The organism is Micromonospora sp. LZ34, assembly GCF_052981855.1.
In genome coordinates this window covers 1-57,671 of sequence record NZ_JBRIQN010000026.1, presented here as the reverse complement: position 1 = coordinate 57,671, position 57,671 = coordinate 1, and the positions used below count along the sequence as shown (strand labels likewise).

Annotated in this window: 52 protein-coding genes and 3 pseudogenes; 28 read left to right on the top strand and 27 right to left on the bottom strand. The window is 69.8% G+C overall.

The window, feature by feature from the left end:
* Positions 1 to 179: 179 nt before the first annotated feature.
* The gene (locus tag ACVCAH_RS24650; protein WP_447138569.1) at positions 180 to 1,571 is read left to right on the top strand and encodes an MFS transporter; all 1,392 of its coding nucleotides are present in this window, start codon (positions 180 to 182) and stop codon (positions 1,569 to 1,571) included.
* A 234-nt stretch (positions 1,572 to 1,805) separates the two neighbouring features.
* Here the strand turns inward: ACVCAH_RS24650 and ACVCAH_RS24645 are convergent, their stop codons facing one another.
* Positions 1,806 to 2,546, bottom strand: a complete 741-nt coding sequence (locus ACVCAH_RS24645; protein WP_447138568.1) for an SDR family oxidoreductase — start codon at positions 2,544 to 2,546, stop codon at positions 1,806 to 1,808.
* 127 nt (positions 2,547 to 2,673) lie between these two features.
* Here ACVCAH_RS24645 and ACVCAH_RS24640 point away from each other — a divergent pair, with 127 nt between their 5' ends.
* Positions 2,674 to 3,183, top strand: a complete 510-nt coding sequence (locus tag ACVCAH_RS24640) for an RrF2 family transcriptional regulator (protein WP_447138567.1) — start codon at positions 2,674 to 2,676, stop codon at positions 3,181 to 3,183.
* Positions 3,184 to 3,355: 172 nt separating this feature from the next.
* Positions 3,356 to 5,629 (top strand): hypothetical protein, encoded by a 2,274-nt coding sequence (locus tag ACVCAH_RS24635; RefSeq protein WP_447138566.1) that lies wholly within the window; start codon positions 3,356 to 3,358, stop codon positions 5,627 to 5,629.
* 123 nt (positions 5,630 to 5,752) lie between these two features.
* Here the strand turns inward: ACVCAH_RS24635 and ACVCAH_RS24630 are convergent, their stop codons facing one another.
* From ACVCAH_RS24630 to ACVCAH_RS24610, 5 genes are all read right to left on the bottom strand, one after another.
* Positions 5,753 to 6,967, bottom strand: a complete 1,215-nt coding sequence (locus ACVCAH_RS24630) for an FUSC family protein (protein WP_447138565.1) — start codon at positions 6,965 to 6,967, stop codon at positions 5,753 to 5,755.
* Positions 6,968 to 7,142: 175 nt separating this feature from the next.
* Entirely contained in the window at positions 7,143 to 8,087 is a 945-nt protein-coding gene (locus ACVCAH_RS24625) for a hypothetical protein (protein ID WP_447138564.1), read from the bottom strand.
* Complete coding sequence (locus ACVCAH_RS24620; protein ID WP_447138563.1) at positions 8,084 to 8,575, bottom strand: hypothetical protein; 492 nt, start codon at positions 8,573 to 8,575, stop codon at positions 8,084 to 8,086. Before ACVCAH_RS24620 ends, ACVCAH_RS24625 begins: the two co-directional genes overlap by 4 nt.
* 3 nt (positions 8,576 to 8,578) lie before the next feature.
* Positions 8,579 to 9,802 carry a macrolide family glycosyltransferase gene (locus tag ACVCAH_RS24615; protein ID WP_447138562.1) on the bottom strand — a complete coding sequence of 408 codons (1,224 nt, stop codon included), beginning with the start codon at positions 9,800 to 9,802 and terminating at the stop codon, positions 8,579 to 8,581.
* 264 nt (positions 9,803 to 10,066) lie between these two features.
* Complete coding sequence (locus tag ACVCAH_RS24610) at positions 10,067 to 10,906, bottom strand: helix-turn-helix domain-containing protein (RefSeq protein WP_447138561.1); 840 nt, start codon at positions 10,904 to 10,906, stop codon at positions 10,067 to 10,069.
* Between the two features lie 114 nt (positions 10,907 to 11,020).
* Here ACVCAH_RS24610 and ACVCAH_RS24605 point away from each other — a divergent pair, with 114 nt between their 5' ends.
* From ACVCAH_RS24605 to ACVCAH_RS24550, 12 genes and pseudogenes are all read left to right on the top strand, one after another.
* Entirely contained in the window at positions 11,021 to 11,614 is a 594-nt protein-coding gene (locus ACVCAH_RS24605) for an NADPH-dependent FMN reductase (RefSeq protein WP_447138560.1), read from the top strand.
* Between the two features lie 1,165 nt (positions 11,615 to 12,779).
* On the top strand, positions 12,780 to 14,591 hold the full coding sequence (locus tag ACVCAH_RS24600; RefSeq protein ID WP_447138559.1) for a hypothetical protein: 1,812 nt from the start codon (positions 12,780 to 12,782) through the stop codon (positions 14,589 to 14,591).
* A gap of 232 nt (positions 14,592 to 14,823) precedes the next feature.
* Positions 14,824 to 15,053 (top strand): annotated as a pseudogene (locus tag ACVCAH_RS24595) (response regulator); the annotation flags it as partial.
* 59 nt (positions 15,054 to 15,112) lie between these two features.
* Positions 15,113 to 16,192 carry an endonuclease/exonuclease/phosphatase family protein gene (locus ACVCAH_RS24590; protein WP_447138558.1) on the top strand — a complete coding sequence of 360 codons (1,080 nt, stop codon included), beginning with the start codon at positions 15,113 to 15,115 and terminating at the stop codon, positions 16,190 to 16,192.
* Positions 16,193 to 17,091: 899 nt separating this feature from the next.
* Positions 17,092 to 19,974, top strand: a complete 2,883-nt coding sequence (locus ACVCAH_RS24585) for a hypothetical protein (RefSeq protein ID WP_447138557.1) — start codon at positions 17,092 to 17,094, stop codon at positions 19,972 to 19,974.
* A gap of 24 nt (positions 19,975 to 19,998) precedes the next feature.
* The gene (locus tag ACVCAH_RS24580) at positions 19,999 to 22,287 is read left to right on the top strand and encodes a peptidoglycan DD-metalloendopeptidase family protein (RefSeq protein ID WP_447138556.1); all 2,289 of its coding nucleotides are present in this window, start codon (positions 19,999 to 20,001) and stop codon (positions 22,285 to 22,287) included.
* Positions 22,288 to 22,542: pseudogene (locus ACVCAH_RS24575) on the top strand (IS481 family transposase); the annotation flags it as partial.
* Between the two features lie 333 nt (positions 22,543 to 22,875).
* Entirely contained in the window at positions 22,876 to 23,127 is a 252-nt protein-coding gene (locus ACVCAH_RS24570) for a hypothetical protein (protein WP_447138555.1), read from the top strand.
* Positions 23,128 to 23,902: 775 nt separating this feature from the next.
* Positions 23,903 to 24,127, top strand: coding sequence for a hypothetical protein (locus tag ACVCAH_RS24565; protein WP_447138554.1), 225 nt, complete (start codon positions 23,903 to 23,905; stop codon positions 24,125 to 24,127).
* 216 nt (positions 24,128 to 24,343) lie between these two features.
* Positions 24,344 to 24,547 carry a cold-shock protein gene (locus ACVCAH_RS24560; RefSeq protein WP_447138553.1) on the top strand — a complete coding sequence of 68 codons (204 nt, stop codon included), beginning with the start codon at positions 24,344 to 24,346 and terminating at the stop codon, positions 24,545 to 24,547.
* Positions 24,548 to 25,058: 511 nt separating this feature from the next.
* Complete coding sequence (locus ACVCAH_RS24555) at positions 25,059 to 26,204, top strand: epoxide hydrolase family protein (protein WP_447138552.1); 1,146 nt, start codon at positions 25,059 to 25,061, stop codon at positions 26,202 to 26,204.
* Between the two features lie 407 nt (positions 26,205 to 26,611).
* On the top strand, positions 26,612 to 28,219 hold the full coding sequence (locus ACVCAH_RS24550; protein ID WP_447138608.1) for a GMC family oxidoreductase: 1,608 nt from the start codon (positions 26,612 to 26,614) through the stop codon (positions 28,217 to 28,219).
* A gap of 1,109 nt (positions 28,220 to 29,328) precedes the next feature.
* On the opposite strand, the pseudogene ACVCAH_RS24545 reads toward ACVCAH_RS24550, so the two are convergent.
* The 11 genes and pseudogenes from ACVCAH_RS24545 to ACVCAH_RS24495 form a co-directional block, all read right to left on the bottom strand.
* Positions 29,329 to 29,835: pseudogene (locus ACVCAH_RS24545) on the bottom strand (DUF6461 domain-containing protein); the annotation flags it as partial.
* Between the two features lie 316 nt (positions 29,836 to 30,151).
* Positions 30,152 to 30,730, bottom strand: a complete 579-nt coding sequence (locus ACVCAH_RS24540) for a dihydrofolate reductase family protein (RefSeq protein WP_447138551.1) — start codon at positions 30,728 to 30,730, stop codon at positions 30,152 to 30,154.
* Positions 30,727 to 31,926 carry an RNA polymerase sigma factor gene (locus ACVCAH_RS24535; RefSeq protein WP_447138550.1) on the bottom strand — a complete coding sequence of 400 codons (1,200 nt, stop codon included), beginning with the start codon at positions 31,924 to 31,926 and terminating at the stop codon, positions 30,727 to 30,729. Before ACVCAH_RS24535 ends, ACVCAH_RS24540 begins: the two co-directional genes overlap by 4 nt.
* A gap of 20 nt (positions 31,927 to 31,946) precedes the next feature.
* Positions 31,947 to 32,300 carry a YciI family protein gene (locus tag ACVCAH_RS24530; RefSeq protein ID WP_447138549.1) on the bottom strand — a complete coding sequence of 118 codons (354 nt, stop codon included), beginning with the start codon at positions 32,298 to 32,300 and terminating at the stop codon, positions 31,947 to 31,949.
* Positions 32,301 to 32,339: 39 nt separating this feature from the next.
* Positions 32,340 to 32,753 (bottom strand): DUF6069 family protein, encoded by a 414-nt coding sequence (locus ACVCAH_RS24525; protein WP_447138548.1) that lies wholly within the window; start codon positions 32,751 to 32,753, stop codon positions 32,340 to 32,342.
* A 607-nt stretch (positions 32,754 to 33,360) separates the two neighbouring features.
* Positions 33,361 to 34,746 carry an FtsX-like permease family protein gene (locus tag ACVCAH_RS24520; RefSeq protein ID WP_447138547.1) on the bottom strand — a complete coding sequence of 462 codons (1,386 nt, stop codon included), beginning with the start codon at positions 34,744 to 34,746 and terminating at the stop codon, positions 33,361 to 33,363.
* 40 nt (positions 34,747 to 34,786) lie between these two features.
* Positions 34,787 to 35,122 (bottom strand): hypothetical protein, encoded by a 336-nt coding sequence (locus ACVCAH_RS24515; protein ID WP_447138546.1) that lies wholly within the window; start codon positions 35,120 to 35,122, stop codon positions 34,787 to 34,789.
* 1 nt (position 35,123) lies between these two features.
* Positions 35,124 to 35,852: an ABC transporter ATP-binding protein gene (locus tag ACVCAH_RS24510; RefSeq protein ID WP_447138545.1), complete on the bottom strand. Its 729-nt coding sequence runs from the start codon at positions 35,850 to 35,852 to the stop codon at positions 35,124 to 35,126.
* The gene (locus ACVCAH_RS24505) at positions 35,849 to 36,388 is read right to left on the bottom strand and encodes a PadR family transcriptional regulator (protein WP_447138544.1); all 540 of its coding nucleotides are present in this window, start codon (positions 36,386 to 36,388) and stop codon (positions 35,849 to 35,851) included. The genes ACVCAH_RS24510 and ACVCAH_RS24505 overlap by 4 nt, the downstream gene beginning before the upstream one ends.
* Before the next feature lie 282 nt (positions 36,389 to 36,670).
* Entirely contained in the window at positions 36,671 to 37,306 is a 636-nt protein-coding gene (locus ACVCAH_RS24500; protein ID WP_447138543.1) for a hypothetical protein, read from the bottom strand.
* Positions 37,307 to 37,367: 61 nt separating this feature from the next.
* A complete protein-coding gene (locus tag ACVCAH_RS24495) occupies positions 37,368 to 38,159 on the bottom strand; it encodes an SDR family NAD(P)-dependent oxidoreductase (protein ID WP_447138542.1) in 792 nt (263 codons plus the stop codon).
* Here ACVCAH_RS24495 and ACVCAH_RS24490 point away from each other — a divergent pair.
* On the top strand, positions 38,121 to 38,603 hold the full coding sequence (locus ACVCAH_RS24490; protein ID WP_447138541.1) for a MarR family transcriptional regulator: 483 nt from the start codon (positions 38,121 to 38,123) through the stop codon (positions 38,601 to 38,603). The two genes, ACVCAH_RS24495 and ACVCAH_RS24490, sit on opposite strands and share 39 nt — an antisense overlap.
* Before the next feature lie 73 nt (positions 38,604 to 38,676).
* On the opposite strand, the gene ACVCAH_RS24485 is transcribed toward ACVCAH_RS24490, so the two are convergent.
* A complete protein-coding gene (locus ACVCAH_RS24485; protein ID WP_447138540.1) occupies positions 38,677 to 39,057 on the bottom strand; it encodes a hypothetical protein in 381 nt (126 codons plus the stop codon).
* A 194-nt stretch (positions 39,058 to 39,251) separates the two neighbouring features.
* On the opposite strand from ACVCAH_RS24485, the gene ACVCAH_RS24480 reads away from it, so the two are divergent.
* The 5 genes from ACVCAH_RS24480 to ACVCAH_RS24460 all read left to right on the top strand — a co-directional run bounded on the left by ACVCAH_RS24480 (position 39,252) and on the right by ACVCAH_RS24460 (position 43,053).
* Entirely contained in the window at positions 39,252 to 40,034 is a 783-nt protein-coding gene (locus ACVCAH_RS24480; RefSeq protein ID WP_447138539.1) for a transposase family protein, read from the top strand.
* A 21-nt stretch (positions 40,035 to 40,055) separates the two neighbouring features.
* Entirely contained in the window at positions 40,056 to 40,523 is a 468-nt protein-coding gene (locus tag ACVCAH_RS24475) for a GNAT family N-acetyltransferase (RefSeq protein ID WP_447138538.1), read from the top strand.
* 409 nt (positions 40,524 to 40,932) lie between these two features.
* Positions 40,933 to 41,775: an ISL3 family transposase gene (locus ACVCAH_RS24470; RefSeq protein ID WP_447138537.1), complete on the top strand. Its 843-nt coding sequence runs from the start codon at positions 40,933 to 40,935 to the stop codon at positions 41,773 to 41,775.
* A 67-nt stretch (positions 41,776 to 41,842) separates the two neighbouring features.
* The gene (locus ACVCAH_RS24465) at positions 41,843 to 42,220 is read left to right on the top strand and encodes a hypothetical protein (RefSeq protein WP_447138536.1); all 378 of its coding nucleotides are present in this window, start codon (positions 41,843 to 41,845) and stop codon (positions 42,218 to 42,220) included.
* Positions 42,217 to 43,053, top strand: a complete 837-nt coding sequence (locus ACVCAH_RS24460) for a DUF4352 domain-containing protein (protein ID WP_447138535.1) — start codon at positions 42,217 to 42,219, stop codon at positions 43,051 to 43,053. Before ACVCAH_RS24465 ends, ACVCAH_RS24460 begins: the two co-directional genes overlap by 4 nt.
* 72 nt (positions 43,054 to 43,125) lie before the next feature.
* On the opposite strand, the gene ACVCAH_RS24455 is transcribed toward ACVCAH_RS24460, so the two are convergent.
* Complete coding sequence (locus ACVCAH_RS24455; protein ID WP_447138534.1) at positions 43,126 to 44,628, bottom strand: protein kinase domain-containing protein; 1,503 nt, start codon at positions 44,626 to 44,628, stop codon at positions 43,126 to 43,128.
* A gap of 606 nt (positions 44,629 to 45,234) precedes the next feature.
* On the opposite strand from ACVCAH_RS24455, the gene ACVCAH_RS24450 reads away from it, so the two are divergent.
* Together ACVCAH_RS24450 and ACVCAH_RS24445 are read left to right on the top strand one after the other, a co-directional pair.
* Complete coding sequence (locus ACVCAH_RS24450) at positions 45,235 to 46,446, top strand: hypothetical protein (protein WP_447138533.1); 1,212 nt, start codon at positions 45,235 to 45,237, stop codon at positions 46,444 to 46,446.
* Between the two features lie 312 nt (positions 46,447 to 46,758).
* Complete coding sequence (locus ACVCAH_RS24445; protein WP_447138532.1) at positions 46,759 to 47,088, top strand: STAS domain-containing protein; 330 nt, start codon at positions 46,759 to 46,761, stop codon at positions 47,086 to 47,088.
* 186 nt (positions 47,089 to 47,274) lie between these two features.
* Here the strand turns inward: ACVCAH_RS24445 and ACVCAH_RS24440 are convergent, their stop codons facing one another.
* The 5 genes from ACVCAH_RS24440 to ACVCAH_RS24420 all read right to left on the bottom strand — a co-directional run bounded on the left by ACVCAH_RS24440 (position 47,275) and on the right by ACVCAH_RS24420 (position 53,235).
* Entirely contained in the window at positions 47,275 to 48,912 is a 1,638-nt protein-coding gene (locus ACVCAH_RS24440; protein WP_447138531.1) for a RecQ family ATP-dependent DNA helicase, read from the bottom strand.
* Between the two features lie 706 nt (positions 48,913 to 49,618).
* Positions 49,619 to 50,215, bottom strand: coding sequence for a hypothetical protein (locus tag ACVCAH_RS24435; protein WP_447138530.1), 597 nt, complete (start codon positions 50,213 to 50,215; stop codon positions 49,619 to 49,621).
* Positions 50,216 to 51,902: 1,687 nt separating this feature from the next.
* A complete protein-coding gene (locus tag ACVCAH_RS24430; protein WP_447138529.1) occupies positions 51,903 to 52,208 on the bottom strand; it encodes a hypothetical protein in 306 nt (101 codons plus the stop codon).
* Positions 52,209 to 52,285: 77 nt separating this feature from the next.
* The gene (locus ACVCAH_RS24425) at positions 52,286 to 52,471 is read right to left on the bottom strand and encodes a hypothetical protein (protein ID WP_447138528.1); all 186 of its coding nucleotides are present in this window, start codon (positions 52,469 to 52,471) and stop codon (positions 52,286 to 52,288) included.
* A 116-nt stretch (positions 52,472 to 52,587) separates the two neighbouring features.
* Positions 52,588 to 53,235, bottom strand: coding sequence for a TOTE conflict system archaeo-eukaryotic primase domain-containing protein (locus ACVCAH_RS24420; RefSeq protein WP_447138527.1), 648 nt, complete (start codon positions 53,233 to 53,235; stop codon positions 52,588 to 52,590).
* Positions 53,236 to 53,419: 184 nt separating this feature from the next.
* Between ACVCAH_RS24420 and ACVCAH_RS24415 the strand changes: the two genes are divergently transcribed.
* From ACVCAH_RS24415 to ACVCAH_RS24405, 3 genes are read left to right on the top strand one after another with little or no spacing between them, the layout of a single operon-like run.
* Positions 53,420 to 53,740: a hypothetical protein gene (locus ACVCAH_RS24415; protein WP_447138526.1), complete on the top strand. Its 321-nt coding sequence runs from the start codon at positions 53,420 to 53,422 to the stop codon at positions 53,738 to 53,740.
* On the top strand, positions 53,737 to 54,885 hold the full coding sequence (locus ACVCAH_RS24410) for a hypothetical protein (RefSeq protein ID WP_447138525.1): 1,149 nt from the start codon (positions 53,737 to 53,739) through the stop codon (positions 54,883 to 54,885). The genes ACVCAH_RS24415 and ACVCAH_RS24410 overlap by 4 nt, the downstream gene beginning before the upstream one ends.
* On the top strand, positions 54,878 to 55,051 hold the full coding sequence (locus ACVCAH_RS24405) for a hypothetical protein (RefSeq protein WP_447138524.1): 174 nt from the start codon (positions 54,878 to 54,880) through the stop codon (positions 55,049 to 55,051). Before ACVCAH_RS24410 ends, ACVCAH_RS24405 begins: the two co-directional genes overlap by 8 nt.
* Positions 55,052 to 55,306: 255 nt before the next feature.
* On the opposite strand, the gene ACVCAH_RS24400 is transcribed toward ACVCAH_RS24405, so the two are convergent.
* From ACVCAH_RS24400 to ACVCAH_RS24390, 3 genes are all read right to left on the bottom strand, one after another.
* Positions 55,307 to 55,774, bottom strand: a complete 468-nt coding sequence (locus tag ACVCAH_RS24400; protein ID WP_447138523.1) for a hypothetical protein — start codon at positions 55,772 to 55,774, stop codon at positions 55,307 to 55,309.
* Positions 55,775 to 55,822: 48 nt separating this feature from the next.
* Positions 55,823 to 56,209 (bottom strand): hypothetical protein, encoded by a 387-nt coding sequence (locus ACVCAH_RS24395; protein WP_447138522.1) that lies wholly within the window; start codon positions 56,207 to 56,209, stop codon positions 55,823 to 55,825.
* 152 nt (positions 56,210 to 56,361) lie between these two features.
* Positions 56,362 to 56,784 (bottom strand): DUF5709 domain-containing protein, encoded by a 423-nt coding sequence (locus ACVCAH_RS24390; RefSeq protein ID WP_447138521.1) that lies wholly within the window; start codon positions 56,782 to 56,784, stop codon positions 56,362 to 56,364.
* A 328-nt stretch (positions 56,785 to 57,112) separates the two neighbouring features.
* On the opposite strand from ACVCAH_RS24390, the gene ACVCAH_RS24385 reads away from it, so the two are divergent.
* Both ACVCAH_RS24385 and ACVCAH_RS24380 read left to right on the top strand, forming a co-directional pair.
* On the top strand, positions 57,113 to 57,415 hold the full coding sequence (locus ACVCAH_RS24385) for a transposase (RefSeq protein ID WP_447138520.1): 303 nt from the start codon (positions 57,113 to 57,115) through the stop codon (positions 57,413 to 57,415).
* Between the two features lie 55 nt (positions 57,416 to 57,470).
* A complete protein-coding gene (locus tag ACVCAH_RS24380; RefSeq protein ID WP_447138519.1) occupies positions 57,471 to 57,620 on the top strand; it encodes a hypothetical protein in 150 nt (49 codons plus the stop codon).
* Positions 57,621 to 57,671 lie beyond the last annotated feature (51 nt).

Here is a 57,671-nt window from a genome sequence, read left to right as displayed (position 1 = left end):
GTACCTCCGGCCGGCCCGCGGGAGGGTCCGGTATCGCGACGGGGACGCAGCCGTTCAGCTAACGTCGCAACCGGGGACGACGCACCGATCGCCCTTTCGCACACCCCCCGTGGCTGCCGCCGACAACGTCGGCCCGGCCGCCGCGGCACCCGACTCCTCGGCTGGTGCGAAGGGCGTACATGACGATCCGACCGCAGGACGCCCCCTGGCGGTCCCGGGACTTCCGGCTCCTGGTCGCCGGCCAGACCGTGACCCAACTGGGCACCGACGTCACCACACTCGCCTTCCCCCTGATCGCCGTCCTGCTCCTGGACGCCACACCATGGCAGCTGGGCGTGCTCGTGGCCGTGCAGAACGGCGCGTTCCTGCTGCTGGGAGTGCCGGCCGGCGTGTGGCTGGACCGGCGACGGCTACGACCGGTGCTGATCGCCACCGACCTCGTCCGGTGCGCCACGCTGGTGGCCGTCACCGTGGCGGCCGCGCTGTCCTGGCTCAGCCTGCCGCTGTTGATGGCGGCCGCCGCGCTGATGGCCGTCATGCGGGTGCTGTTCGACATCGGCCACCAGTCCTACCTGCCGATGGTGCTGGGCCGCCGGCACCTCCTGCGGGGCAACTCGGCCGTGGAAACGGTCCGCTCCTCCGGGCAGGTCGCCGGTCCCAGCCTCGGCGGGTGGCTCACCCAACTGGTGGGCGCCACGAACACGCTGCTGGTCGACGCGGCGAGCTTCCTGCTCAGCGCCGCCTTCCTGGCGCGGATCCGGACCCGCGAGCCGGCCCCACGCCGGACCGGCCGCTCCGGACTGGTGCCGGACGCCCGCGAGGGGCTGCGCTTCGTGCTGACCCATCCCGTCCTGCGGGCGATCGCCGCCACCAGCGCCCTGTCGAACCTCCTCTTCACCGCCGCCACGGCGCTGCTCGTCCTGTTCCTGGTCGACGCCGTGGGCTTCGCCCCCGGCACCGTCGGCATGCTGCTGTCCGCCGCCCCGGCCGCCGCGCTGCTCGGCGCCGCCACGGCCACCCGGCTGGCCCGCCGCGTCGGATCGGCCCGGATCATCTGGCTGTCCCTGGCGGTGACCAGCCCGGCGAACCTCCTGGTCCCGCTGACCGGCCCCGGCTGGGGCGCCGTCTTCCTCGTCGCCGGGCTCGTCGGCGGCGGGATCGGCCAGGTCGTCTACGGAATCACCCAGGTCACCTACCGGCAGATGATCGTGCCCGACCGATTCCTGTGCCGGATCAACGCCAGCATGCGCTTCCTGGTCATGGGCGCGATGCCGCTCGGGGGACTGCTCGGCGGCGTGCTCGGTGACGCGCTCGGCGTCCGCGCCGCCCTGCTCGCCATCGGGATCGGGCTCACCCTCGCGCCGGTCCCGCTGCTGCTGTCGCCCCTCCGTCACGTACGTGAGCTGGAGCAACTGGTGACGCGGCCGGTGGGCGGTGAGGTTCCGCCGGCAACCAGCCGGACGGTCGCCGAACGCCGGCGGCGGCGACCGGCCTCCACCCGACCCGGCGGTCCCCGGCATCGGGCACCGGGCAGCCGGCGGGCCGCGCGTCGCACATCGATCCGCTCGTGATCGCCAGAATCGCCGGTGGGCAGCCCCGGGCCTTCTGCCTGCTCCTCCCCTGTCGTGCGTCCGGGCAAGGGAGGAGCAGATGCGGCAGGTCAGGCGCATCGAGCACGTGCGGTCAGCGGTCGTCGGGGAGCGGCTCGTCCACCGCGCGGGCCGCGTGGTGTCCGGCCAGGGCCGGTCGCCGCACCGGCCGGCCACCGCCGTCCGATGGACGTCCTCGAGGGCCGCGCACCCGGGTCAGCGGGCGGACTGGATCCAGTCCTGGTAGCGCGTGGGTGCCAGGTGTGCGTCCGGGCCCGCGATGAGCACGTCGCCGGCGACGACCGCGAACATGCCGGCCTTGTCGTCCGTGACGACGGCCCGGTCGTCGTGCTGTGCGGCCAGGGTGATCCTGCCGAGGTCGTCGAGGGCGAAGACGTCCGGGCCGGCGACGTTGCGGATGCCGTGCAGCGGGGCGCCGGTGGCGACGTCGACGACCGCGTCGACGACGTCCGCGGCGGCCATCGGCTGAACCCGGGTAGCGGGCAGGCGCACCGTGGTGTCGTCGGAGGTCCAGGACAGGACCGCGTTCACGAATTCGAAGAACTGGGTCGCGCGCACGATGGAGTACGGCGTGGGCCCCTGCCGGAGCAGGTCCTCCTGCAGCGTCTTGGCGCGGTAGTAGTCGAGCTGGGGCACCTGGTCCACCCCGACGATCGAGAGGATCACCTGGTGCCGGACACCGGCACGCTCCCCCGCGGCCAGCAGGTTGGTCATGGAGGTACGGAAGAAGTCGAGCGACGCCTCGTCGAAGGTCGGCGAGTTCGCGACGTTGACCACGACCTCGGCGCCCTCCAGCGCCTGGCCCAGGCCCTCCCCCGTGATCAGGTCGACGCCGGTCGACAGCGCCGCGGGGACGGCCTCGTGGCCGGCCGCGGTCAGCTTCTGGACCACCTGCGAGCCAATCAGTCCGGTACCACCGATGACTGTGAGCTTCATGGCTCTCACCCTTCCACGACGTGCCGGAAGGCACGCCAACTTCGCCGAGGACCCAGCCTCGAACTCGGATACTTTCTGTCCGAGACGATAGTCGGATAGTCTGTGTCCGAGTCAAGCGGGGGGTTGTATGAAGCTGTCCGGCGGAGTCGAGTGGGCACTACACTGCTGCGTCGTGCTCACCACGGCGACGGAACCCGTACCGGCCGCCCGGCTCGCGGAACTGCACGACGTCTCCGGCAGCTACCTGGCCAAACAGTTGCAGGCACTCTCCCGCGCCGGCCTGGTCACCTCCGTCCAGGGCAAGGCAGGCGGATACGTCCTGACCCGGGCACCCGAACTGATCACCATCCTCGACGTCGTCACCGCCGTCGACGGCGCTCAACCCACGTTCGTCTGCACCGAGATCCGCCAGCGGGGCCCCCTGGCGACACCGCCGGAGGCCTGCACCCGGCCGTGCCCCATCGCCCGCGCGATGGCCGGCGCCGACGCCGCCTGGCGCGCCGCCCTGCAAGCGGTATCCATCGCAGACCTCGCCCGCGGTGTCGACGACGACTACGGACCTACCGCGTTCGCCAGCATCCGCACCTGGCTGACCGGGCCGAACGACGGCGATACCGCGAGCCTCGAACGGGCGTAGACGACTTGGCCTCCGCCTGCTCCCCGTCCGCGGGCACGGTGGTCGTGCCGGGCGGCACTGGTCCCTGCAGGGTTAGAGCCGGCCGGGTGGGGTAGACCCGGCTTCCACTCGGCTGGCGGGACCGTCCTCAACCCCGCCACCTCCGGTGGGGCCGAGATGTCTCGGAGGGTCGATGTCAGATGGACCAGCGGGAGTGCGCGGGCCGGCGACGCCGAACGACGTGGTGGAGTTGCGGGTGCACGGGATCGCCGCCGCCGGTGCCGACCAGGTCTTGGACCGACCGCACGTGCAGCAGGTCGCGGGAGATCGCAGCGCCGGCTTCTACCGGCCACGACCCGGTTGCTCCGAGGTCAGCGGCCCGGGCGGGGTGACGCTGGAGGCGTACCGGTGGAGTGACCTGCCCTCCGGCACCGTGGTTCGGACCCTCTCGCTGCTGTTCGTGCTGCCGTTCATGCTGCTCAACGTGGCGATCTGGATGCGACCGGGAAACCCGGCCTCCGACGCGGTGGTCAGATCTCTGTGCCGGGTGCTGGGCCTCACCCTGACCGCGCTCTACGTGCTCGCCGTCGTCGGCGTCGCGCTGGACCTCGTCGCCTGGCAGTGCATGTCCTCCTCGGCCTGTCTGTCCGGTCGTAGCTGGCTGTCCTGGCTGGGTGGGCGTCCCACCGGGTTGCGGCTGGCGGTGCTCGCGCTGGTGCCGGCCGCCGCCATCGGCCTGATCTGGTGGGCCAGCACGCGCCCGGGACGGCCGTTCAAGGCGTTCCGGGCGCCGGTCAGCACGGTGTCCGGGCACCCGCTCAGCACGGTCGGCCAGTGGGACGCCGAGCCACTGGTGGGACGCCTGCGCTCGATCCACGTCGCTGCGGCGTTCGCGACACTGGACGGCAGCCTGCTCGGCGCCCGAGCCGCACAAGGCGCCTCCGCCATCACCATCGGGTTGGCGGCGGCGACGGGACTAGTCCTGGCCACCTCGGTGGCCCTGCTCTGCACCCCTCCGCTGATCGACCGGGCCCCCACGAACCGGCGGCTCGACGGTGCCGCCCGCCTGCTGCGGACGACCGCCGTCGGTCTCACCATCGCGGTCTGCGCCCACGTCCTGTTCAGCCCCGGGCGCTGGCAGGAAGGGGGTGGCCTGCCCGGCTACGGCCCGACCCTCACCTGGCTGTTCGTCGCTCATGCCGGGCTGCTGACCGCCCTGGCCGGCGCGCTGCTGTGGCGCCCGGACCGGAAGCCGGGTCACCGGCCGCTACTCGGGCTGGGCGCGCTCGCGACCGCGGCCGTGGCCGCAGGTCTCGCGGTGGCGTTCTCCGCCGAACTCGTCCACGCGGTGGCCGACTACCTGGACCGCGCCGCACCGGTTCCAGAACAGCTGGTCCCCCGCCCACCAGGGGCGTACACCTGGGCGATCTACGGCTTTTTCCGGGCGATGCTGCTCACGCTGGTCGTCGCCGGCCTGGTGACCCTGATCTCCCGGCGCGGCCGCTCCCGCGCGGCGGCCGCGATCGTCGCACGCGACTTTCCGGACCCGCCGGCGGAGGCCGCGCCCCGGCTGCGGCAGGTGCAGCAGGCGATCGTCCGGGCCCGGTTCACCGAATGGCTGATACCGCTGGCCGTGATCTACGCCTGCCTCGCCGGGCTCAGTGCGGCAACCACCGCGCTGGACCTGCTCGGGCTGTATCCGGGCGGCACCATCGAGCGGTATGCAGGGGTGCCGGCAGAACTGGTGAACTTCGGCATCGCGATGGGCAGCTACGTGATCGCGGCGACCTTGCTCGGTCTGGTCATCGGCGGAATCTTCGCCTACCGGACCGCCGGGTTTCGGCGCCACGTCGGCGTTCTCTGGGACCTGGCCACCTTCTGGCCGCGCGCCGCCCACCCCTTCGCGCCGCCCTGCTATGCCGAACGGGCCGTGCCGGAGCTGGCACGACGCATCACGTACCTGGTCGAGAGCGGCAACGCCGTCCTGGTCGCCGGGTACAGCCACGGCTCTGTACTGGTCACCGCCACCGCCCTCCAACTGCCGCCCCACGTCAGCGGCCGGGTCGCTCTCCTCACCTACGGCTCACCACTGCGCCGGCTCTACACCCGGCTCTTCCCCGCCTACGTCGACGACGACATGCTGTACGAGGTGGGGGGTCGGGTCGGTTGGCGATGGGTGAACCTGTGGCGCGACACCGACCCCATCGGCGGATGGATCTTCGCCGCCCATCGGCCGGACGCGCCGCTCACCGTCACCGGCCCGGCGGCAATGGTGGACCGCCGGCTCCGGGACCCCAGCGACGTGGTCGCCCCACCCGGCGACAGCGTGCCCCCACCCATCAGGGGGCACACGCCCTGCGAGGCCGAGGAGCCGTACACCGAGGCGGCACGGGATCTGGTCGAGCGCCTCCGCGAGCCGATGGACCCTGGGCCGCCTCATCCGGCCGACCCACCGGCCCGACGCTGAATTCGACGCCCCGATCAGGCCCGGCTCCTGGCACCGTCAGCGCTGGCCCGCCCGCCCTGCCGCGGTAGTTGGCCGGTCGGCGCCGAGTGACGCCGGAAGCGGTGAGCGCCGCTACGACGACGATCACAGCCGCCGGGCCGACGCGTCCGGCGTCAGACGTGGATGATCGATGCTGTTGCCGGTCGTCCCGGTCTGCCGGCCTGGTGGCGACGGGTCCGGCAGCCTGCCGAAGGCGCGGCGGACCTGGCTGTTGGCGTCCGCCTGAGTGAGGCCGGACGCGACCAGCAGGTCGCTGGCCGTGGTGCGTATCTGGGCGAGGACGACGGTCCCGGAGAAGCCAGTGCCAACTCCGTACGCCGCGCCGGCATGTTCGACGGCTTGCAGGGCTTTCGCCCGCGCATCGAGCGGCTCCCGTCGAGCGGCGAACTCGTCCTGAAGTATCCGCACCGCCGCGGCAAGGGCGAGCACCGCGTCGATCATCTCTGCCGAGACCGGCTCCTTGTCCTCGATGACGGTGACAGCTCGACGGATCAGTGTCCCGCTGCTGCCCATCGCTCTCTCCAACGGCTCGGCGGTTCGGGCGTAGTGACTGAGCACACCGTGCCGGTGCCGCCATGACAACGGAGACAGCCGGGTGACCTCCCGTGCGCCCGCCACCGCCTCCCGCAAGACCCGAAGTTCCTCCTGGTTGCCGCGCAGTCGGTCCCGGGCACGGATCGCCCGCTCGATATCGCGCTCGCACAACGCCTCTGCCGTTTCCGTCAGTTGTTCGACCAGCGTTCGTAGCGCCGGTCCGGCAGCACGCCTGACCACTCGCAACGGGTTGACCGGCAGGAGGATCGCCGTGGCCAGTGCGACACCACCGCCGAGCAGCGCGTCAATGAACCGGGAAAACTCCACGTTCGGGGCTTGCGGGCTCAATGTCGTGATCAGCACTGCGGTGCTGGCCGTCTGGATCACCACCGCCGCCCGACTGCTGAGAGCGAAGGCCGCGAGGATCGACATGACGACAACCAGGCCGAGCTGCCAGGGCCCGGTGCCGATGAGAGACAGCAGCGCGTCACCGACCAGCACCCCCAGCGCCACACCCACGACCAGCTCGACGATCCGCCGTACCCGCTGCCCTACGGACACGGCCAGCGTCCCGACCGCGGCAAGCGGAGCGAACACGGGACTGGGATTGCCGGTCAGTTCGTGCGACAGCAGCCAAGCGGTTACCGCGGCGATGCCCGCCTGTAGGGCCACGATGCCGCCGCCGTACACCCGGACCGCCCGCTCTCGCACCTTGAGCCGTTGGACGAGCCGGTCCTCGGCGGCACCCCCGCCACCCGCCCGCACGAGTCGTTCCCAGCGCGAGCCGGGACGCCTCTTCAGGTCTCGGCGCCGTGGCACCTCTTGATGCATGATGCGCGTTACCCGTGAGTGCGCGCCATACACGGCCAATGGCGATCTGCGCGCGGAATACCGCGACTGTACGAATAACGCCCTTCTTCAGCTCACCGGCCTCGTCCGGTCATGGCAGCGGACCGTCGGTCTTCGCAGTCGCGTTGAGTCGATCCCGGATCAGCGCGATCACCGTGTCGGCGGTCCGGTCGAGGTGACTGCGGCCATCGGGTAGCCGGGCCTCTGGGCTGATGTAGCTGCCCGGACCGACGTGGGTGGCCGGGTCGAGCAAGTGCACGGTGATCTTCCCGTCGCGGACGGCCCGGTTCCATCCGCTCCGGCGGAACAGCCGCCACCGCTGCGGGAACATGCCGGTGCCGACTCGTTCAATCCAGTCGGTGGAACTGGTGAGCCGGTCGAGGTGCCGGGCGTGGGTGATGTCGTTGGCGCCGTTGTGGAACCCGCCGAGAGTGATCAGCCAGAGCGGGCAGCGCAGCTCCGACCACAGTTCGTCCACCGCGCCGGTGGCGACCTGTGCGCCGCCGCTGTAACTGAGAATCACTACCGGGATGCCGCTGTCACGCCGGTAACCGGCGAGCCGGAGCTGGGTGGCGATCTGCGAGCCGACGGCGCGGTTGTACAGGGGACGGTACCGGCGGTCGGCGGCGACGAAGATCTGCACCACGTTGTGCAGGAACAGCACCAGCCCGATGCGGCGGCGCAGCCACTTCCACACCGGCCGGTCGGCGAGCGGATCGGCCAGCGGCGAGTAGGGCTGCACCTGGCCCAGCACCCTGAGCTCCGGCGCTCCTCGGATCACGGACTTGACCAGTCGGCCGCCGTCGCGGGTGTCGTGGAAGCGGCGTTTCCCGATGCCGTCCAGGTAGACCAGGTAGGCGTCCGGCGGGCGATCCGGGTCCGCGCCCCGGGCAGGGGGCATGCCCCGCGGGAGCTCGGTGGTGGGAGTCCGCCAGCCTGCGGCATAGGCCAGCACCTCGTAGCGGGCGAGCAGAGCTTCGGCGAGCAGGACCGGTCCGAGCCCGAAGAGCAGCAGCAGGAGCGCGAACTCGATCATGCCAGTGGCTCCGGTGCTCTTCTCGTGTTGAGCCTCACGACCAGGCGGCGGACGCCCTCGACGGCGACGCCGAGCCCGATTCCCGCGACGGCTACACAGCCGGCGGCATCCCACCAGCCGAGCCCGGCCACCGTGGCGAGCGCGGTGGCGAGGCCGGCCCCCACCCCCACCATGAGCAACAGGTGCAGCAGCGGCCCGAGCAGCGGGAACGCGAGGACTGCGGCAAGCAGCAGCGGGGCGGCCAGGCCTGGTGTCCAGACCAGCGCGGCCTCCTCGGACGGTGAGGTGGGCAGCACCAGCTCGGCGAGGGTCCACGCGGACAGCGGCCAGAGCGCGAATACCGCGCCGTCGACCACGGCGCCGGCCAGCATCAACCCGACCACCCTGATGCGCGACGCGCCGGACAGACGTGCCACCACGGGTACGAGACGCCCGGCGGCCTCGGACAGCCCGGCGAGGAGCAGCAGAATGGCGACGACGGGGGACACCGGTCAGCCCTCCCGTGGCAGATCGGCAGAGCTCGGCTGAGTGACCGGGCCGGTCTGCCGCACGTAGCGCTCGAGTTCGTCGGCGGCCCGCGAATAACCGCCTGCCTCACGCTGGGCAACCTGAAGGGTGTTCGCGGCGGCGCGGAATCGGGGCTCGTCGAGCAGGCGCTGGGCGAGGGCGCGCACGGCCTCCACGTCGACGTCCTCGGTGCGGATCGAGAGGCCGGCATCGAGTTCGACGAGGCGGGAAGCCACCAACCGCTGGTCAGCGCCCTGCGGGACCACCAGCATGGGGACGCCGGCGTACAGGGCCTCGTTGACGCTGTTCACCCCGCCGTGGGTGATGAACAGCGCTGCGCGGGCCAGCACCTCCGGCTGCGGTACGGAGCGCTTGGCGATCACGTTGGCCGGCAGCGGACCGAGCGCGGCGGGATCGGTCTGTCCGGTGGAGACGATCACGGTGCCGGCCAGCGGGGCGAGCGCGTCGGCGAAGCCACGCAGCAGCCGCGGCTCGGCCTTGAACACCGTGCCCAGCGAGGCGTACAGCACTGGATCCCGCAGCTGATCGACCGGGAACGACGAGTCGGCGGGGCGGGCACCGACGCTCGGTCCGACGAACCGGTAGGACTGGTCGAAATTGTCGGCCCCGGGGTGGAACGCCCGCGAGGTGTAGACCAGGTTGAGCGGCTGACGGATGTTCGCCAGGTCGATCAGGGGCACCGCACGCGTGTCGTACCGGCGGCGTAACTCCCAGCGCGACTTCAGGTACCTCCCCGTGTGCCGGGGCAGGGCCGCCGCCGCGGCGAGCAGCTCCCAGGAGCCGCGGGTGGGGCTGGGCACGTGCCGGTTGAACGCGAACGTGGTGAACGACGACGCTGCCGGCACGCCGAGTTCCCGGGCGGCCACCGGCCCCCACAGGCAGAGGGAGTCGTGCACGATCAGCTCGGGCCGGGTGCCGCGCAGATCCGCGAGGACGCCGGGCAGCACGGTGACGGCGGTGCGCGCCAGCTGCTCCATCACCGTGACCGGCGTCGGCGGGCCCGCAAGCGGTGGCTCATCCCCGGAGTAGAGGAGCACTCGCGCGCCGGTGGCCGCGATCTCCTCGGCGTAGGCGGGCGAGGTGTGGTAGGTGACGGCGTGACCACGACGAACAAGCTCGGCCACGACCGGCAGCGTCGGGTTGATGTGCCCGTGCATGGCGATGTTGAGGAATGCGACTGCGCTCATCGGCCGACCCCGGACAGGAAAGGAGTCAGTGCCCGGCAACAAGTAACGATCACGATCCGCCCTTCTCGGTAACAGCGTAAACGCTGCCGGATGGCACAGTGCCGCGGACAAGGTACTCGCCCTGTTCCGCCCCGAGGCGACGGCGGGGGTGGCCGCGCATCCGCAGCGGCACCCGCCTCGGGGAGATCACCGCACCGGCGGTGGTTGGCTCACTTCGCGCCCGTGGAGCAGCCGGTCGAGCTCGATCAGGCCGTGGTCGACCTGTTAGTTGACCGCGCGAAGGTTGCGGTCGGGTTGGCGGCGCAGCCGCTCCATGGCCCGTGCCGTCGCCTCATCGGCCGGCAGGAGAACGACCAGCTCCTGCGCGTCGGTCTTCGGCAACTCGAGCTTCTCTCGCTGCCACCGAAGTTCGTGCCCGATGGGGTGGTTGAGCCGGAGCGGGACGTGCGGTGGGGGCAGGTGGCGGTTGAGTCGTCGGGTGAACTCCGGCCCGGCCAGGGGGGCGAGCTCGGCCCTGAACCATTCGGAGGTCTCCGCGGACGGCCCGAGCCACAGTTCGAAGGCTCGCTCGTCGGCCACCTGGTCCCAGTCGAGGAAAAACGTCCGGGCGTGCGGATCGGTGAAGACGTAGCGCGTCAGGTTCGGCGTCCCGCTCTCGAGCAGCCCGGTCCCACGCATCAGCAGCTCGAACTCCCGCGTGTACGCGAGCACGTCCCCCAGGCGGTTGGTGACGAATGCGATGCCGGGCTCGAGAAGTTGGAGGGTCTGCAACACGGTGGGCCGGACATGGCGGTTGGGCGGCGCCAGCCGCTCGTGCCCGGGGCACCCGCCGCCGGTGATCTTGACGAGGTGGCGCAGGTAGTTGCGCTCGGCGGCATCGAGGCTCAAGGCGTCCGCGAGTGCATTGACCACGGCAGGGGACGGGTTGCGGTCTCGTCCCTGCTCGATGCGGGTGAGGTATTCGACGCTGATCCCAGCACGCGTGGCGAGGTCCGAGCGTCGTAGTCCAGGGGACCGGCGGCGGCCTCGGTCAGGCAGCCCGAACGACTCCGGCTGGATGCTGTCGCGCTTGGCACGGATGAAGTCGCCCAGCGGCGTGCTCATGTAGGGAGCCTAGCGCGGCCACCCCCGGCACCTCGAACCTCGCAGGGTGGCCCTCCGGGGGCCAGCCTAAGCCCGGTCTGGTTGCCATCGTGCGAACGATGGACCGTGGAGTGCATGAGTGAGAAGCACAAGTTGGTCATCGTCGTCGGGAGCGTTCGGGAGGGCCGGTTCGGGCCGGTCGTCGCCTCCTGGGTCGCCGACCAGGCGCGCGAGCACGGTGGGTTCGACATCGACGTCGTCGATCTCGCCGACGCCGAGATCCCGCTGTCGTTGCCGGCGGTATCACCGATGTTCGCCGGCGACTCATACCCGCGCCCCGACGGAATGGCGTCCTTGACGTCCCGTCTGGCGGAGGCGGACGCATTCATCATCGTCACGCCGGAGTACAACCACAGCTACCCCGCGTCCCTGAAGGCCGCCATCGACTGGCATTTCACCCAGTGGAGGGCCAAGCCCGTCGCTTTCGTCAGCTACGGCGGCGCAGCCGGCGGCCGCCACGCGGTCCTCCACCTGGAGAACGTGCTCACCGAACTGCACGCCGTGACGATCCGGGATGGTCTGGCATTCCCGAACTACCGCATGACGTGGGAAGACGGTCGGCCGCTGGACTCCCAGGCGCCCGGATATGCCAAGACCCTGCTGGACCGGCTCGCCTGGTGGGCCGCCGCCCTGCATGCGGCACGCAACTCGGCCCCGTACCCGGCCTGAGAGGCACGCCAAGGAGTAAGCCGGACTCGGAACCTCAGGGCTGGAGCGCGAGCGGCGCCGCGCTCGGCGGGCTTCGGTGACTTCACCTCGTCGCGCGAACCGGAGAGGCCGTCTCCCGTCACGGGAGACGGCCTTTGCGGCGGTGGATGCAGGTCGGCTGACCGGGCGAACTTTTTCGCTGCCGAATAGTGTCGACAGCCCTTGTCGCCTGGAAGGCCCGGGCGCGCGGAAGTCGGCTCGGAGAATCAATGGATCCGCGCATGAGAAACGGTGCGCGCTTCAGTGGATCTCAGCGCGCACCGTGTGAGTCATAATTGGTTTCCGAGGGGGGCCTTGAACCCACATTTGAAGCACCCACGCTTCCGTGGGTGTTCATGTGCCGAGTTCATCGGTCTACAGCGGGATGATCAACAACCGCGAATGTGACGCTTTCCCTACGGCGGGCGGGCGTCGAGCGCGTCGCCTTGCAGGACATTGACCGCACAAACAAGCCCCGCCCCGCTGGTTGCCGCGCTCACCGACGCGGTCCTGCGCGCCGGCGAGCCGACCCCGGACTGGCTGGAAGAAGTCTCGAAGCTCATCGGCGAGCACGACGTCACCACCGCTCGACCAGCAGCAGCGGATCCGGATGGGGCCAGCGATCAGTCTCCCACGCCACCCGGCGCCAGCGGATCCTCGACGTGTCCGACCTGCACGCCCTGCCCCGCGGCCGCATGGTCGTCTACGCCACCGGCGCCCCCGCCCGCGCTCGCCCGCACCGCCCCCCTGGCAGGACGGGCGTACACCGCAGCGATCCGCGCGTCGATCGCCCGCTGGGACCTCGACGGCCGCACCGATTGGACCCTCACCCCCCACGCCCCACCGGAGCCGACCCCATGACCACGCCGACCCCCGGGCCGGTTGACGACCCGGTCGCCGACCTCAACGCCCTACTCGGCCAGCTCGCCGGCGACCCCCGGCGCGACCCCGCCCACCACCGACCGGATTGACGCGGACGAGCCGACCGGCGGCCTGGTCTAACCGCGACCCGGGCACCGTCCACTGCTCAGCAATGTGGGCGGCACCGCGTACCTGGCGCGCCTGGTCGAACTGAAGTAACCGCTGGCAGGGCGGTCCGACGTAGAATACGGCATTCCTGCGCGAAGCAGTGCATAAGGTGCGTAACGTGCCCGACATGCTCCTTCGCACCTGGCGTAACCTGCTGCTCACAGCGCTCGGGATGGGCGTGCTCGCCGGTGCCGGTCAGCTCGGCATCGCGTTCGGCTTCGGCATCGTCCAGCTCACCGGCGCCTCCACCGGCACCACCGTCAACCAGTGGCCGGCCCAGCTCGCCTGGGTGGGCTGGTTCGCGGCACACGCCGCCGTAGCCGGCACCATCGTCACCGCACGCCTGGCCCGCCGGTACGGGGTGCTGGCGAGCACGGGCAGCCTGGTGGCCGTCGCCGCCGCCGCCGCGCTGGGCGCCACCGTCGTGGCGCCGCTCTGCATCCGGCCGGCCCAGGCCGTCGAGCGGTTCTCTGTGGACCCGGTCTGGGCCGTCAGCATCTGCGCGATCCTCGGCGCGCTGGTCGGCGCGGGTGCCGCGATCGCCGTACTGGTGAAGCCGCCGCTGGGCTGGAACATGGCGGCGATGGGCGGCGCGGTCTGGCTGCTGGCGCTGGTCTCGGTCGCCCCGTCGCTGGCAACCGCCGGGCCGTTGCCCGCCGTACGGCTCGGTGTGCTGGAGCCGGCCGGGCTCGACGCGGCGCAACGGCAGGTGATCCTGATTCTGCCGGCGGTGGCCCTGCTCGTCGGCGCGGCGACCGGCGGCCTGGCCCGCTGGCGCGGGCATCCGCCGCTGGTCAACGGCGCGACCGGCGCGGTCGGCACGGTGCTGGTCGCGTTCGCCTACCTGACCGCCGGTCCCGGCGACGCCGTCGACCGGTACCAGATCACGCCGTACTACGGCGCGCTGATCGCCGTCGCGGCCGGTGTGCTCGGTTCGGCCGCCGCCGCGTTGCTCCGCTGGCCGCTCCTGCCGGGCACCGCCGAGGCGCGCGTCGTCGAGCCGAGCGACATCCTCCGCCCGCTGTCCGCCGGCCCCGCCGTGCCGCAGGCCATGACGCCGGCCGCCGATGGTACGACCGGCGAACCGGAGCCCGTCGACCTGGCCGGCACGGGGCCGGTCGCCGGCGCGACCGCAGCGAAGCCCCGGACCTCAGCCGAGCCGCTGGGCTTCGGTGCGCCGGCTGGCGACCGGGACGCCACCGCCGCACCGGCCGACCTCGACGACACCCCAGAGACATCGGCTGACCTCGATGCCACGCCGCAGTCACCGGACCCGGCCCCCGCGACGGCGGCCCACCTTCCCGCTGGACCCGGCGCGGACGGCTCCGGGATGGCGGAGGCGGAGGCGGACAGCACCGAACCCGACGGGATGCCGCCGGACGGGGCAATCGCCGCCCCCGGGACCCGCCGGATGTACCAGCCGCCGAAGCCCGACCACCGGACGCGGGTTCGGGCGACCTGGCCGGTCGTTCCGGCGCGGCGGGTGCCGCCCCCGACCGAGCCCGCTCGGGGCACCGAGGCGACCCACCCGGCCGGAACGGAGGAGACGTCCGAGCCGGCACTCCGACCTCGGAACCGGCCGCCCCTGCCCGACCTGAACCAGGCCGCGAACTGGGACGCCCTCGCGACCGCCCGGCGCGCCGGGCCCCCGCCCACGGCCGACGCCGCGCCGGCCGCCCCGGCGTCCGTCGTCGAGGCGGGACGGGCAAGCGGGCGGGCCAGTGGCCGGCTGGGCCTGTTCCGGCGCAACAAGTCCCGGGCCGATGGGGACGGCGCGGGCACCCCGGCGGACGGGGAGCCGCTGCCGATGCAGGACGAGGAGTTCGTCGGCTGGGTGACCGGGCTGGGCAAGTCGCTGGCGGACAACGAGCCGGATCAGGAGAGCGGTCGCCAGTCACTCCACTTCACCGGCCGCCGCCACTGCGACTGACCTCCACTGCCAGGCCAGCGGCAGGTAGACCCGGCCGCCCGACGCGACGAACTCCTCCGACTTGTCCTTCATGCCGCGGGCGGCGTACTCCTTGAGCTCCTGCGTGCCCCAGACAGGCGCAGCGGGGACGTCGGCGTCCGGTGCGGGTTGCGAGGATTTGTCCCCGAGGCCACGGCATGAAGGATGGCTCCGGCGGGTGCTTACAGAACCCTTAACTCCTGCTTGAGACCGTATGCCCGTCGACGTCTGCTACGACGGCGACGGTGCGCTGGAGCGGATCGGGGTGAACCGGTACGACGTGGCCGTGCTGGACCGGGGCATGCCGGGTCACACGGGTGACGAGGTGTGCCGGAGCCTCGCCGGGTCGCCGGCACCCGGGTGCTCCTGCTCACCGCTGCCGCCGGTATCCGGGACCGGGTGGAGGGCCTCGGGCTGGGCGCCGACGACTACCTGACCAACCCGGCCGACCCCACCCTAGGACCCGAGGATGCAGCAGTGACCGGCAGTGAGCGAGGACAGACATGACGCGGGTGGACACGGCGGAGACCGGGCAGGGCGGCGCCGGCCGACGGGATACCGGCGCCGGGACCTGGCGCGCGCGCATCCGCCGGGCGATACGCGCCGCCTCCCGGCCGGGCCCCTGGAAGCGCGGCCGGCTGCTCGCGGCGCTGGCGCTGCTGCTCGGGCTGCTCATGCTGCTGCACGCGAAGATCCCGAACCGGATCGGGAACCTCGGCAGCCTGGTGGAGACCTTCCTGCCGTGGTTCGGTCTGTTCATCCCCGTACTGCTGATCGGGGCGCTGTGGCGCCGCTCCGCCTCCGCGGTGGCCGCGCTGCTACTGCCGGTCGTGGTGTGGCTGAACCTCTTCGGCGGGCTTCTCGACGACAAGTCCCATCCGGGCAGCGACCTCACCGTGGCCAGCCACAACGTCGGTGCCGGCAATCCCGACCCGGCCGGCACCGCCCGCGGCCTGGCGGCCTCCGGGGCGGACGTGCTGGCCCTGGTGGAGCTGACCGAGCAGGCCCGGGGCACGTACGAGAACGAGCTGGCGAAGGCGTACCCCTACCACACGGTGCAGGGCACGGTCGGGCTGTGGAGCAAGCTGCCGCTGTCGGACACCCAGCCGGTCGACATCAAGATGGACTACGGGCCGCTGGCGGACACCAAGCCGGTCGACATCAAGATGGCCTACACCCGGGCGCTGCGCACCACGGTGACCACGGACCAGGGTCCGCTGGCGGTGTATGTGGCCCACCTGGGGTCCGCACGGGTAAATCCCAGGGCGGGCTTTTGGACGACCCACCGGGACAGAAACGCGCAGGCGCTCGGCAAGGCCATCGCCGCCGAGCAGAACGAGCGGGTGGTGCTGCTCGGCGACCTGAACGGCACCATGGACGACCGCGCGTTCGCCAGCATCACCTCGCAGCTGAACTCGGCCCAGGACGCGGCCGGGAACGGCTTCGGCTTCACCTGGCCGGCAAAGTTCCCTGCGGTGCGGATCGACCAGATCCTGGTAAGAGGCGTGGAGCCGGAGAGCTCGTGGGTGCTGCCGGCCACCGGCAGCGACCACCTGCCGGTGGCGGCCAGAATCAGCTGGTGAACACCGCGTGAAGGCTGGCGCTCCCTCTCCTGCGGCACGGAGCACGAGCTACGACCCGACCGACCCATGGGCAAGATGTTCTTCAACATCCTCGCCACCTTCGCTCGCGGCAGAGCAGGTCAACCCGCTCGGCCCATGATCGATATGTGGAAATGATGTGTCCGAGGGCGACGCCGACCACAAATCCATGATCGTCATTCGTGGCGAACTACAACTTACGCCCAGAAAGCCGCATCAGTCGATTGTTGCGGCGCCCCGGGCCCACGGCATCGCTCAGCATCGTGCTGTGATGGCCTTCCGCCTACTAGGGCATCAGGGAGCCAGTCCTCCAGATCGTCGCCGCCCACACGGGGCGGGGCGCCGCCGACGATCCGCAGGTGGTGTCGATGTCACCGCTGGCGCTGGGCCACCCGGCGCGGTACGTGGAGCGCTTCCGGAACGGGCCGCGTAGGTCAGGCACCCTGCCGTGTCAACTGAAGACATTCGATGCATTGCAGTTCCCCGCCGCAGACGGCGCAGGCGAACTGGTGGCGCGTATACCGCGCGTAGCAGGCTGACCGTGTCAGCGCCGTAGACACCGGTAAGCCGGTCCCGTTTGGCCTGCGAGGACGGCAGCCGCCAGGAATCGATGCGGGCGCCATAGCGCTGATTTCACTCGCCGATGTCAGAAATTGTGGCCAGCCAGGCAGGGCCGGCCACAGCCAGGCCTCCACTGCCGCACGCACCGATTTCCTGGCCAGCTCGGGCTGGTTGAGATCGCGCACCGCCGAATTGACATCCGCACCTGCGCGGTTGGTGACCGAATTCCGACCGAGCCCTTCCGCCAGCACGGGCGTTGTTGGTGCAATTTGTCGAGCCGCAATCGATCATGGACGTCGCTCGGTGGGGAGCCAGCACGCATGGAACAGGTCTTTCGGATGCTATTGGTGCGCAACGCCGAAGCGGCGGATCCCGAGACCGACGCGGTATCGGTGTCGGACACACCGCTGCAGCAGGAGCTGGGCAGCGTCACCGGCGACGAGCCCCGCGGCGAGGTCATGGAGCGCGCGCGGGCGTTCGTCGACAGTGGCCGGTTTATCGGTGACGCCGAGCGGGTAGCCGGCGGGCCACAGCTGCGCGAGCTGCGTACCAGGCTGATGGAGTTGCGGGATCCCACCGAGGAGCAGGTGGAGCAGACCGTACGCGACGTGCTCGGTGACGGCTACGCCGAGCAGGTCGGCGGTACGTCGTGGCGGGAGCGCAAGGAACGGCTGGCCGACAGCGCGCTGGCGCTGAAGCTGCTGTCGACCAGCGATCCGGGGGCGATGGCGGAGCTGGTCGGGCTACTGCGCGCGGTGCGCTTCGTCGAAGCCTGGGTAGAGGACCGCGACGGCGACGACCGGGCGGCGGCCACCCTGCCGATCCTCGACATGCCGCTGGTGCTGCCGGTGCTCTCGGGGCTGAAGCTGGCGCCACAGCGGCCGGACACCGCCGCACCTCCGGCGCGCACGGTGCCGCCGCTGGCGGACTTGCAGCAGGTCGGTCGGCAGGGGCAGGTCATCGACAGCGTCGTGAGGGAGCTGACCACGATCGCTCCCCGGTTCTTCCGTACCCTTGACGGCGATCCGCAAAAGCCGGGCGGCGCGCGGCTCGACGACGGCCGACCCGCGCCGAAGGCTGCCGCGAAGGCCGCTGGCATCAGCATCGCGGGCACCCAGGACGCCCCCAGGCTCGGGCTCTCCGACGCCGGTGTCAAGGTGATCAGCGAAGCCAGTCGCCGCTACCTCGGCCAGCTGGGGCTGGACCTGTCGCGGGACTCGGTGAGCCAGGTGGTGGCTCGGCTGGACACCGAGAAGGCCGGGTTGGTACGCGACCTGCGCCCCACGGCGGGAAACACCGTACTGGCGCTGGCCGACATGTTCCGAGCCGGCACGTACGGACTCGGTGGCGCGTTCCTGTGGCGGTTCCCCGGAGGCGACCGGCAGCCGCTGCCGACCACCCACGGCACGGTACGGCCGGTCGGGGAGGCTGAGCTGCTGGTGGTGCGGCAGCAGCTCATCGGATACGAGCCCGGCGAGGTCGCCCATATCGAGAACGTGCTGCGGGGTGAGAACAAGCAGCGCACCCACCGGCGTCGCGAGGTCACCGAGGAGATCTTCGTGACCGAGCGCGAGATCGAGCGGGAGGAGGAGCGCGACCTGGAGACCAGCGAGCGCTTCGAACTCAGCCACGAGGCGTCCGAGGTGCTCAAGGAGGAGGCGGAGGTCGAGGGCGGGCTGCGGATCCGGGCCCAGGTCAGCCCCGCCGTGGTGATCGAGGCGAACGCGCGGGCGGCGTACACCAACGCCCGGGAGAGTGCCCGGAAGAAGGCCAGCGAGTACGCCCGCGAGGTGGTCGACAAGTCGGTGAGCCGGCTCGCCGAGCGGATCCGCACCCAGGAGACGCTTCGGGTGACCCGCGAGGTGGAGGAGATCAACGACCACAGCGTCGACAACGTCAACGGGGACGGCCACGTGGTCGGTGTCTACCAGTGGGTGGACAAGTGGTACGAAGCCCAGTTGTTCCGCTACGGCGGTCGCACCATGTACGACTTCGTGATTCCGGAGCCGGCGATGTTCCTCACCGGCGCGCTGGAGGAGGACGCCACCCGGGAGGTGGGGCGGCCTCGGCCGGAGCCGTTCGAACTCGACGCCGGCCAGCTCACCGAAGCCGACTACCTCTACTGGGCGAACAAGTACCACGCCACCGGCATCCAGCCGCCGCCGCGGTTCGAGGAGACCCGATCGGTGACCTTCTCCTCGGGCGGCGGCGGCGAGGCCGGCGACATGTCGCAGCGCCAGGATCTGACCATCCCCGAGGGGTACACCGCAATGCAGGCCCACGTCACCGCCGGCTTCTCCGGATCCCAGATGTACGTCTCGGTCGGGCGCAGGGTGTTCCTGTACGAGTCGCACTCCGGTCTGCGGTCGGCGAACCTCGACCTGGAGGAAGGCACCATCCCGATCACGATGGTCGCCAACGACACGCCGCTGTTCGCGGTCAGCGTAGAGGTGGTCTGCCGGCGTACGGAGCGGGCGATGCTGGACTGGCAGATCCGTACCCACGCCGAGATCAAGCAGGCGTACCTGGAGCAGCAGGCGCGGTTCGACGAGGCGACGGCCCGTGCGGCGGCCAACCAGGGGGTGGTCATCGACGGCCGGAACCCGGGGGCCAACCGGGCGCTGGAGCTCACCGAGCTGAAGAAGGCGTGCATCTCGGTGCTGACCCACCAGCACTTCGACGCCTTCGACGCGGTGGAGACCGGGGCTCTGGGCGTGCCGCAGGTGGACGTGGCGGTGGTCGAGGAGCAGGGCAACTACATCCGGTTCTTTGAACACGCCTTCGAGTGGCAGCTGATGAGTTTCCTGTTCTACCCGTACTTCTGGGGCCGGAAGAGCACCTGGCTGGACCGGGTGCGGTACGACAACAGCGACCCGGAGTTCGCCGAGTTCGTACGCTCTGGTGCCGCGCGGGTGCTGCTGCCGGTGCGGGAGGGGTTCGAGACCGCGGTGGAGCACTTCATGCGTACCGGTCAGGTGTGGCAGGGCGGGCCACCGCCGGAGATCACCGACCCCGAGTACCTGCCGATCGTCAGGGAGATCCAGGAACGTACCGGCGCCCCCGGCGACGAGGTGCCGGAGGGAGCGCCCTGGCCGGTACGCGTGCCGACCCGGCTGGTCCGGTTGCGCCCGGACAGCGAGCTGCCGCGCTGGGTCAAGCAGGACGACGGCACGTGGCGGCCGGTCGGATCGGACGACCGGTGACGGGTTCGGCCGCTCGGCTCCACCATGGACGGTAGCGAGGACTTCCGGCGGTTCCTGGAGCTGCTGCTGGCCGACATCACCGCCGCCGGCTGGTTCGATCCAGACGCGGCGGGCTCATCGGCGTCGCTGACCGACGACGTGATCCCGCCGCACCGCGTCACCCTGCCCCCGACGGGTGGGGACGGCGGCGGTGACCCGCCCGACGGTGGTGGTGCCGATGGCGGGAGCGGGTCGTCTCCGCTGCGGCAGGCGTTGGCGACGGTGCTCGCCGACGGCAGCACCGCCACGCTGGGGCGCGCCAGCTCACCTGCGGTGCGTGCGCTACTGGACCCCGCGGCGCGCGACGAGGTTCGGCGTACGATGAGCGCCGTCGTCGCCGCGACGGACGCATACCGAAGCGAGCTGGGCGCCGCCGTACCGGCCGACGCGCCGCACGACATGGTGCTCGCGGTGCTGCTGTCGCTGCTACACGGCCCGGCATGGGGCGCCGCCCTGACCCGGCTGCACGCGCTGCTCGCTTGGTACGAGCGGACGATCGCGCTCGGCGTGGTGATCACCGCCGAGCGGTTGGGCCGCCGCGACTCGGAGCCAGGCATGTTCCGCGACCTGACCGGGGCGGTGCGGCGGGGCCGCAACCGGCTCAGCATCGCAGTAAACGCCCTCGTCGACGCCACCGTCCACGTGCCGCACACCCACCAGGCGCTGGTGGAACGGCAGCTCACCATGCTCGCCAGCCGACGGGCCGACTGGCAGCGGCGACAGCTGGTGGCGCGGCTGGCCGGTGTGGTACCACCGTCGCCGACCGACCTGGAGACGTACCGGCGGCTGCGAGAGCTGACCCGCCGCCGGACCGACCTGGAGGTCGTGCTGAGCGCCGACCGGGCGGAACGGGAGCGGCTGCGCCGGCAAGCCGGCTCCTCCGCGGAGACCCGTGACACCCGTTCCGCTGCCCGGGCCCGGCTGCGGGTGCTCTGGCCCCAGATTCAGGAGCAGCAGCAGGAGCTCGCGACGATGAACCGCGAGATCGGCAGCCTCCGCCAGACGCTCAGCGGCGCGACGATGAGCCGGATCGCGGCGTACCAGGACGCCGAACGCCGCGGGATCCGGCACGACGAGGCCCGCCAGGAACGCGACGCCCTGCTGCAGCGCATGGACCAGGAACTCACATCCCTGACGAGCCACCGGCTGTCGGTCGCCGACGAGACCGGCCGCTGGCAGCGGTACGAGCTGCTCCTGGAGCGGCTACTGAAGAACAGCCACAACCTCGGCCTGGAGCTGTTCATGGACTCGTTCCTGAAGGTCAGCTCGTCGGTGGAGCGGCGCCGCGACATCGGGATCTCGGCACATACCACCGGCCAGGTGCAGTGGCTGAGCTACCCCGGCCACGGCGACAACGCCGTCGACTGGAACTGCCACGCCGGCCTGCCGCTGCGGCTCTCCGCGCCGCAGGAGTTCCGGCTCCCCGAGCGGTTCCGTACCACCCCGGAAGACGCGGCGGCGTACCGCCTGGTGGGTGGCAGCGTGGTGGTCGAGACGCGCGCGTCCGACGACCTCCAGGACATCTTCGGCAAGATCGCGTACGGCCTGCTCGGCCGGCAGGGGTCGCAGGAGACGGAGCTGGGGGCGCTGCTGCGCGAGCATGGCGACGACGAGATCGCCCCGGCCGAGGTGCTCACCCGGTCGTTCAGCGGCAGCGAGGTGTCCCGGCTGCTCACCGGCCTGGTCGCCCGCAACCTCACCCCGATCGACAACGCCGCCGCCTTCGACGCGCTGCGCGCCGGGATCGTCCGGGACCTGGAAGCCGGGGTGGTGCGTGCCCGCGGCCTGCCGGTGGGGACGGTACTGTTCCGCCGGGATCAGCTGCACGCCGACTCGGGCGCGTTCGGGCTGGGTCGTATCGTCACCCACATCACCGTGGGCGAGCTGCTCACCTCGGTACGGGAGCTGCTCTCCAGCGACAGCAGCTCCGCGTACGACACCGAACGGCGCAGGTTGGTCAACCGGATCTGGCAGCTGCTGCTATGGCTGCGCTCGGCCGGCGCCGACGACCACCGGCGCGCGGCCTCGGTGTCGGTGGGCCACGTCTACCGCGGCAGCACGCCCGACGAGCTGACGGTACGGGTCTACTACTCCCACATGTACGACATCGCGGTACGCGCCGGCACCCCAGTCAGTGTCGGCGACCGGCTCGGACTCACCGGCTCCACCGGCAACGCGGTCAACTCCCACGTACACATCGAGATCTTTCTTTCCCGGGGCGGCAGCCAGCTCGGCGCCTGCCTACCCCACGAATTCTTCCCGCCCACGCCCTAGAGGGCCACCGGCCGGTGCGTGCGTCGCTATGAGCATGCCGCTCCCGGGGACCTGGTCCACGTCGACGTGAAGAAGCTCGGCACCATCCCCGACGGCGGCGGTTGGCGCACCCGAGGACGTCAGCAGGGCAAACGCAACCGCTCCCGGCTGGCCTACACCGAGATCCTTGCCGACGAGACTCGGGACACTGCGGTCGCGTTGTGGCACCGCGCCCACGCATGGTTCACCAGCTGCGGCATCACCGTCCGCGAGTTGTCACGGGGATGATGTTGATGGCGATCTCGGCGGTCGGGTCTGACCCGAGTTCTCACCGGCTGCGTGCCTTCAAGTTGACCCGTCGACCCGGCTGCCGGGATCACCTTTTCTCCGTGCTGGCACCTGATGGCGTAGTGACCTGCTCTGGAGCCTGGGTTCGTCCCTCATCCCCGTGCTGTCCAACGTTCAGCCGGTGCCCGCGACCGACAACCTGTCCGTTGCGGCTGAGGAGAACGAGCTCGTACGGTCGGTGAAGGCGCCGCGGAACGCCGGGTAGTACTCGTGCAGCAGCGATTCGCAGCGCGGCGGGCTGCGTCAATCCAGGGAGCTACGGTGACGCAGGGGCGCGAGCTGCACGGTCCAAGTCCGAGCTGTTCCGACGACCGCAATTGCCCGGCAGAGGAGGTCGCAGCCCAGCTGCGGACTTCCTTCTGCGAAGCCGCGGTTGATGAAGCTGATCGCTCTCGGGTGGTCACCCGCTTCAAGAGCATTCTCCAGCCCGGCGGCCAAGACCGCGGCGAGGGCGGCGTGGAAACTGTCTGCCCCTTTTTCGCGGAGGGTCTTGGCGGGCTCGCGCAACGGTGACGGAGAGACCGTGGGCGGGGCTAATACGAAAGTCATGTCCTTCTCCTGTGGTGTCGGTGTTGCTCGGTCAAGCCAGCCAGATTGGCCCACCTGCCGCAGCCGTGCCGCAACGGCCTCGTCGTACCGGGCTGGGCGGGATTGGCTGATTGTTGCCGCAAGGTAGCGGCTGATGACCCAGGCATGATCGCTGGCGCGACGCCAACGCGTCGTTATGCCTGGGGCAGACGTTTCCCGAAGGGCCGCCTGAAGGGGATGACCCACCACTGGACCCAGCCATGCCTCCGATCATGATTATTTGCCCCACGGCGTCACTGGTCGTCGCCTGTAACGGACGCGGCGTTGTCCGTCAGCACACTGAAGTGTCGGTGGCGATCGGATGGTCTACCAACGCTCGGCCCTCAAACCTCGAAGTTGTCCCGTGGACACTGCCGAGACTCGGGCAGCACGCCCGGTAGGCGCTGGCCCGCCAACGATGTTGACGAACTGATCCACTTCCCACTCTACGCGCACTACACGCAGCGGTGCCGCTGCCAGCTCAGGGAGCTGACTCCAGCGATGGATGTGGCTCCCTCTCGGCGAAGATCGACACGACCTCGTCTCATGTCCATTGTCACCTCCGCCCGGGTGTGGTCCATCGTCCGAGCCTCGCCTGTGTCGGCGACCTGCGACCTACAGCAGCGGTTACAGGTCGGTACATCTGGCTGCGCGAGCCGACCGAGTGAGCCCGCGACAGCGCCACTGCACCTGGCATGCCGACTCGACTAACTTCTACGCCATGGCAACTACGGTGCTACGCGTCCGGCTCATCGGCGGCGACCGCCTGGACCTCACGTACGACGAACCGGACGTCTCCGACGAGGACGAGCTTGTGGAACACGTGATCTCGACACTGGCGCAGGATTCGGGAGTGCTGCGCACCAAACACGGTGATCGGCTCGTCGTGCTCTACGGCCGAGGCGTCGCAGCGATCGAAGTTGCGCCTCGCGGTGCAGTGCTGTGACGGGCCGCGCGCATGGGGCTGGCGGCGGCCGCCGGATTCTGTGTTATGGTGGCCAGGTTGCAGTTTTGATTTCCGTAGACGTTTCGGCGCCTGATGGGTTAACCAAAACCCATCAAGGCGCTTTTTTCGTTTCGTGTCGTTTCCGACGCGGCTGATCAACGCGGCGGCGCGCGAGTCCGCACAGTGCGGTCTCCAACAGCCTGCGAAGGAGCAGACATGGCTACAGGTACCGTGAAGTGGTTCAACGGTGACAAGGGCTTCGGCTTCATCAGCCAGGACGGCGGCGGCGCCGACGTTTTCGCCCATTTCTCGGCGATCTCCGCGAGCGGCTTCCGCAGCCTCGCGGAGAACCAGCGGGTGGAGTTCGACATCACCCAGGGCCCGAAGGGCCCGCAGGCGTCGGATATCCGCCCGCTCTGATCCACGCTTTGCCGCGGCGGCCTGACTGGTTCAGCGGGCCGTCGTTTGGCGTCTCATCTACCATCATTTGTTCAGGCTCGTTTTTGCGATGTCCCGTGGCCTGCGGCCCGTGCCTTCTTTGCGACGTGCCGTTCGAGGAGGGCATCGCATGACCGTGACGCGCACACCCGACGCCCACCCGGCGACAGTCCCCGGCGGGTTCAGCTGCGACCGGCACCCGGTTGCCGGCGCTCCGCGTTTCGGCAGCCTGACCCCTGCTGGGGCCTGCGGTTGCATGGCACAGTTTCTTGCTCCGTCCACCGCGGAAGAAGAGAAGCCCGCGCCTCGTGCATACGACCGCGGTGAGGTGGCGATGCACCGCTTGCGCCACCCGTTCACCGTCGCAGCCGACACGACGCCACACCGAAACGACAAGTAAAGATGGCCGCCCAGGTAGTGTGAGCTCATAACACAAACCCGCTCGTCATGCGGCAGACTCCAACGCGGCCGATCATCTCGTACCGTTTCAGTCATGACCGAGCTGTTCACCACGAGCACCAGGCCTGCAGCTCTCGACGACCTCCGCGCACGGCTACAGGCAACGCGGTGGCCTGACGCGCCCGAGGACGCGGGATGGTCACAGGGCGCCGACGTGGCGTACCTACGCGAGCTCGCCGACTACTGGGCCGACGGCTTCGACTGGCCGGCGCAAGAGGCGGCGCTCAATCGGTTGCCCCGCTACCGGACGACGCTCGGTGGGCATCGCGTCCACTTCGTCCATGCCCGCGCCAAAGCGCCGGCCGGAGCGGCACTGCCGCTGATACTGAGCCACGGCTGGCCCGACTCCTTCTGGCGTTACACCAAAGTCATCCCGTTGCTGACGGATCCCGGCGCACATGGCGCAGATCCTGCCGACGCGTTCGACGTCGTTGTGCCGGACATGCCCGGCTACGGCTACTCCGACCGGCCCACCGGAACACCCCCGGACACGATTGCGGTCGCAGGGCTGTGGGCCGAGCTCATGGACCGCCTCGGCTACGAACGTTTCGGCGCGGCCGGCGGCGACATCGGCAGCGGGGTGAGCCGCTACCTCGCCCTCGATCACCCCGACCGGGTCGTAGGCGTGCACCGGATGGACGCGGGCCTGCCCGTCTATCTCGGCGACCGCGCCGACCTGGCGCCCGAGGAGCGTGACTTCCTCAACAGCGCCACCGACTGGGCCACGGCCGAGGGCGCCTACGCCGCCATGCACCGCACCAAGCCGCAGACCGCAGCCATCGGGCTCAACGACTCACCCGCCGGGCTCGCCGCCTGGATCGTGGAGAAGCTGCGTGCGTGGAGCGACTGCGCCAGCGACGTCGAACGTGCCTTCACCCGTGACGAGATTCTCACCAACATCACCATCTACTGGCTCACCGGCACGATCGGCTCGGCCATGCGGATGTACCGCGTCAACAGCGCCATCCCGCCCGCGCAGCACGCCCGCCGCGTCGACGTACCGTCAGGCTTCTCGCTGTTCCCCGCCGATCTTGTACGACCGCCACGGGCCTGGCTCGATCGGATCGCCAACACCGTGCGAGTGACCGAACACGTCCGCGGCGGGCACTTCGCCCCGTTCGAGCAGCCGCAGTTGTACGCCGAGGAACTGCGCGAATTCTTCCGGCCCTACCGCCCCTGAGGCAGAGCATCGCTGTCATTGGGTCCGCGTCGGCGACGCTGATCTGCTGGACGGCGACCCAGGGCAGGTATTTGCCGATGCGCTGCCACAGGTGGTCGTAGCGGCGGCGGCCGCCGCGGTAGCCCCGGATGGCGGCGGACCCGATGTTCCTGCTCGGAGAGCCATACACCAGAAGGGTGTAGTCCTTGGGCGTACGCCGCGTGCGCGCCGTACGCCCAGCCGTCGTTGACGTGACGCTCTCCCATCGATCGCCATCTCCTGCCATCATTGGCGGCAGCGTCGCACGGGCGGTGTTCCCCCGGCCAGCGTGCGGCTCGCCCGTGGAGCCGCTTGCGGCGCTGTGGCGGTTTGTGGCGCGCCGCACCGCCCCGGCTGACCCGCCCGGCCACAGGCAGGAAAGGATTCGCGTGGACGAGTTCGACTACGTCATCGTCGGAGCGGGATCGGCGGGTTGCGTGCTCGCCAACCGCCTCTCCGAAGACCCCGACGCGCGGGTGCTGTTGATCGAGGCCGGCGGTGAGGACAGCCACCCTCTCATCAGGATTCCGAAGGGCTTCGTGCAAGTCATGGACAGCCCGAAGACCGCCTGGCACTACCCGGTCCGCCCGTTCGGGCCGACCGGCCGGGTCGAGGTGTGGCCGCGGGGTAAGGTGCTCGGCGGGTCGAGCTCGATCAACGGCATGGTCTACAACCGGGGCAACCGCGCCGACTACGACGAGATCGAACGGCTCGGCAACCCCGGCTGGGGCTGGGACAGCGTCCTGCCGATTTTCAAGAAGATCGAGGACCACGAGCTGGGCGCCTCCGACGTACGCGGCGCCGGGGGGCCGCTGCACGTCTCGGCGGTGGCGCCGGCGGAGTCCGACGAGCTGTGCGAGGAGACCATCGCCTCCGGCGTCGAACTCGGCTGGAAGCGCGAGCGGGACCTCAACGCCACCGACGACGAGCGCATTGGCTACACCATGGCCACCATCAAAAACGGCCGCCGGGTGAGCGCGGCCGCCGCCTTTCTCCACCCGGTCGCGCGTCGCCGGAACCTGACCATCACCGTCAACACCCTCGTGCTGCGCATCCTGTTCGAGGGCGGCAAGGCCATCGGCGTGCGTACCCGGCGAGCAGGCCGGACGGTCGACTATGCGGCCACCCGCGAAGTGATCATCGCGTCGGGCAGCGTCGCGACACCGAAGCTGCTGCAACTGTCGGGCATCGGGCCCGCCAACACGCTGCGGTCGGCCGGGGTCGACGTACTCGTCGACAGCCCGAACGTCGGCGCCCGGTTGCGCGAGCACCGGTACTTCAAGCTGCAGTTCCGCCTCACCGAAAACCTCGGGTACAACCGGGTGCTCAACACCAAGCCCCGGCAGGCGATGGCTGGTGTGCGCTACCTGGTGACCCGCCGGGGGCCGCTCGCCCTCCCCGTCTACGACGTGACCGGGTTCTTCAAGACGCGCCCCGAACTCGACCGCCCCGACGCGCAACTGCTGGCGGCGCCGTTCTCGGCGGGCCCACAGGTGCCAGGCAAGCAGCTGCCGCTGGAGCGGGAACCGGGCGCGATGTGCCTGGGCACGATCCTGCGGCCGGACAGCGAAGGAAGTGTGCGCATCACCTCAACGGACCCGGACGCGCCGTTGGAGATCGTGCCCAACTACCTCGCCACGGAACACGACCGGAGGGTCGGGGCGGACCTATTCCGCCGGATGCGGGAGCTCTTCGCCACGGGCCCGATCGCGAAACGGATCAAGGCGGAGACGCTACCCGGCGCGGATCTGCGTAGCGACCAGGAGATCATCGACGCGGCGTTCGAGCACGGCTACTGCGGCTACCACGCGATGGGCACCTGCGCCATGGGCCCAACCGACGACGACGTGGTCGACTCCCAACTGCGGGTGCGGGGCGTGACCAACCTGCGGGTCGTCGACTGCTCCGTGCTGCCGGTCATGGTCTCAGGAAACCTCAACGGGCCGATGATGGCGATGGCCTGGCGAGCGGCAGACATCATCCTCGGGCGCGCCTGACGCGCAACCGACGCTCGCGCCGCTACCGCGCTCGGCGCTCGGCGCTCGGGGATGGTTGCGGTTCCACACCCGCATCCGCTCCGGATAGCCGTCAGGGGAGCCGGTGGGCGTTCCAATGCTCGTCGAGCGCCGACGCGGCCAGTTCGATGCCCGTCAGCCGGGCCGCCAGAGCCAACAGCCCAATGGCCTGTCCGCCGCCGTCCGCGCCCGGCCGGGGAATCGGCAGCTCCGCGACGAGCGCGTCCAGTGCGTGCGGATCCGCGACCCCTAACCTGCTCGGGCGCGTAGCCGTTGAACCGCCCACGGAGCACACCGCCGACCGCGTGGCGGAACCAGACGTTGCTGATCGTGTCCCACTCCGCCTGGGCCGCCTCGCCGCGGACGCTGAGCCGCTCCAGCAGCGGGTCGGCCGGCCTGGGTCGCCGGCCCGGTTCCAGGACGACGACCCACTCGCCGACCACCCGTGTCCACGCCAGGCGCTGCGTGCTCAGCGTGACCGCGCTGGTGCCGATCGCGTCCGGATCGGCGCCCAGCGCTGCGGTCACCTCGGTGACGTCCACGCCGCGGATGTACGTGGCGCAGCCGGCCCAGCCCAACCAGTGCTCGTCCAACCAGGTGGCGCTGGCGAGTCCGCCCGACCCGCTGGGCGGCTCGGGCGAGCCGAGCTCGGTCAACAGGGCGTCGCGCAGCGCTCGCGCGTCGGCCCGCGCCGCCCGTATCGCGAGCCCTGCCTCGGTGACCGCCCGGAAGGCGGCGGCAAGCGCGGTCGGGCTCGTGCACGCCCGGGCCGCCTGGACGGCGCGGAACTGCGGGGCATCTCCCCCCACCTCCAGGTCCCGCGCGAGCGCGTCGAGCCGGCCCGCTGGTGCCTCCTCGCCGGCGATCACCGCCGCGAGCGTGGGGTGCTCGCGCATCCCGGCGGCGAAAGCCGCCCGGTCGGTGGCGACCCTAGCCACGCTCCATAGCGCCAGCTCATCGGCCTGCTGCAGAGCGTACGACAGCTCGGGGTCCTCGTGGGTCAGCGCTTCGTACCGCGGATAGACCCGCTCGACGACGTCCTGCGGCCACGGCCGGAGCGGCACCGCCGGCATCGGCCCGGCCAGCAGGTCCGGGGCGAACTCAAGGCCAGTGATCCGTGCCGCGAGGGCCAACATCAACTGCTCCGTCGCGCCGATCGCCTTGTCCCACGGCAGGCTGGCCCGCAGGTTCTCGAGCGCGTCCGGATCGAACCCGCCGCGGTCGTCGGGGAACAGCGCCTCGAACTCGGTCACCACCGTGCCGTGGTTGGCGTAGTTGAAGCGGGTGACGGCATTGACGTTCCAGAAGCAGCTGACCGCGCGGCCCCCGGTCAACCGGCGCAGGACCTCCGGCCGACTGCCCTGCCAGCCGTTGTCCTCGATCGCGACGACCCAGTCGCCGACCTGGCGCAGCACGACGGTCTCATGCGCATAGTCAGGCTCGTAGTCGCCGTCGAACTCGACATCGACCGCCTCCTCGAGCGAGCCGCCGAATGCCGCCGCCACCGCAACGAGGTCCATACTCTCAACGAACGTCACACAGGCCGCCTCACAGAGCGGCGACTCGTCCAGCCATCCGTACCGCGCGATCTCCTCCACGCGAACACGCTACGGGGGCCACACCACCAGGGACAGGGCCTCGGCCGTCGGTACCTCGCGCACGGTCGGCGGCAGATCCGGACACGGCCAGGGCCGTGACCACAAGCAGAGGAGTACGTCCCGACGCACTCATCTCGCCTACGAGCCGGCGCTGCCAGGCCAACCAGCCGAAGCGGCGTACGAAGCGCGACGATCTCCAGCCACCTGGCTGCGGCAACGTGTCACCGAGGGACCCAGCTCCCGCGCCGCCGGGGTGGCGATGGCGGGAACTGCGGGTCAGGTTCGACCGCGTGGCGGGGTAGGGGTGCACGGACGGTCAGACATGCAGGGTGGGCCGGTAGATGAGTTCCTGGGTGCGACCGTCGAGTGTCCGGCTCCCTATCAACTCCAGGTCGAAGTCGGCCGCCCCCTGGAAGATCGGCTCCGTCCCGGTCTGACCGCTGATGACCGGGAAAAGCGTCACCTGGACGCGGTCGACCAGACCGGCGGCCATCAGCGCCCGGTTCAACGACAGGCTGCCGTGCGAGCGCAAGGGCACCTCGGACTCCTCCTTGAGCCGGGCGACGGCGTCAACGGCGTCACCGCTCACGACGGTCGCGTCCGGCCAGTCGAGGGGTCCTTCCAGCGTGCTCGACACCACCGTCGCCGGGAGGCTCCTCATCCGGGTGACCCAGGCGTCACGGACCTCGGACTCCTCGGTGCTCGCGGCCAGCATCCGCGCGAACACCCGGTACGTGTCGGCCCCGAAGACCATGCGCTGCTCCTCGCTATACAAGGCGAGGCGGTGCTCGAGCAACTCGGGGCCCTGCTTACCCCAGTAGCCGCCCCAGTTGCCGCTGTGGGTGGCGAAGCCATCGAGGCTGGAAAAGATGTCGAAGGTGTAGATAGCGGTCATGATGCTCTCCTTGTGCGTGTGAGTTCGGTACGACGGGTCTGCAGGAAGGCACGCTCGGTCTCATTGGTGGCCAGTGCGATGGCCTGGTCGTAGGCGGCTCGGGCCTCTGCGTCGCGTCCGAGCCGGGCCAGCAGTTCGGCCCGGGTGGCGGGCAGCCGGTGGTAGCCCGGGAGATCGACGTCCTCCAACGCGGCGAGGGCTACCGCGGGTCCGTGCACCTCGGCGACGGCGACCGCACGGTTGAGCGCGACGATCGGGGTCGGCGCGAGCGAGAGGAGCTGGTCGTAGAGTGCCAGGACCTGCGGCCAGTCGGTGGCGGTGCCGTCGGTGTGCACCGCGCTGATCGCGGCCTGGATCTGGTATGGGCCGGGCCGGTTGCGCCGCAGGCAACGGCGGACCAGGTCGTGGCCCTCGGCGATGAGTGTCCGGTTCCACAACGACCGGTCCTGGTCGGCCAGCAGCACCAGTTCGCCGGTCGGGTCGAGCCGGGCCGGGCGGCGCGCCTCGGTGAGCAGCAGCAGGGCGAGCAGGCCGAGGACCTCGGGCTCGTCGGGCATCAGCGCGGCGAGTTCGCGGGCGAGCCGGATCGCCTCGGTGCACAGGTCGGTTCTGATCAGCGGTCCGGCGGTGGACGTGTAGCCCTCGTTGAACATCAGGTAGAGCACGGTGAGCACGGGCGGCAGCCGGTCCGGCAGCTCATGTTCGGCGGGTACTCGGTAAGGAATGCCGGCGTCGCGGATCTTCTTCTTGGCGCGCACGATTCGCTGGGCGACGGTCGCCTCCTGAATCAGGTAGGCCCGGGCGATCTCCGGTACTTCGAGGCCGCCGAGCAGGCGGAGCGTGAGGGCGGTCCGCGCGTCAGGAGCGAGCGCCGGGTGGCAGCAGGTGAAGATGAGTCGCAGCTGGTCGTCTTTCACCGGTCCCACCTCCTGGGGCTCGTCCTGTTGGTGCAGCAGCAGGGCCTGGGCGTGCCGGGCCTCGCGGGTCGACTCCCGGCGGAGCCGGTCGACGGCCCGGTTGCGTGCGGTGGTCACGATCCAGGCGCCCGGGTTCGGCGGCGGAGTCTGCCACTTCTGCAGCGCCGTGGTGAAGGCGTCTTGGACCGCCTCCTCGGCGAGGTTGATGTCACCGAGGAGGCGGGCCAGGGTGGCGACGCAGCGGCCGTACTCCGCGCGGTAGATGCTTGCCAGGTCCATGTCGAATGACCGGCTTCTGTTCAGGCTTGGGACAGGTCGTCGAAGGGGCGCACCTCGACCGGGCCGCAGGCCGCCGCGCACTTCTCGGCCCAAGCCAGCGCCTGGTCCAGGTCCGCGCACCTGATGATCCAGAATCCGGCAATGTGCTCCTTCGTCTCGGCGAACGGCCCATCGCTCATGGTGGTGGTGCCGTTCTCGATCCGGACGACGGTGGCGCTGTCCGGCGACAGGAGTCCCCCGGCGAAGACCCAGGCGCCCGCGGCCTGCAGTTCGTCGTTGATCCGATCGGTCTCCCTGAACATGGTCTGCATCTCCTCGTCAGACGGCGTCGGCGCGCCCTCGACGAAATGCACGGAAAGCAGGTACTGCTTCATGACGGTCCTCCGGTAGCTCGACGGTGGGATGGCGACAGGTCAGGCGGCCAGGCGGCGCGCGACAGCGGGGATCACGATCGCGGCCGCGACCAGGTGGGTGAGCATCAGCAGTGCCTTGGTGGCCGCCCCGGCGTCGGCGATCACGTCCGGCACCAGCGACAGGACGGTCAGCACCACCGTCGTGCGGACGAACGTGCGCCGCGGACGCCGGGCGAAACGGGACAGCAGCGCGGCGATGACCACGCCGATCAGCGAAAAAGCAGCGGTCAGCACGCCGAACCCCGCGACCGGAATCGGGGCGCCGCCCATATCGAGGCTGATCCCTGCCGCGTGGCCGGCGGCGGCGACGGTCATGGTGGCGGCGCTCGCGGCAACCGCGGCGACGACACCGGTCCGGATCAGCGCACCGATGGACGAAGTGGTGGCGCGGGTCGTGTTCACAGTGGTGGTCATCGTGCCCTCCAGTAGGTGTAGGGACCGGCTCGGTGCCGGGCTCTTACCAGAGCTACGAAAAGGACCACCCCCAATCGACAAGCACGCCCAGATCTTTTCGAAGACATTCGACTCCGGTGTACGTCGAGGCAGTTCCCCGGGCATAGCGGACGAACGCGACAATACGTCGGTGACGCTCTCGGCATCGATGAGCCGCGCGGCACGACCCGACCTCCACCACAGCCTCCGCGGACGTCGGAGACAACGCCAACGTGACCCAGTTCCAGAATCCACCGTTCCACGTCGTTCGGCTGACCGGCAGCCGACGGCATGCCGGCCGCGGGACCACCAGAAACTACAAGGCATCGCATTGCCGGGCGTGTCGACCATGACCACAGCGATACGAGAACTCGTCCGCAGCGGGGAGATAGAAGGCGTCGGTGTCCGATGCGAGGATCCGGACTGAAGCCGCCTGGCCGCATCCACGAGGGGTGATGGCCCGGCCGGGCATCGCGCACGGGTGGTCGCAGATCCGTGCGCAAGCTCTTGCAATTGAGCAACTGGCGTTTTGCTCTGCGGTTCCGTTCGGCTGTAGGGCCGCGAGCGGCACTACGGCCGTTGACGGCTGTCAGGTCGGTGCGGACTGAAGTGTGTCCGCGACCGGGCGCCGTGTGGCAACCATCGCGGGGATGGCGGTGAGTGCGGCGATGGCGAGCAGGACTCCGAGTGCGGTGGCGAGCAGCCAGGAATCGGGGGGGTACTGGACCTCGCCGGTGCTGAGGGACGCAAGGAGCCCGATGCCGGCCGGGATCCCCGCGGCGACGCCGGGTATGGCGGGAAGCAGTTGCGCTAGCGCCAGGCCCACGCCGGCCTGCGCGGGCGTGGCGCCGAGCGTCCGCGCGACGGCCAGCGGCTGCCGGGCGTCGAGGACCGCGGTCCAGGCGCTCACGACGGCGTTGATGAGCGCAAGAATGCACAGCATGACGGTGAGCACGAGGGTGGCCTGCTCGCCCCGTTCCACCCGGGGATTGGCGAGCTCCGTGTAGCCGAGGTCGAAGTGCACCACTTGGGTGTTGACCATGAGTATGGCGACGAGTGCGGTCGTGGTGATCAGGGTGTTCACTGTGACCAGCCGGGCGCGGCGCGGCCGGCGGGCGTTGATGCGCACCCCGATCAGCAGGGCGGTGGGCAGCTGCCGCGACAGCCAGATACGCCACCGCCGGCGCCTCGGTGGCGTTGCAGCGTCGGCCAGAGTGTGGACGGTGCTGGTGGCGACGGCGCGCACCACCGGTACCAGAGTCGCTGCCACAGCGATGGTGAGGGCGAGGGCCGTGACGGCGATCACCGTGCGCAGCGCGGGTGGCTGGGCGTTGACGGAGCCGATGAGTCCGGCGCTGGGGCGGATCAGCACGGGTGCGGCGAACCAGCCCGCGGCCAGGCCCGTGGCGGCGGCGGCAAGCCCGATCACGAGGTACTCGGCGAGGTGGACGGCGGCGATCAGGGCCGGTCCGGCGCCGACGGCCTTGAGCAGCCCCACCCGGCGGCGCTGGCCGATGATCCGGCCCGCGACGATGCCGGCGACGCCGGCCAGCGCAAGGCCGCTGAGCAGCCAGCTGCCGACGAGCAGCGCGATCTGCGCGTCGCTGTACAGCCGACCGTTGATGTAGCCGATCTCCTGCCAGGTGGTGAGTTGGTCGCCGACGACGTACGTGGTGCTGGCCGCCGGGTCGGCGAGTTTGAGGTTGAGGGTGTACGACAGTGGCTGGCTGCCCGCGAGCGTGGCGATGTCGCTGCGGTCGACCCAGACCAGGCCGCCGCGCTCGACCAAGATGCTGCCCGGGTAGTGCCATCCGGCGTACGGATACGTCGCTCTCGCGGCGGTGACCGCAGTCCCGATCACGCGCAGCGGATGGCCGTCGATGTTGACCGTGTCGCCGGTGCGGATGCCGAGGGCGTCGGCGAAGGCGCGCTCGACGACCACGCCGCCGGGGCGTACCCAGGTGCCGTCGGTCACGGCGGGCCGGTCGATCGATACGGGTGTGGTGTCCCGGCCCTCAACAACGGCGTGCGCGGACTTCGCGGGCCGTCATCGTCAGGTAGGCGACCGGGAAGGGGCCGCTGTGATCGGTGACGCCGGCCGCGGTGGTCAGCGATGCGAGCTCGTCCAACGCGGCCTGGCCGGTGGCCCGGGGTGTCACGATCACGTCCGGGCCGGCGGTGCCGGTCCGGGTCTGCTGGTACGGCCGGTCGGCGATTTCGTTGAGGGTGAGGCCGAGGGTCAGCGTGGCGGTGGCGGCGGTGATGGCGGCCAGGAGCAGGACGGTTTCGGTTCGGCGGCGGCGCAGGTCCCGCATCAGCAGCCGGCAGACGAGCAGGAGGCGGCCGGACATGTCAGCGCCGCCCGTCGTAGACGGTGCCGGTGGCGGTGCTGGCAAGTCGGTTGTCGTCGGCGAACGCGCCGTCGCGCATGGCGATCACCCGGTCGGCGACCGCGGCGATGCGAGCGTCGTGGGTGACCACCACGAGGGTCTGTCCCGCGGTGCGCAGTTCCTCGAACAGCCGCAGCACCTCCAGGGTGGCGGCGCTGTCCAGGTTGCCGGTGGGTTCGTCGGCCAGCACGACCAGCGGCTCGTTGCTCAACGCGCGGGCGATGGCAACCCGCTGGCGCTGCCCACCGGACAGCGCCGAGGGCAGGTGCGCAGCGCGGTCCGCCAGCCCAACCCGGTCCAGCAGGTACATCGCCCGCTTGCGGGCCCGCCCCGGCGACTGGCCGGCCAGCAGCGCGGCCAGCTCGACGTTCTCCACCGCGGTGAGCTCGTCCATGAGGTGAAAGGACTGGAAGACGAACCCGATCCGGTCGCGGCGCAGCCGGGCGAGGGCCCGTTCGCTCATCGTGTCGATCCGGTGCCCGGCCAGCCACACCTGCCCGCCGGTCGGGCGTTGCAGCCCGCCGAGCAGGTACAGCAGGGTGGACTTGCCGCAGCCGCTAGGCCCCATCACCGCCAGCGACTGCCCGGCCGGCACGTCCAGATCGACCTCGTCGACCGCGCGGACCAGCGCGTGCTTGTCGCCGTACAGCATGCTCAGCCCACGCGCCTGCAACACCGTCGATCCGGTCACGCCCCCGCCTTCCGTCCGGTCCGATCAAGCCCAGTCCACATGCGCTCACACGCCTCCAGCCAATCCAGGTCGGCCCGCAGCCGCAGCACGACACCCTCCAGCAGCAGCCCGGCAACCGGATCCACCGACCGGTCCAACGCGGCCCGCTGGGCGTCGCGCAGCCGGCGCAGCACCTCACGCCGCTGCGCGTCAACGAGGGCCACCGGATCGGCCAGCCGGGCGGCCGCGGCAGCCACCAGCTTGAGATGAAACTCCGCGAGGTCCGGCTTCGGCCAGTTCACTTCGGTCAGCCAGGCGGCGACCCGCTGCTGCCCCTCCGGGGTCAACGCGTACACACGGCGTTCGGGCCGGTCAGGCAGGCCCTCGGCCCGCTGCGAGGTCACCAGGCCGGCCTTGCCCAGGCGGGCCAGCGTCACGTAGATCTGCCCGGCGTTCATCGCCTCGCCCAGCGGGCCGAGCGCGGCACGCATCCGGCTGCGCAGCTCGTACCCGTGCGCCGGCTCCTTCGCCAGCATGGCCAGCACCACGTCCTGCACCCAGGCACACCCTTCGTGTAGATCGTCATTAGATAACGGCTAGCTATAGCGCTGTCAACTCGACGGCGGGGTGCAGCGGACGGAGCCGTACGCCTACCTGAGCGGCGCACCGCGCGATTGCGCCCAGAGGCCGCCGACCGGTCGGCACGAGAACACCGAGATCGACAAGTGTGGCTGGAGTTGGTCTTGCTGTCGCGGTCATTGCCGTGTCCATATGGCTTTGTCCCTACTGTCGGCAATCTCGCTTTATTCCGCCGTGGACCGTTCGTGGGTGTCGGTGGATCATGTGTTGGTGGCAGTCATGTTGGCCCGGGTACGGGGCAGCACAAAGCCGGTGGCGATGAGCCAGGCCAAAGCGGTGAACCGGGCTATGGGCAGCAGGATTGCCGCGTCGGAGAGCAGCAGGGTGAGGGTGGACAGTTCGGCGACGGAGGCGATGACCAGGCCGATAAGCGCCAGTCGGCGTGGCAGCAGTCCGGCCAGCAGGCCTGGCACGGCGATACCCGCCAGGAGCAGGCCCAGGAAGACGACGTGCCCGGTGCCGCCGGTAGCGAAGGCGAGGTCCTGCAGCGCCCGGACAACAGCCGGCTCGTCGAGCACCTCCGGACGTGACAGCACCCAGGTGAACAGGCCGGACAGGCCCAGCATGGCCCCAGCCAGCACGCCGCCGACCAGGGCGATGGTGGCGCCGGGTACCCGGATGCCGAGATTGCGCAGGCGGGCTGAAGCGGTGGCGGCATAGATGGCCATCGGGACCGAGGCGGCGAACTGCAGGAACGCGCTTACGCGCACGGCGTCCTGGTGGTCGTGGAAATAGGCCAGAATCTCCGCCGAGGAACCGAACGGTGACGGGAAGGTGTCGCCGCCCGACATGACGGTGCTGATGGCGATCCCGCCGACGAACAGCGTCGTGAACACCACGGCGAGAATCCGCAGCGGTGGCCCACCGTTGGCCTGTCGTGGGTGCGCTCAGAGGTTGTCACACGATCACCCGTCCGCCGGTCAGGTCGAGGGTGACCCCGGTGACCCAGGACGATGCGTTCGAGGCGAGATACAGCACAGCCTGCGCGATGTCATCGGGCTGCCCGATGCGGCCTAGCGGGAATGCCCCGGCCAGCTCGTCGAGCTGCTCGGCGGACATGAACCGCTGCATACGCTCGTTGAGCACCGCGGAGGGGGCCAGGCAGTTGACGCGAATGCCATGCCTGCCGACCTCGGACGCCAGGTGCTTGCTGTACATCACCACGCCAGCCTTCGCCGCTGCGTATGCGGCGTTCGAGCCGCCCGGCTGGCGGCCTGCCGTGGAGGACATGGTGACAATCGCCCCGCCACCCCGCTCGATCATGGCGGGCAGGAACGCGGTCACCGTCAGATGCACCGACGTCAGGTCAGACTCAACGACCGCACGCCACCGCTCAAGTCCGAGCTCGGTGGTGGGCACAGGGACGCCCTGACCGCCGGCGAACGCCGCGAGGATTTCCACCGGCCCCCACGCGTGCTCGACCGTGTCCCGCATGCTCTGCACCGCGGCCTCATCGGTGACATCACCAGGTGCCGCCACCGCCGCACCACCCTCCGCGGCGATCTTTGTGACGACTGCATCAATCGCCGCCCGGTCACGGCCATTCACCGCGACCTTGACGCCGTTTGCCGCCAAGGCCCGGCAGGTCGCCGCTCCAATTCCTCGTGAGCCGCCGGTCACCAATGCGACCTTGCCGGCCAGGTCCGGATAATGCGGCGGGCGACCACCGCCCTCGCTGAACACGTCCACAGCTGCCTTCCTCCTCGCGCGAGTGGGTGCGCACGCCGCAGCGCGGTTCGCCGAACGGATCAGCGCAGTCGGGGTGATCCCCGCCGATGTCGGACTCCTGCGCATGATCGCCACCCAACCGCGGCGCAGTCAGCAGTCCTTGGCCGAGGAGCCGGGGTCGTGCCGAGCCGGGTCGTCGCATTGGTCGACAACCTCGAGCGCAAAGGGCTCATCGAACGACGGCGAAACCCGCGGGACCGCCGCAACTACGCGTTGCATCTCACCACTGAAGGTACACACGTGATGACCGAGATGCGCGGGCTTGGCTCCGCGCATGAAGACGACATCTGCGCCGCGCTCGACGACACCCAGCGGGCGCAGCTCGCCGCGCTACTCGAAGCCATCGCCGCACAACAATGTCTCACACCAGGCGTCCACCCCGGATACCAGCAACGGCCACGGTGACCACGACGAAACAGCCAGGCCGGCAGAGATCGGGTAACCGTCGCCGGGATGCCTGCTGGCGGTTTGGCCGATCTCAGGACCGGACACGAAGGGGCACCCGCCACGTCTGCGGTTCGCACATTCGCGGCAGCATCCGGAGGTTGCGGCATACGAATCCCTGGCGGCGCAACGCCGTCGCGAGAGCCTGGTGATAATGCCCGGCTGCTTCGACACCTATACGCACGCTTTCAGCCTTCACTCGTTGCCGCACCGCGGCGACGGTGGCCATCAGCGCGCCGGAGACGGTCAGATCGAACTCGAACGGTCCCTCGACAATCTGGCCGTAGTGATCGGCGAACGCCATCGCGGTGCGTTTGCCAACGTCGACAGGGATGACCAAACACCGCTGCGGCGGCAGATCACGAACACGGCCCATATAGCCGGCCTGCGCGACGCCGCCGGCGAAACTCGCCACATCAAACCTCCTGCGGAAAAGATCAGCCCACTCTCCCAAAGGAGCAGCCCCACATCCGGGACTTACTATGAGCCTTTTCCAAGCTGATCTTGCAGTTCAGGGTGGGTGCGGCGAGCCCGGCAATCGATGAGGGCGAGGCTCCAGGTAAGACAGCAGTCGACCAAGATCCGATGCCCCGACCGGGAGCCTCGCCTGTGCTGTCTTACCCCTCCACAATCCCGCTGTCCAGCCGCACCCTGAACCATCTCGCCGAGCGCATCCGTGCCCACCGCAACCAGCATCGATCTCGGTCGCGGCGTCTTACGCCGGGCCGACAGGCGCTACTGGCCCTGGCCCACCTGCGCAACGGTGACACCTACACCCGCCTCGCCGCCGGATTCGCCGTCGGCGTCGCCACCGCCTGGCGCTATGTGCAGGAAGCAATCGTCCTGCTCGCCGCGGCCGCCAACGACCTGGCCACGGCCATGCGGCGCCTCCGGCACCTGGCGTACGCGATCCTGGACGGCACGCTGATTCCGATCGACCGGGTGGCAGAGCAGAGGCCGTACTACTCTGGCAAGCACAAGAGGCATGGCGTGAACGTGCAGGTCATCGCCGATGCCGCCGGCCGGCTCGTGTGGGCCTCACCAGCACTGCCAGGCTCCGCTCACGACCTCACCGCCGCCCGCATCCACGGCATCATCGACGCCCTGACCAGCACGGACGTCATGACCTTCGCCGACAAGGGCTACCAGGGCGCCCACGGCAGCGTGCGCACACCGTTCAAGCGGCGCCGCTTCCGACCGAAGCTGTCACGCCGACAGAAGGCGGTCAACCGCGCTCACGCGAAAATCCGTGCTCGCGGCGAACGAGCCATCGCCACGCTCAAGACCTGGAAAATCCTGGCCAAACTGCGGTGCTGCCCACGCCGCGCCACCGCGATCGTGCTGGCCATCCTCGTCCTGCACCACGTCGAAGCGAACCGCTACGCAGGATGAAAGTGGTTTTATGATCATCGCGTGATCGATACTGATGTCACGGTGCGCCGGGCCTCCGACGCGGATGCGCCCGCCCTGGCCGGTCTGCGCTGGCGGCGGGCCATCCAGGAGCGCGGCTACCAGGGCGACAACCTGGACGAGTTCGTCGCGACGCTCGGCGACTGGATGCGCAGCCACCCCGAGCACCGGGCGTTCGTGGCCGAGGCCGCCGGCGAGGTGATCGGGATGGCCTGGCTGGCAGTACTCGACCGTGTGCCCACAGCGAATAAGTACGCCCGGCGCGGCGGCGACGTGCAGTCCGTCTTCGTCGTCCCCGAGCTGCGCGACCGCCGGGTCGGCGCGCTGCTGATGTCGGCCGTGCTGAACGAGGCCCGTCGCCTGGAGCTGGAGCACGTGACGGTGCACTCCAGCACCCGGGCGGTGCCCTTTTACGAGCGCAACGGCTGGGGTCACGATCCCGAGTGGCTCAGCTGGGCCTCCGAGGCGTAGAGCCGCTGCCCGTGCCGGCCCACCCGCTCGGCCCGGTACGTGGTGTCGCCGGCCCAACGCAGCGCGTCCCGCGGGTCGGCGTAGTGCGGCGGCAGCGCGATACCAAGCTACGCAGCTGCCCACGCCGCGAAACTTCGGTCGTGCAGGCCAATCCTCGTCCTGCACCACGTTGAAGCGAACCGCTACGCAGGATGAAAATGGCTCTATGAAACTTCGCGCCCTCGCCGCCGTCGCCGGCCCATCGCCCGAGGATGTCGCGAGTGTCCTCGACGGGGACCGCCAAGGACATGTAGATCGGCCGGTTCGCGACCTTCCCGTCACGGGTCACGGTTCTGTCGCTGATCTTGTGATGTGGACGGTCGCATCCATTCGAGGCGGCACCCGTTGATCATGTCTGGCGTGTTCGCTTGTGGAGCAGTTGCTGCCTCATCTGTCCGGTCTGCTGATCGATAGCGTTGAGCAGCGTCAGCAGGCCGTCGTGCTCTGCGCCCGGGTCCGATCGGCGACGGCACGGTGCGGTGAATGCCGGCAGCCGTCGAGCCGTGTTCATGGCCGTTATCTGCGGCGATTGCGCGACGTCACGGTTGCCGGGGTAGCGGTGCTGCTTCAGGTGCGGGTGCGACGGTTCCGCTGCGACAACCGTGGTTGTCCTTTGGTGACCTTCGTCGAGCAGGTCGATGGCTTGACCGCTCCGCATGCCCGTCTCACCTCGGGGCTGCGGGAGCTGCTCACCCGGATCGGGCTGGCGCTTGCTGGGCGTGCCGGCGCCCGGCTGGCTGCCGCTGTCGGTGTGACCGTGGGCCGTGACACCCTGTTGCGGCTGGTAAAAGGCCTGCCCGATCCGGCGGGGGCCGCGGTGATGGTCCTGGGTGTTGACGACTTCGCGTTCCGGCGCGGACGCCACTACGGCACCATCCTGATCGACAGGATCACGCACCGCCCGGTCGAGGTCTTCGATGGCCGTGACGGTGACAGCCTCGCCGGCTGGCTTGCGCAGCATCCCGAGGTGGAGATCATCTGCCGCGACCGGGCCGGCGGCTATGGCGAAGGCGCCCGGCAGGGCGCCCCGCACGCGGTGCAGGTCGCCGACCGGTTCCACCTCTGGCAGAACCTGGGCCAAGCGGTGGAGAAGACAGTCAACGCCCATCGCGCCCGGCTCGCCCCGCCAGCACCGCCGCCACCCGAGGACACGCCTGAGGTGGTGCGGCCGCTACCGGAGAAAAAGATCGTGACCCGGTTGCGTGAACACTAGACCGCCGTGCAGGAACTGGCAGCTCAGGGCGGCGATCGGCTGCAAGCTGGGGCTGCACCAGGCCACGGTGCGCAAGTTCGTCAACGCCCGCAGCCTCGAGGACCTGACCGCCGTCACCGAGCAACGCTCACACCTGGTCGACCGGTTCACCGGCTACCTGCACCAACGCTGGAACGACGACGAACGCAACGCCACCCAACTGTTCCGCGAGATCCAGCAACAGGGCCGACCCGTTCTGGGACGCCGCGGCCGGAGCGTGAACAAGTTGGTGGCTCAACGGCTGACGGCCGGGTCACCAAGATCGGGTGTTTCTCGAGCTGACCGGGCGTGTGGGTCAGGCCAGCCGGGGGACCGTTGCCTGAGGGAAAATGTGTCAGAGTGGAAAGTATTGCGCTCAACTAACGGGGCAGCGCGAATCAAGACCTGGGAGAACACCACTCAATGACCACCCCCCACGACCCTGCGCAGAACCAGCCGCCGGCCGGCCAGCAGCCGATGCCGCCCACCGCCCAGTTCCCGCAGGTGCCCGCCGGCCAGTTCCCGCCGCCGACGCCCGGGCAGTTCCCTCAGCAGCCCGGCCAGATCCCGCCGCCGCCCGGCGCGCCGGCGCCCGCCGCCCGCAAGCGGCCCTGGCTGATCCCCACCCTCATCGGCGTCGGCGCGTTCGTGGTGCTGTGCTGCGGCGGCTCGATGGTGATCGGCCTGGTCAGCGGCGACGACAAGAAGACCGATGTGTCCGCCAGCAGCGACATCCCCGCTGCCAGCCCCAGCACCTCCGCCCCCGCGGCCGTCGCCCCGAGCACGTCGGCCCCCACGCCGGCCAAGCCGGAGCCGGCGAAGACGACCGCGGCGCCGGCCCCGGCCAAGCCGAAGACCTTTGGCGTCGGCGACAAGGTGCGCGGCGGTGACTTCGAGTTCACCGTCAACGGCGTGAAGTGCGGGATCTCCCAGGTGGGCAGCCAGTTCCTGAACACCAAGGCGCAGGGCACCTTCTGCAAGGTCAACGTGACCGTCAAGAACGTCACGAAGAGCGCGCACACCTTCCACGCCGACGGCACCCTCACCGCCCAGGACGCCACCGGCCGGGAGTACGAGGCCGACGGCGAGGCCGGGATCTACGGCAACACCGACGGGCAGGGTTTCCTCGACGAGATCAACCCTGGCAACTCGGTGAAGGCGAACGTCTACTTCGACGTGCCGAAGGGTACGAAGCTGAAGTCGATCACGTTCGACGCCGGCCTGTTCACCCTCGCCGAGGACGCCGTCGTCACCCTGTGACCGGCCCCCAGCCGCGAAATGCGGGACTGGCGACAGCAGCGACAGCCCGGAAAACCCCGGGTTGTCGCTGTTTTACCGTAGATCGGCGGCGATCCGGTCGGCGTCGGCGGTCAGGGAGTCGTAGCCGTCGGCGGTGAGTTTGCCGTCGCGTCGCAGGTCGCTGAGCTTCTCGCGCAGCTTCTTGAGCTGGTCCTCGGCACGGTCGGTGTCGCTCTCGGCGATCTCTTTCGCGATCGCGTCCACCTTGGTGTGCAGGTCCTTTGCGGCATCCGGGTTCAACCGGCCGGCTTCCACCTGCTCCCGGATCGACTGGCGCATGCCGGCGATCGGGTCAGCGGGTGGGGTGGGGCTCGGCCTTCGGGAGGTGGCCCGAGGGCTCGGTGTCGGACTGGCCGGGGTGCGGGTGGCGGACGCGACGGTGCGCAGCGTCGGCGTGGCGGGCGCGACGGTGACCGGCACAGCCGGCACGCGGGGCGCCACGACGGTGGGGGCCGATGCCGGCGGCGTGGTCGGTCCCGCGACCGAGGTGTGGTCGCGGTCGAGCAGCGTGAAGCCGGTCAGGGCGAGCAGCGCGACGCCGAGCAGGGCCGCCGCCAGCAGCGCTTCGCGGCGACGCCGGGCCGGGCGGTAGCCCGGCCTGGGGCGTGCCGGGCCGACTGCGTCCGGCCTGGGCGGAAGAGCGATCACCGGCGTGGGTCGTCCCAACCGGCTCGGGGCAGCTGGCGTGACCGGCACGAGGGGAACCGGAGTGCCGGCCCGGGGCAGCAGGGCTGCGAGGCGGTCCCGGACGTCGGCCGCGTCGCCCGGCCGGTCGGCGGGATCCTTGGCCAGCAGTTCGGCGGCCAGGGCGTCCAGCTCGGCGGGTACGTCGGGCCGGCGCTCGCCCAGCGGCGGGGGTGGCTCGTTGACGTGCTGATGCAGCACGCTGAGCTGCTCGCCGACGAACGGCGGACCGCCGGCGAGCATGGCGTAGAGGGTGCAGCCCAGCCCGTACAGGTCGGTGCGGTGGTCCACCGGCTGGCCGAGAGCCTGCTCGGGAGACATGTACGAGCTGGTGCCGAGCTTGGTCGCCGGCTCGGTGAGGGTCTTCTCCCCCTCCGTCCAAGGAAGGCGGGCGATGCCGAAGTCGCAGATCTTCACTGTGCCGGTGGCGGTGACGATCAGGTTGCCCGGCTTCACGTCACGGTGCACCACCCCGGCCGCGTGCGCGGCGGCGATCCCGTCGCAGGTCTGTACGGCAATCGACAACGCCTGCAGGACGGTGAGCGGGCCGTCGGCGATCAGGGCGGACACGGTCCGCCCCTCCACCAGTTCCATGATCAGGTAGGAGTCGTTGTCCTCGGCGCCGAAGTCGTAGACGGCGACGATGTGCGGATGGGTCAGCCCGGCCGCCGCACGGGCCTCGCGGTCGAAGCGTTCCGCGGCCATCGGCTCCTTCAGGCCCGCCGCGGCGAGCACCTTTATCGCCACCGGGCGGTCCAGGCGCAGGTCGCGACCGCGCCACACCTCACCCATGCCGCCGCTGCCCAGCAGCTCCTCGGCCTGGTAGCGGCCATCCAGCAGACGTCCCAGCACGGGGCCTCACTGCTCCAACCCTGCGCGCCGCTACACGGGGGGCGGTGACGCGACGGCCGGCATTGGGGTCATTGAACGAACCATCAGGAGTTCCTCATGGTGGACGGTCCCCCAAGCTGGTCAACGCGCCATCGGCACCGAGGAAACGACCGGCGTCGCTGACAGCTTGGAGGAATGGGGTCCTGAGCGTCGGGCTTGGGACTGCTGGCACAACAACCCGGGGGCCTGAGCTGCGGTTCTCGGGCCCGGCCCGTACGGCGCTCAGGAAGGCCTTGTTCCCCCCAGAACGGGGCCTTCCGCGCGATGAGCAGCCGGCCAGCACCAGGCAACCAGGCAGCTCGGGTCGAGCAGACGGTTGTCTATCCGCGCTGCTGACGGCGTCGGATCTGCTTTTCTTCCACTGCAAGGCGCGCATGAATGTCGGCCAGCTCACGGCAGCGTGCGGTCCGACTCGACGATCATTCGGACCTGGCAACTTGATCCAGCAAGGCGCGGCCGACAGCGGGGGTCTGTTGTCTGTTCGCCGGAGCTGGGTGGACTCTTGGCTGATGGTGTGTAAGGTCAGCTAGCTGTCCGCACCTGTGCGTTCAGAGGAGGCCGGCGACCGTGGCCGAGAAATCGACCGCTCGCCCCGCCGATGGGGCTGCCCAAGTACACGACGACCCAAGTGAAATTGACAGTTGGATCGCTCACCTGTCGCGGCCGGCAGGAAGCGACTCGGACACGTACGACGAGTGGCCGGAGGCCGCCGCGCCGCAGTCGCGCGAAGACGTGTCGTACCAGCCCGAGGACACGAACCAGGAGCACGAAGCGCGGCACGCAAGACACCGGGCGGACCAGCAGTACGAGGAGTACGAGCAGCACGACGGGGCCTACGGCCAGCACGACTACGCGTACCGGGGGTCCGACCCGGTGGCCGACCCCGCACCGGCGGGCTACGAGCCCGACCAGACCTACCGGGGCGACGAGCACGAGCAGGCCTCCTGGGAGGAACGGCGGGCCCAGGCGCCGTCCGGACCGATCGATGCCGGTCCGGTGCGCGAGGACGCGCATTCCGGACTGCAGGAGACCTACGTCGTACCGGAGGTGGGCTACGCCCACGAGGAGCATTACCCGCACGACGATGACGCCGGCTGCAACGAGTACCGCTACGGCGGGTCCGCCCCGCAGTACCCCGAGGCGGTCGAAGACGCTCCGACCCGAGTGCTGCACAACCTGGAGCTTGATGCCCGCCCGCGGCCGGCCGGTCGGCGGCGCTGGCTGATCGCGGTCGGCGGGCTCGCGGTGGGGGCGCTGGTCTGCGTTCTGGCGTTTACCTGGGGGTCGGGCGGGCCGCCGGAAGGCGCGCCGCCGCTGGTGACGGCCACCATCCCGCCGGACGCGTCTGAGGAGCCGATTGCCCTCCCGGAGATGCCGACGGCGACGCCGAGTTCCGCGACCCCGCGCAGCTCCTCCGCCACAACTAGGACCACACCGGAGGTCACCCGTTCGCCTAGCGCCGCACCGTCGGTCACCCGCCCCGCCGCGCCGCCCCCGACACGCGCCGTGGCCACGCCGACTCAAACCCGAAGCGCGAGTCCGCTCCTGCTCGGGCCATCGAGCAACGGCGGGGTGGCGAACATGGTCCAGGGATACTGCGATCGGCATGTCGCCGGGAGCTCCGCGGAGCCCCGCAACGACGGCAGTTGGCAATGTACGAGGCTTCTCTCTGCGTCCACCGTTGACATGAACGTCGCCTGCCGCGACACGTACGGTTCGGACGCCTACGCACGAACATCGGATCCTGGCGATCCATACGCCTGGCGGTGCTACCGCTGACCACCGTGCCGCGCAGAGTAGCTTTCCGGCCCCGATCGAAGGTCTGTACGAGTAGTTTGCCCTCGTAGTGTGGCGCACGCGCTGGCAAATCACGATCCGCTGGGACCGGGCCGAGAACTCGCCCACCGGCGTAACGCTGGTGGAGCGCGTCGTCGACTCCACCGCCGAGCTCTGATGCTGACCCGCAGGCCGGACGGGGTCACCGCCCACAGTGAGCCTCTGCCTGACCCAGACGGCCGCCGCCGCGCAGCAGTCCGCTGCCGCCAGGGCGGACGGTATGGTTGACGCGTCCGCGATGGAGGGTGAGCAGGAATGAATCCGGAGCTGACCTGGCAGCACCAGATCCACGCCGAAGGCGACCGCAGAACGGTTGTGTTGTCCGGCGAGATCGACATGAACGGCGCCCCGCGGCTAGAGGACCTCCTGCACGCGGCGGTCGATAACGCTGACGTTGTTGAGGTTGACGCGGCCGCGGTGACCTTCATCGACTCGAGCGTCATCAGCGCATTGATCACCGCGCGGAACGCGGCGGCGACAACCGGAGGACACCTTTCGCTGGTCAACGCCAGCCCCCAGGTTCACCGGGTTCTCGATGTCACCGGTGTACTCAACGCCCTGACCGTCAAGTCCGGCCGCCCGTAGGCGGCCCTGCAAGCGGGACGTGGCACGCCAGTTCCAGCGAGATAACGATCATGACAATCGGTGCGGGGCCGGCCGTCGCGATCAGCCAAGGGAGCTGATTCGACCGGCGCACGCGCCGCCCCACCACTCAGGACACGCCAGACTGATGGCTGCGGCATCGCCGCGGCGGGCGAAGGGGTTAGCTGGTTAGCGGCGGTCCATGTTGAGTGCCAGCAGGCCTTGCGCTTGCACGACGGAGACTGACAGGGTCTTGTAGCCGACGTCGTCGAACAGCACGGTCATGCGGTCCTTTTCGTAGCCGAGGACCATGCCTGATCCCCACTTGGGATGCCGCACGATGCTGTGCAGTGGGTACGGCCCGTCTTCCGGGAGGATCTCGGAGGTGCCGCCGTGGCAGTTGTCGCAGTGCCCGCAGGGGCGGCTCAACTGCTCTCCGAAGTAGCCCAGCAGCGCCTGCATCCGGCAGCCCGGGCTCTCGGCGAAGCGCCGCATCATGTCGGTACGTGAACGCTGCCCGGCCTGGTAGCGGCCGTACTCGGCCAGCGCCTCCCGGGCCGCTTGGTCGGGCAGGGGCGCATACCGAGCGACGCTGAGCTCACCCTTGGGCCCCGTCGCTACCGCACCGACCTGCTCAAGCAGACTGAGGTGGCTGACGACCTTGCGCTGGCTCAGGCCGGTGACCTTTGCCAGAGCGGTGCGGGTGAGCGGGCCTCGATGCAGGGCGGCTGCGACGGCTCGCAACTCTCCCAGGTCGGGCGCGCCGCCGTTGAAGAAGCGTTGCAGGGCGACGTCCTCGGCTCGGTGCAGCAGCAACGCCTGTGCCGGCTCACTGTCGCGCCCTGCCCGCCCGATCTCCTGGAGGTAGCTGTCCGGTGAGTCGGGCAACGCCACGTGTGCCACCCAACGAATGTTCCGCTTGTCGATGCCCATGCCGAACGCCGAGGTGGCAACCATGATCGGCACCCGGTCGGCCAGGAAATCCTCGTGACGACGGCGGCGCACCCCGGCCGCCATGCCGCCGTGGTATGCCTGCGCGGGGAAACCCGCGTCGGACAGCCGTTGCGCGAGGTCCTCGGAGGCACGCCGGGTCGGCACGTACAGGATGCCGGGCGGGTCGGCCTCCCTGAGCAGGGTGAGCAGCCTCCGCCAGCGGTAGTCCTCGCTGGGACAATGCGCGGCGGCGACGAAAAGGTTCGGACGGTCCAGCCCGGACAGGACCAGCCGCGGCTTGTGCATGCCGAGCCGCGCGGTGATGTCCTCGCGCACCGGCGGCGAGGCCGTGGCGGTCAGCGCCACCACCGGCGGGCGGCCCAGGCCGCGGATGAGGTGACCGAGAGAGAGGTAGTCAGGGCGGAAATCGTGGCCCCACGACGAGATGCAGTGCGCCTCGTCAACCGCCACCAGCGCCGGACGCAGCGCGTGGACCTCGGCCAGCCGCTCCGGCGAGCTGAGCTGCTCCGGCGTAATGAACAGGAACTTCGCGGCACCCGAGCGCAACTCGGCCAGCGCCGCCGCCTGCTTGCTCGGGCTCTCCGCTGAGCTGATCCTAACCGCCCGCAACGCCGGATCGCCCCGCCCGTTGAGGTTGCCGACCTGGTCCTGCTGCAATGCCAGCAGCGGTGAGATCACCACCGTGGGGCCCCGCAGTAGCATGCCGGAGACCTGATACACAGCAGACTTCCCGCCCCCGGTGGGCAGCACGACCAGTGCGTCGCGGCCGGCCAGTAGCGTGCGCATCGCGCGCATCTGGGTGTGGCGCAGCTTCTGCCAGCCGAAATGCCTACGGGCGGCGCGGCGCAGCCGCAGAGAGCGAAGAAACATCATCGCCGGGCATGCTAACCAACCACACACGGACCTGGATCATCCCACCTGTGTGACGCGAGGCGAGGATCAGCAGCGTGCCCGGTCACGGCGACCACGGGAGCAGGCCGGCGGCCGGCGCGCGCTCGTATTGGTGGAACACGCCCGGCACGGCCAGGTCGCGGCCGATGATCAGAGCATGTGGGCGAAGACCGACGTTCCGTGTCTCGGAGGACCGGTGGATGGCCGCTCCCTGCTGGTGCCAGTTGACGAGAACGGCGTGCCCCCTGCAACGATTGATCAGACCTGGTTGTGGATCGAGTACGACCGCCGAGCTTAGTCACCCGTCAGTTGCGGCACCTCGCGACACGTCGAGCCGGACGTGCGCGATGTGCCGTCGGCCTCAGACCGCTGGGCGCCCAGCGCGTATCCCATCACCGCCCTGGGCCACCCAAGCCGTCCGTAATCTCGCCATGGATCTGCAGCCCGGCGGCGCGGGCCTGCTCCACCAACTGGGGCGACCAGGCCTGCGTCGACAACCTCCGCCGGTCGTTCCGGTCTCTTCTTCGCCACCGCAGCAGCATCCTCGGCGGTCGTCGCTTTCAAACGTCAGGTGCTGCCCTTGACCAGGAGTTACACCTTCGTCACTCAGTCCTGCCTCTCGAGAGGACGGTGCAGGAGTCACTGCTTCGAAGGCGTAGTGGCCCGTGAAGCGGGATGCCGTGGATGACTACTGTCGGAGCGCCCGGGCGATCAGCCTGCCAATGACCAGGTACACCAGCGCGGCGAGTCCATAGTTGAGAACGAACCCTATTTTGGCGTCGTTCGGCGTGAATACGTCACCGAACCCTAGTACGAGCACTTTGGCCACCACGTATACGAATTGCACAAAGCCGTTGTCTTGGTTGGCCTTGGCCAACGAGAAGAATATGTGCAAGGCGAAGATGAAAGCCACACTGCCGGTCACGCCGACCACGATGCGGGCGACGATGGTAGCGGTATCTGTCTGACCCCGTTGTCGTGGCGCCGGCGGGGTCGCGTAGGGCGGCGGCGTATAAGCAGGTGGCGTGTACGGCGCCGGGGGCTGGGGGTTGTACGCCGCGGGCGGGGTGTACGGCGTCTGGGTCTGGGGGTACTGCGCCGCGGGCGGGCTGTACGGCGTCGGAGACTGGGGGTAGTGCGCCGCAGATGGGGCGTACGGCGTCAGGCCGTCGCCGCGGTGTACGTCCACGTATGCGATCCGCTGAGTGGGTGGGGTCTGGGGTGCCGTTGGTTTGGTGTGGAACCGGTCTTGTTGGTCGTCAGGGTCGTAATTGCTGTACGACATGGGTGAACAGTCTAGTGTCGGTCTACCGTGGGCAAAACCTCTCTTTCCGAATTAACGCACATCTCTACGCCATGTCGTCAATTCGCCACAGCCCGTAAGCGCCGATTCGTCCCTCGATGCCTGATAACTCAACGCGACTGTCAGTGACCGCCGCGGGTGCGGGCGGAGGTGGACTCAACACCCGAGCAGGAACACGCCCAGCCTGCCTCCGCCCGGCGCGACCTCGAAAGTCCCGCTCGACGGCGTCGACTTCCCGATCACACACGCCGGCGAGGGCGCGCCGGTCGACCGATCGGCGCGCCCGCATCCCGTGGTGTTTTCTCACCGGGACCGGTGCCTGCCGGCGCCGAACAAGGCCAGCAGGCGGCCACCACAGGCTCGGCAATCCCCTCCCTCCCCGCTACCGGATTTTCCGATCCGATCGGACTAACCGGATTGGGCCCGGCCGCGAGCCCGGTATCTCGATCGACCCATCCCGAGGTATCCGGATCACCGTCTCCGACGCCCGTGCCGGCGCGCACACCGACCCGACTCCTACTGGATCCGTGCCAGAGTTCGTCGCCGGCGTCTGGAGCCATCGCCCAGCCGGTGCTGCTCGGCCCCGACGTGCCGCAGAACTGACCGTGATGGTGGCAGGGCTACTGCGATCGGCACGCCTCGCAGGCCAGCTCAGCCGGTGCGCGTTCCGACGGCCGTTCGGAATGTCACCGATTCCTGGTGTCACCGCGCGGATCGTCGCATGGACACCGCTTGCCATCACCGATACGGCGCCGACGCATACGCGCAAAACTCAACGGCGACGCCGACAGCTGGCGCTGCTACCACCTTCAGTCGATGTAACCGGACAGCAGGAACGATCGCAGATGGCACAGAGTCCCGTCTCGCCCCTCAGGCCGGGACGACGGGCCCGCAGAAATTAGGTAGGCCACCCGACATCCCATACGGAACCGTCGCAGAACGTGACGGCCCAGGCTTGTCAAGGTCACGGGATCGGAGTGCAGCGATCGGGCCTATCCCCCTCCCAAGAGGTTACGCCGACGACCGGAATAGCGCCTTTCCAGTGACGGAAGGTCGGGGTGCCCGGCCTCATACCCGAAGCGGGACACACGAGCCCAGCCCGCTCATCCGAACAGCGCACCAGACGCCCGGTCGGAGGCAATCCCGGTGTTAGACCGAACGATCCGGACCGAAGCAACGGGTCGGCCTGGCCGCCACGCGGCCGCCTCAGTATGGAACCAGCCGACGCAGCAGCTGTGGCAGCTGCCGCAACGCTCGCGGCAGTGGGTGCCGCGGGTCATGTTCGCGGTCATCGTCTTGCTGCTCATCAGCTTCGCCATGATCGTGGCCATGTTAGCCCGATGACCCAATGCCGAGCCGTGCGGCGTGCTGGCAGACCTGCTCGGAAAACTCGCCCACATCCGAGCAGGCCGGCTCCCAGTCAGCCGTGTAGCCCTCGGCCCAGGCGTCGAGTTCGCCGTCATCCCCGCTGATCCGCTGTGAGCTGACGGGCGGGCATGTGGCTCGTGGTATCGGTGCTGCCGGCTTCGACCGGAGCACCGAGTTGGTCTCGAGCTTGGACGTCGACGACCTGCGTGATGCCGGAGATGGTGAGCAGGCCGGGTTGACCGGTGCACAACTGGCCTGGCTCGCCGTCGCGGTGGCGGATCCGCGGCGTGCAGTACCTGGATCAGATTGGGATGACCGGGCCGCCGCCGGCGATGCCGCCGTACAGGCCGGGCTGGCCGGTCAGCACGCTGCAGCCGAGGTCGATCGCGGCGAGCACTGCAGTGGCGGCGTCGACCCTGCCGATCGTGTCGAGGGTGACTGCGAGGGCCTCCCAGCTGTCCGGCGGCGGCGAGAGGATCTCGGCGATCGGGTGGTTGACGAGCAGCTGCAGGCGGTCGCTGTCGACGACCACCCGGGCGGCTTCGGCCACGCACAGTACCGGCAGCCCGAACACGCAGTTCTCTTCGTCGGCGACCTCGACGATCACCTCACCGACGTCGATCGACCCTCAGGTGAAGGCGATGATCGCGGAGGCGTCGAGGACGACCCGGACGGCCGGTTCGGTCACGCGGCGCGGGCCGGCAGGCCAAGCTGCTCGCGAGCCTGGGCGTCGAGCTCCGCCGTCCACCGCTCCCGGGCCTCGTCCAGGCGGCGGCGCGCGCGAGCCTTCCCCTCGTCGGAGACGACGATGCCGGCGGCGGCGAGGATCTCCTCGCTGCGGGCGCCGGTGTTGGGGCTCCTGTTGGCCATGCCCGCAGGATACCCCCTGATAGGGCGGGAGTCACCGATAGCGCCGCTGGCGGCGCTGTCGGGCGCTGGGGCTGCTGGTGCTGATGGGGAAATTGAGCGTGGCGCGCTCCATACCCTCAGCCTGTTGCCGCCCTACACCCGGCTCGGCCAGTGGCTGGCCAGGACCTCGGTCTCGCCCTCGTCGCGGGCATCGTCAGCTTCCGCGGTAGGACGTCCTGGTTGGGGAACAGCCGGTCGTACGACCGCAGGTCCATCGACCCGCGTAGCACCATCGCCTCGTGCAGCAGGGCGGTTCCGACGGCCCGCGCCGTCGTCGCCGGGACCGCGCCGGCGAAAAAGATCCAAACGTGTGCGCCGCGGCCCGACTGGGAAATCTCCAGCGCGGCCGGCACAGCGCTGGCCCGCGCCGCCTTGACGTAGGCGAGGGCGTCGAGCATCGCCGTCGCTCCGTCGAAGTCGGCCACGACGAAGTGGCATGTGTTGCCGGGCAGCAGGGGGTACAGCCCCATGAACACGTCGCCGACGAGATGGGCGGCGGCGACTTCCGCCGTGCGGGGCAGGTAGGTAGCGCCGCGCCGGTCCATGCCCTTACGCCAGCCGCCGGCGACGGCGGGCATCCACCCGCCGGCCCCGGTGCGGGTGTTCTCCCACCGCACCGCATACACGTCGACCCGGGCCCGGAACCGGTCGGCGAACAGCGCCAGCTTGTCCCCCGTCGGCGAGGCCATCGTGACCAGCCCCGGCGCCGCAACCGCCGCGGACAAGACTGCTCCGGCGCCGGAGCCGTGTCCTGACCACGCAGTTCCAGCAGGCGCGACAGCCGGGCGTTCTCCGCCCGTAACCGCTCCACCTCCCGGCGAAGACCGGCGAACTCGTCCACCGAACCCACGCCGACCATCCTCGTGGATCGACGTCGAACCCCCCAAACGGGGTCGCTACCATCTGCCGGTGGCATCGAAGCGCAACGCAACGCTCGAAGCGATGATCGAAGAGGCCATCATCGACGCGTACGGCAACGATGAACAGCTCACCGGCCTATTCACCATGATCGAGACTCGTCTGGCGGTGCCGTTCACCACCACCGTCCTCGGCGTGGAGGTCACCGTGCGGAAGGTCGACCTGACCGCCGACACTATCGTCGCGGTCTGTACCCGAGGCCGGCACCAACAGAAGATCGACCTGCTCGACCTGCCGCTGCCCACACCTGCACCGGACGGCACCGACTGGATCGACGCCTACCGGCAATGGGCGGGGCGGAAGCCACAGTGAGTGAGTACCAGTACTACGAGTTCACCGCCGTCGACCGGCCCCTCACGACTCGCGAACAGGCCGAACTGCGGTCGCTGTCCACCCGGGCCGACATCACCGCCACCAGCTTCGTCAACACCTACCAGTGGGGCGACTTCAAGGGTGACCCGCGCAAGCTGATGGAGCGGTACTTCGACGCGCACCTGTACCTGGCGAACTGGGGCACCCGCCAGCTCATGCTGCGATTGCCGAAGCACGTGCTCGACCCCGCCACCGTCGCCAACTACAGCGTGGCTGACAGTGCGTCCGCCTGGACCGCCGGCAGGCACGTCATCGTTCACCTTTGTCGGGAGGACGAGGACGGCACCGATGAGTGGGACCTCGACGGTCACGGCCTGCTCGCCTCGATCATCCCGGTCCGGGCCGGCCTCGCCGCAGGCGACCTGCGCCTGCTGTACCTGGGCTGGCTGCGCTGCGCGCAGTCGCTGGAACTCGACGACGACGAGCCCGAGCCGCCCGTCCCGGCCGGGATGAGCACGCTCGACGCCCCGCTCACCGCGGTCGCCAATTTCCTCTGCGTCGATCCTGATCTGATCGCGGCCGCGGCGGCCGCTTCGGCGCAGACTGCCGTCGAGCCGCCCGCCGCGCAACTGCGCTCGTGGATCACCGGCCTGCCCGCCCGGGAGAAAGACGCCATCCTCGCCGACCTGGTCGCCAATGGTGACGGTCACCTGCGCCGCCGGCTGCTGCGCCGGTACGGCGACGAACACCATCCAGGCACGTCCACCACAACTGCTCCACGCACCGCAGGCGAACTACTCGCCACCGCCGCACACCTCCGCGCCGAACGGGAACGCCAGATTGCCGAACAGCGCGAGCGGGACCGGATCCGCCGGGAACGGTCCGCGGCGGCCGCCCGGCAACGGCACCTCGACGCCCTCGCAGTCGATCAGCCCGCCGCGTGGCAGAGGGTCAACGAACTCATCGACACGAAGAAGCCGCGCGAGTACGACACGGCCGTACAGCTCCTCGTCGACCTGCGCGACCTCAGCGAACGCGACGGCGACACCACGCCGTTCCGACAGCAGCTGGCCGAACTTCGGACGGTGCACGCGCGTAAGCCCAGCCTGCTCGAACGCCTCGAACGGGCAGGTCTCGATGTCTGAGATGGCCCGGTCGACCGCCGCGCAGGCCCAGACCAACCTGCACGCCGTGCTGCAACTCGTGGCAGCCGGTCGGCTGCAGTGCAGCGAAACGACCCGCCGCCCGGCCGCCGCGACCGTCGCCGCGGTCGCCGAGGTGCTCGACGGCGGCGACTTTCTACCCCGGTGAGCCGATCGCGGCGTTCGCGTGGCCGCTGCTCGTGCAGGCCGGCGGGCTGGCCGAACTCGCTGGCGGCCGGCTTCAGCTCACCGACCGCGGACGCGCCGCCCTGGCCAAACCGGCCGCCGCGACGATCCGGCGGCTCTGTCCGCCCGCGGCGGCACATCCAGCGCCACCATCTCGAACTGCTCGACGCCCTCACTGACCACGCCACCGGCCGTCGGTCCCCTGGGCCGGCCTGCTGGCCGTGGGCATTCGAACCCGTCAGTAGTCGGTGAACTGGTTCACCCAGGCGGGCAATAGCTCGGCCGGGAGGAACGCCTGGAGGTCACCGACAGTCTGGGCCGCCGTGCCCCGCACCTCGTACCGGCTCCCGACGCTAATCGGGGTGCGGTCGCGCAGCAGGCCGTGGAGCAGCTCCAAGGTGATGGCATCCACCCGGCCGTGGAGCCGGGCCGTGTGCATCAAGGCAAGCAGGCTCTGCCGGCGGGTCTCCGGATCCGGCGAGCGCAACCCCCGGGCAACCCTGGGCAGGACCTTGTCCGTGTCGGGGTTGTTGTAGACCAGAGCGATCAGCGCGACGCCGACGTGCTCGTCCCCGCGGTCGAAGGCCGCGTCGACATCCCCGGGTTCCCGACAGCGGTTGAGGTTGCCGCCCCGCTCCCAGTCAAGGTCGACGGGCTCGACGTCGTCGCCCGCCGGTGCCCAGTCGCCCGCTGCCGGATAGATCACCCGTCGAGTATCGGCCGATCGGCACATCACGGCCAACCAGCACCTGGGTCAGGGATTGAGGGCGGCCCACTGCGCCTGCGTCAGCAGGCCCCCATGCTCCAGCCGGTGGGTGATCTCGGCCTTCGTGGCCGCGTTTAGCGTCTCGGGCAGATCCTCGAACGAGGCGGGCATGACATCCAGCAGGGAAAAGACCTGCTGGCCGTCTCGCACCGTCAACAACAGCATGCACCGCCAGTGCGGCGAAAACTCAGGCTGATGCGCGGCCCGGTGCACCAACACCGGCCGCAGGTAGTGCACCGCTTCGGGATCGGCGAATTCCACCAGCCATCCGGCACCGTGATTGCGGTTCAGCCCGCACTCGATTGCCTCCGCGTCGAGCCGGATCAATTCCGACGTGTCGACCGCCTTGACCGTACGTGGGACACCTGAGCTCACCGCGCGAGCCTCCCATGCGAGGGGAGCCAGCCCAACGTGCCGCCGCCCGCCCGCTTCACCGCAGAGCTCCCATCAGACCAATGAGCTTGCTCACAAACCGGTCGGAGCCGGATGGTGTCATCTGAGCATCAGCAAGCCCATACACCCGACGCCTACACTCCGAACGGCTCGTCGGGGACTACATGAATCGCTGCCTCCTCCGCGGAAGCGCCCCCGCCGTCGATGCCAACGTCCTCGGCCCGAAGATCCGACGACGGGTCGCCAGCATCTTGGGTAGCCCAGACAAGCCGACCTGCCCTCAAGTATCCGACCTGGTCGTCGATCGGCTCGCCGTTAGTATCGGATGCGTCACCAATCCCATCACCGACCTCTTCAGCTGCGATGTCGGGAACCTCATGGGCAAGTCTCCGGCTTAAGGGCTCGTGTGTACTAGCTTCGTAGGCAGTCACCCCCCAAGCCAGGCTTCCGATTGGGCGATCAAGCGGCGAGTAACCCGGGCCATCAACGTCGTCGCCAAGCTCCTCGTCATCGAGACTCTCATCCGCTGGCAGCAGTCCCAGGACGTACTCGTCCATAACGTCTCCTCTAATCCTGTTGCCTGGCCAGCTAGCCAGGCAACGCACCCCCACCGGCTGACCTCGAAGAATCGTGCCGTTGTCGTTCGCGCTGGGGAACGCGACTTGCTCAAGCAGCGTGCCGCTTCTGGATCAACAAGTGGACTATCGCGACCAGTTTTGTGGATGACTGGCCGGGCCGTCAACTGGTGGTAGGAGTTCCTTGCGTCACCGACAAGGATGTGCGTGACGATCGTTCGTGCCATCACCGGTGGGCCTGACCCGCTTTGACGGACATCCGAGATCAGGAGCCGGTGGCTCCGGGAGGATGTCCAGCATCATGGAGAGCATGGGTAAGAAGCGACCTCGGCCTCGCCGGTCGTTCACGTCGGAGTTCAAGGCCGAGATCGTGGAGTTGTGTCAGCGCGGCGATCGCACGATCGGGCAGGTCGCGAAGGATTTCGATCTGACCGAGACCGCGGTGCGGGAGTGGGTTAAGCAGGCCGAACTCGACGCGGGCGCCCGCTCGGACGGGTTGACCAGCGAGGAGCGGGCCCAGCTTGCGCAACTACGGCGGGAGAACCGCCGGCTGCGTGAGGATGTCGAGATTCTCAAGCGGGCAACGGCTTTCTTCGCGAAGGAGACCCGGTGAACGTGTACCCGTTCATCGAGGCGGAGCAGGCCGGCAAGCACAACACCAAGCGCTCGTGCGAGCTGATGGAGTCTCCCGGTCCGCCTACTACCAGCACGCCCGCGGCCGCCAGCCGCAGCGGGAGCGCGTCGACCAAGTGCTCACCGAGAAGATCACCGCGGTGCACGAACAGTCGAAAGTACGGCAGCCGCCATTGGCGGTCTGACCTCGCGGGATGCGGTGGGGGCGTGCGAAGTGGACGCAGCCGCCTGTCGAT

Coding starts and splice junctions, on each gene's coding strand:
- ACVCAH_RS24605 (WP_447138560.1), top strand. CDS start 11,021: ATGAGTGAGAAGCACAAGTTGGTCATCGTCGTCGGGAGCGTTCGGGAG.
- ACVCAH_RS24615 (WP_447138562.1), bottom strand. CDS start 9,802: ATGAGCGCAGTCGCATTCCTCAACATCGCCATGCACGGGCACATCAAC.
- ACVCAH_RS24490 (WP_447138541.1), top strand. CDS start 38,121: ATGCGGCGGGCGACCACCGCCCTCGCTGAACACGTCCACAGCTGCCTT.
- ACVCAH_RS24405 (WP_447138524.1), top strand. CDS start 54,878: ATGTCTGAGATGGCCCGGTCGACCGCCGCGCAGGCCCAGACCAACCTG.
- ACVCAH_RS24650 (WP_447138569.1), top strand. CDS start 180: ATGACGATCCGACCGCAGGACGCCCCCTGGCGGTCCCGGGACTTCCGG.
- ACVCAH_RS24435 (WP_447138530.1), bottom strand. CDS start 50,215: ATGTCGTACAGCAATTACGACCCTGACGACCAACAAGACCGGTTCCAC.
- ACVCAH_RS24585 (WP_447138557.1), top strand. CDS start 17,092: ATGGAACAGGTCTTTCGGATGCTATTGGTGCGCAACGCCGAAGCGGCG.
- ACVCAH_RS24460 (WP_447138535.1), top strand. CDS start 42,217: ATGACCACCCCCCACGACCCTGCGCAGAACCAGCCGCCGGCCGGCCAG.
- ACVCAH_RS24635 (WP_447138566.1), top strand. CDS start 3,356: ATGTCAGATGGACCAGCGGGAGTGCGCGGGCCGGCGACGCCGAACGAC.
- ACVCAH_RS24645 (WP_447138568.1), bottom strand. CDS start 2,546: ATGAAGCTCACAGTCATCGGTGGTACCGGACTGATTGGCTCGCAGGTG.
- ACVCAH_RS24555 (WP_447138552.1), top strand. CDS start 25,059: ATGACCGAGCTGTTCACCACGAGCACCAGGCCTGCAGCTCTCGACGAC.
- ACVCAH_RS24525 (WP_447138548.1), bottom strand. CDS start 32,753: ATGACCACCACTGTGAACACGACCCGCGCCACCACTTCGTCCATCGGT.
- ACVCAH_RS24560 (WP_447138553.1), top strand. CDS start 24,344: ATGGCTACAGGTACCGTGAAGTGGTTCAACGGTGACAAGGGCTTCGGC.
- ACVCAH_RS24445 (WP_447138532.1), top strand. CDS start 46,759: ATGAATCCGGAGCTGACCTGGCAGCACCAGATCCACGCCGAAGGCGAC.
- ACVCAH_RS24580 (WP_447138556.1), top strand. CDS start 19,999: ATGGACGGTAGCGAGGACTTCCGGCGGTTCCTGGAGCTGCTGCTGGCC.
- ACVCAH_RS24390 (WP_447138521.1), bottom strand. CDS start 56,784: ATGGACGAGTACGTCCTGGGACTGCTGCCAGCGGATGAGAGTCTCGAT.
- ACVCAH_RS24535 (WP_447138550.1), bottom strand. CDS start 31,926: ATGGACCTGGCAAGCATCTACCGCGCGGAGTACGGCCGCTGCGTCGCC.
- ACVCAH_RS24590 (WP_447138558.1), top strand. CDS start 15,113: ATGACGCGGGTGGACACGGCGGAGACCGGGCAGGGCGGCGCCGGCCGA.
- ACVCAH_RS24640 (WP_447138567.1), top strand. CDS start 2,674: ATGAAGCTGTCCGGCGGAGTCGAGTGGGCACTACACTGCTGCGTCGTG.
- ACVCAH_RS24610 (WP_447138561.1), bottom strand. CDS start 10,906: ATGAGCACGCCGCTGGGCGACTTCATCCGTGCCAAGCGCGACAGCATC.
- ACVCAH_RS24515 (WP_447138546.1), bottom strand. CDS start 35,122: ATGTCCGGCCGCCTCCTGCTCGTCTGCCGGCTGCTGATGCGGGACCTG.
- ACVCAH_RS24530 (WP_447138549.1), bottom strand. CDS start 32,300: ATGAAGCAGTACCTGCTTTCCGTGCATTTCGTCGAGGGCGCGCCGACG.
- ACVCAH_RS24440 (WP_447138531.1), bottom strand. CDS start 48,912: ATGATGTTTCTTCGCTCTCTGCGGCTGCGCCGCGCCGCCCGTAGGCAT.
- ACVCAH_RS24385 (WP_447138520.1), top strand. CDS start 57,113: ATGGGTAAGAAGCGACCTCGGCCTCGCCGGTCGTTCACGTCGGAGTTC.
- ACVCAH_RS24625 (WP_447138564.1), bottom strand. CDS start 8,087: ATGATCGAGTTCGCGCTCCTGCTGCTGCTCTTCGGGCTCGGACCGGTC.
- ACVCAH_RS24425 (WP_447138528.1), bottom strand. CDS start 52,471: ATGGCCAACAGGAGCCCCAACACCGGCGCCCGCAGCGAGGAGATCCTC.
- ACVCAH_RS24540 (WP_447138551.1), bottom strand. CDS start 30,730: ATGACCGCTATCTACACCTTCGACATCTTTTCCAGCCTCGATGGCTTC.
- ACVCAH_RS24565 (WP_447138554.1), top strand. CDS start 23,903: ATGGCAACTACGGTGCTACGCGTCCGGCTCATCGGCGGCGACCGCCTG.